Source organism: Actinoallomurus soli (genome assembly GCF_024055715.1).
In the GTDB taxonomy this organism is placed as follows: Bacteria; Actinomycetota; Actinomycetes; order Streptosporangiales; family Streptosporangiaceae; genus Actinoallomurus; species Actinoallomurus soli.
This window is the reverse complement of record NZ_JAMXMV010000014.1, coordinates 115,344-173,014: the sequence shown is the minus strand read 5'-3', so window position 1 is coordinate 173,014 and position 57,671 is coordinate 115,344. Positions and strand designations below refer to the sequence as shown.

Genomic DNA, 57,671 nt, shown 5'->3' with positions numbered 1-57,671 from the left:
AGATCCTCTCCACCGTCCCCGCCGCCCAGGCCTTCCAGCCGCCGTCCCCCGCCTGCCGGCTCCACTGACCCGGCCACCTCCCCGGCCCGCCCTCGGCGGGCCACGGGACCCCACTGGAGGTCAACGTGTTGCAACAGGCATTCAACGGCCTGGTGGGCGGCGCGTTCTACGCCCTGCTCGCCCTCGGCCTGTCCGTCATCTTCGGCATGCTCCGCGTCGTCAACTTCGCCCACGGCTCGTTCTACATGCTCGGCGCCTTCGGCGCGTACGTCCTGCTGGACTCCCTCGGCCTGAACTTCTGGGTCGCCCTCGTCACCGTCCCCCTCCTCCTCGGCGCCGCCGGAATGCTCGTCGAGCGCGTGTTCGTCCGCCGCCTCACCCGCCTGGACCCCCTGTACGGCTTCCTGTTCACCTTCGGGCTCGCCCTGATCCTCCAGGACGCCGTCAAACACCGGTACGGCGTGCAGTCCCAGCCCTACCCCCGCCCGTCCGCGCTGTCCGGCTCCCTCGACCTCGGCCTGTTCGACTACCCCGCCTACCAGGTCTTCGTCCTCGCCGTGTCCCTGCTGACCTGCGCGGCGACCTGGCTCATCCTCACCCGCACCCGCGTCGGAACGATCGTCCGCGCCGCCACCGAACGACCCGAGCTCACCCGCGCCCTCGGCATCGACGTCGGCCGCTGGGTCGCGCCCGTCTTCGGATTCGGCGTCGCCCTCGCCGGACTCGCCGGAGTACTCGCCGCCCCCATGCGCGCCGTCAACCCCCTCATGGGCGCCGACCTGATCATCACCGTGTTCGCCGTCGTCGTCATCGGCGGCCTCGGATCCATCTTCGGCTCGGTCACCGCCGGCTTCGCGATCGGACTGATCACCGCCCTCGGCGACCTCTACGTGCCCGCCCTCTCCCAGACCCTCGTCTTCGTCGTCATGGCCGCCGTCCTGCTCTGGCGACCGGCCGGACTGTTCGGCCGCGAGGAGGCCGCCCTGTGATCCTGTCCCGCCTCACCGCCCGGCCCATCCCCCTCATCACCGGGCTTCTCATCGCCCTCGCCCTGCCCTGGGCGATCTACCCGCCCGTCGCCCTCGACATCGCCTGCTGGGCACTCTTCGCCGCGGCCGTCGACCTGCTCCTCGGCCACACCGGACTGCTGCCCTTCGGGCACGCGGCGTTCTGGGGCGGTTCGGCCTACGTCACCGGCCTCATCGCGCTGCACGCCGGACTGCCGTTCCCCGTCGCCGTACTCGGCGGCGCCGCCACCGCCGCGCTCCTCGCGGTCCCCATCGGATACCTGTCGGCCCGCCTGCGCGGCATCTACTTCGCGATGGTCACCCTCGCCTTCGCCCAGGTCGTCTACTTCGCCGTCAACCAGTGGCGCGGCCTCACCGGCGGCGAGAACGGCCTGCAGGGCATCCCCCGGCACTTCTTCGGCCTCGACCTGTCCGACCCGTTCTTCTTCTACTACGCCGGCCTGCCGCTCGTCCTCGCCGGACTCTTCGCCGCCTGGCGCATCACCCGCTCCCCCTTCGGCCGGGTTCTCACCGCGGTCCGCGACAACCCCGCACGCGCCCAGGCCCTCGGCTACCCCGTCGCCCGCTACAAACTCCTCGCGTTCGTCCTGTCCGCGGGACTGTCCGGACTCGCCGGCGGCCTGTTCGCCATCGGCCACGGATTCGCCTCACTCGACGACGTCTACTGGACCACCTCCGGCCAGGTCGTCATGATGGTCGTCCTCGGCGGCATCGGCACCCTCTGGGGCGGAACGCTCGGCGCCGCGCTCATCGTCGAGCTCAACGACTACCTCGCCACCGCCGGGTTCCAGGAGATCGGACTCGTCACCGGCACCATCTTCGTGATCATCGTCCTGGTGTTCCGCCGCGGCCTCTGGGGCACCGTCCACGACCTCCTCCCCACCCCCGCACCGCACCGCACGCCACGACGACCCGCGTCCGAAGGAGCATGACCGTGGCCGCCACCACCCGCACCGGACCCGCCCCGGCCACCGGCACCGACCTGACCGGCCACCGCGACCTGACCGGGCACCGCGCCCTGGTCACCGGCGCCGCCGGAGGCATCGGCCTCGCCTGCGCCCGGCGACTCGCCGCCGCCGGCGCCGACGTCGTCATCGTCGACCTGCGCGCCGACGCCGCAGAGGCCGCCGCCGACGAACTCGGCGGCCACGCCCTCGCCGTCGACCTGTCCGACCCCGACGCGGTCGAACGCATCGACTGCGACGACGTCGACATCCTCATCAACAACGCCGGCCTCCAGCACGTCGCCCCGATCACCGAATTCCCCCCGGAGACCTTCACCCGCATCCAGCGGATCATGGTCGAGGCGCCGTTCCGGCTCGCCCGCCGCACCCTGCCCGGCATGTACGCGCGCGGCTGGGGCCGCGTCGTGAACATCTCCTCCGTCCACGGCCACCGCGCCTCCCCCTACAAGGCCGCCTACGTCACCGCCAAACACGCCCTCGAAGGCCTCACCAAGGTGATCGCATTGGAGGCCGCCCCGCACGGCGTCACCGCCAACTGCGTCAGCCCCGCCTACGTCCGCACCGCCCTCGTCGAGGCCCAGATCGCCGACCAGGCCGCCGCCCACGACCTCCACCCCGACCAGGTCATCGACCAGATCATGCTCGCCAGAGCCGCGATCCGCCGCCTCATCGAACCCGACGAGGTCGCCGACCTCGTCGCCTACCTGTGCTCACCGAGCGCAGCCATGATCACCGGCTCATCCGTCACCATCGACGGCGCCTGGACCGCCCACTGACAATGACCGCCTTGACGTCCTCTCCCGCCTGAAAGCGGGAGATTCCGACCTCTCACGAAGGAGAAGCCAGTGGTTCGCGGTTCACAGCCCCGCCCAACGGCTGGAGGGCTCCCCGCACTGTCACGGCCCGCCCGGCCGCGAATCCGCTTGGCTATCGCAGACTCACACACCGTAACAGAATGGAGGGAGCGGCGCTTCCTCTCCGGCCTGAAGGCCGGAGTTCCGCATCGCGAACCAGATGAAGTGCGACGTCTTCTTCGACCTGCTCGCCCGCGAGGCCTCCGCCGCCGAGTTCGACGCACCCCTCCTCGAGGCACGCGTCGCCGGCGCGGACCCACGCGTGCTCGCGGAACTGGAGACGACCAAGGCCGCCGCCCTCCGCGTCCGCTCCCTCCTCGAACACCGCGCCCGCCGCGAAGCCGAACTCGCAGCCCTCTTCGACACCGCCAGCGACCTCGCCGGCCTGCGCCGCCTCGACGCCGTCCTGGAGGCGATCGTCCGCCGCGCCCGCCGCCTCCTCGGCGCCGACATCTCCTACATGACCCTCAGCGACGACGACCGCGGCGACACCTGCATGCGCGTGACCGACGGATCGGTCTCCGCGGCCTTCCGCGCCCTCCGCATCCCCTTCGGCGCCGGCCTGGCCGGCCTCGTCGCCCAGACCGGCACCCCCTACAGCACCCCCGACTACTTCGCCGACGCACGCTTCGACCATCAGGCCTACATCGACGCCGCCGTCCAGGAAGAAGACCTGGTCGCGATCCTCGGCGTCCCGATGCGCCTGGGCCCCCGCGTCATCGGCGTCCTGTTCGCCGCCAACCGCAGCGCCCGCCCCTTCGTCCCCGAAGAGATCGCCCTCCTCGGCTCCCTCGCCGCCCACGCCGCCATCGCCATCGACAACGCCCGCCTCCTCGACGAGACCCGCGCCGCCCTCGAAGAACTCAGCGCGGCCAACGAACTCATCAAGGCACGCAGCGCCGCCGTCGAACGCGCCGCCCACGCCCACGACCGCATGACCACCCTCGCCGTACGCGGCGGCGGCGTCCAGGACGTCGCCGAAGTCATCATCGACGTCCTCGGCGGCGCCCTCCTCGTCCTGGACCCCGAAGGCCGCCCCCTCGCCGCCGTCGGCGACCTCGGCGAACCCGACGCCACCACCGTCATCGAAGCCGCCCGCGCCTCCCGCTCCCTCGGACGCGCCGTACAACGCGGACGGCTCTGGATCGCCTCGATCGCCGCCGGCGCCGAAGTGCTCGGCACCCTCATCCTGCGCACTCCCGGCGCCGGCGAACTGTCCGGCAGCGACCAGCGCATCCTCGAACGCGGCGCACTCGTCACCGCACTGCTCCTGCTGTTCCGCCGCAGCGTCGCCGAGGCCGAAGGCCGGGTCCGCGGCGAACTGCTCGACGACCTGCTCAGCGGCCGCGTCACCGACCTCGACGCACTACGGGCCCGCGCCCGCCTGATCGGCTTCGACCTCGGAGCCCCCTACGTCCTCGCCGTCGTCCGGCACGACACGGACCGGCCCCGCGCCGCCTTCTGGGCCGCCTCCTACGCCTCCGCCGCCGGCGGGCTCTTCGCCACCCGCGGCGACGAGATCGTCCTGCTCCTCCCTGGCCTCGACCCCGGCGCGGTCGCCCGCCGCGCCGCCAAAGACTGCGGCGCGGCACTCGGCACCACCGCGACCGCCGGGGCCGCCGGCCCGGTCGACTCCGCCACCAAGGTCACGGCGGCACACCAGGAGGCGGGACGCTGCGCCGACGCGCTCCTCGCACTGGGCCGCGCCGGACAGGGCGCCGATACCCGCGAACTCGGCTTCGTCGGCCTCCTCCTCGGAGACGGCAGGGACGTCACCGGCTTCCTCACCGCCACGCTCGGCCCCGTCCTGGACTACGACGAACGCCGCAAGACCAAGCTCGTACGGACCCTGGAGGCCTACTTCGAGGTCGGCGGCAGCCTGGCGCGAGCCGCCCAGCGCCTGCACGTCCACGTCAACACGGTCACCCAGCGCCTCGACCGGGTCGGCAAGCTCCTCGGCGAGCACTGGCAGGACCCGGAGCGCACGCTGGAGATCCAGCTCGCGCTCCGGCTCCACCGTCTCACCGCCACCACCGGCCGGTGAGAAGACCGCACTGATCTTCGACCGGCCGCGTTCCGATGCGCGGGACGGTAGCCGAGCGATCCGCGTGAGGTCGAACGGATCAGATCGTGTCGTCGAGCCAGTCGAAGATGCGCGCCACCGCCAGGCGAAGGGCGCCAGGGTGGCAGTGGGCGTCGCCGCCTTCCTCCTCGGTGAAGCTCAGGAGTTTCTTCGGCGCTGTGAGGTGCCGGTACAGCCTGCGCGGGTCGGATTCCTCGGTGGCGGAGTAGAACAGGTCGGCGGTCGCCTCGCACACCAGCACGGGGCAGGTGATCTTTTCCGCGCTTCCGTCGCCCAAGTTGTAGCGGGCGTACTCGGCCAGGAATCTCCGGTCGGTCGAGGTCCCCGTGACGTAGCGCCCGTGGTCGCAGGCCCAGCGCAGGGTCGGGCTCTGCTCACGGGCGTCGGCGATCATCCGGTCCAGTTCCTCGTCGTGCGCCGCTGCCGCGCGCTGGACCACCTCGTCGTGCGGCAGCGGGAGGTGCGCGGTCAGAGCGGAGACGGCGTCGAAGACACCGTCGACGGCGACGACGGCTGCCAGGCGCCGCTCATAGGCCGCCGCGCGGGGCGCGAGGTAGCCGCCGAGACTGACGCCGAGCAGCGCGATGCGGGCTGGATCGACGCCCGTGTCCTGGGCGAGGAAGTCCAGGACGGGACCGACCACGTTCTCCCAGTCCGGCCGGAAGGTCAGCCCGTCCCGGTGGATGGCCGCAGGCTGCCCGGGGCCGTCGAAGGTCAGGACGTGGTAGCCGCGTTCCTGTCCGCCGGCAGCGCCGAAGAAGTGCAACTCCTCGGCGGCGCCGTCGAATCCGTTGTGCATCACCAGTGTCGGCTTCGGGCCCTCGCCCGCCGCCCGGTAGAAGTAGCCGTGCAGCACGGTGTCCTCATACGGGATCTCCACGGGGGTGATGCCGGGAAAGTGGGCGATGGCGTCGCGGAAGCAGGCGACGCCACGCTTATAGGCGTGGTCGATGCGCGGGTCGCCGGGGTCGCCGTGCAGGAAGAACTCGGCCGCCCGGTAGTAGGTGGAGGCGCGCAGGAGTCCGTCGCGTGCGCTGATGGGGTGGCTTGCGCGGGCCTCGGTCTCCAGGCGCTCGGCGGTGGACAGCCAGGCCTCGTGCCAGCCGTCATAGTCGCCAGAGGTGACGCGGGCGGCGGTGGCGATGACTTCACCGACGTCCGAGCCGCCGTAGACCGCCAGGCCGAGATTGCGCAGGGTCTCGAACCAGAACTGCTGATCACCTGGGAACATCAGCTGCTCCACGGCATCTCCTTCTCAAGGAGGGCACGGAAGGCGCGCGGGGGCCGACCGGTGACGCGCTGGACGGTGTCGGTGGTGCGGTCTTCGGAGCCCGCGGCGATGGCACGGTCCATGCCGGCCAAGATCGCGGCGAACTCCGGCGGCATAAGCGCCGCGAAGCGATCGCGCATCTGCTCGTAGGACAGATGGCGGTGGACCACGGGCCGACCGGTGACCTCGGTGATGATCGCGGCGATGTCGTCGTACCTCAGCGCCTCTGGTCCGGTGAGGACGAGGTCGGTGTTGGGGGCGTCTTCGCCGGTCAGGGCATGGACGGCGACAGCCGCGATGTCCTCGGCATCGACGAAGCCGACACGGCCGTCGCCCGTGGCGGTCCAGATGGTGCCGTCTTCACGGATGCTGAGGGCGTGGATGTGCGTGCCGGTGAAGTTCTGCATGAACCAGGAGGGCCGCAGCACCGCCCACTGCTCGAACAGGCCGGGAAGGGCCCGGTGCACCGCCCCCACCGCCGGGCCGTCCTCGGGTATGGCCGAGGAACTGAGGAGCACCGCGCGGTGTACGCCCGCGGTGCGGGCCCGCTGGAGGAAGGGCAGCATGACCGCCGCCGGGTCGGACTCGCCCAGGGGCGGTATGAGGTAGACGCGGTCGACTCCGTCGAGGGCAGCGCCGTGGGTGGCGGGGTCGTACCAGTCGAAGCGGACCGGCTCCGCGCCGGGGACGGGGGCGGCGTGACGGCTGGCCGCCTTGACCCGGTGGCCGGCGGCTACAAGCCGCGCGGCGGTGCGGCCGCCGGTGTTGCCGGTGGCGCCGATGACCAAAGTGGTCCCGGTCGTGCTCATCGGGTGCTCTCGGTGAAGTCGGCGCCGGGCTGCAGGACGGCGAGGGGGTTCCAGTAGTCGCGGTAGGACGTGATGCGTCCGTCCTGAACGGTCACGACGGCGATGTAGGTCATGTCGTAAGGCGCCCCGGTCTCCACCAGGCGGCCGACACCGCGCATCTCGACCACGATGGTCTCCGGGTCGGTGGTCTGGTGGATCCGCAGGTCGGGAAAGTCGTGCAGGTCGATGTGGTCGGGGTAGTCGCGCATGTAGGCGGCGATGGCCTCCTTGCCCTCCAGCCGCTCGGGCCAGCCCTGGGGGGCGAAGGGGAACTCCATGATTCCGTCCTCGGCCCACAGGCCGACCCAGCCGGGAATGTCCTTGTCCAGCAGCAGCCGCAGGCTGTGGCGGTACAGATCCGCTGGAGAGGTGTGTGCGGACATGGGTATCCTCCATCTCGTAAAATCCGGACCCTGGGTCCGGAAACTCACGATACGGACCCAGGGTCCGGATCGCAACTGGAGGAATCCGCGTGCCCGAGCGCAAACCTCGCAAGGACGCCGTCCGTAACCGGATGGCCGTCTTGGCGGCAGCCGACACCCTCTTCGCTCGCTGCGAGAGCCCCGAGGACGTCACCATGGCCGACGTCGCGGCAGCGGCCGGCGTCGGGAAAGGAACGCTCTTCCGCGCCTTCGGTGACCGCACCGGGCTGATCCGCGCCCTGTACGAGGCACGGCTCGAACCGATCATGGACGCCGTCGAAACGGGCCCGCCACCGCTGGGGCCCCCCACCCCGCCGCTTCAGCGCATACCCGCCCTGCTCGACGCCTTCCTGTGCTTCAAACTCGACAATCGCCGCCTCGCACTGGCCCTGGAGGAAACGGGGAGCGCCAGCCCTTACCAGGCAGAGCATTACGAGCGATGGCACAGCCTGCTCCAAGCCATGCTGGAGCAGATTCCCGGTCTGACCGACAGCGACTTCACCGCCCATGCCCTGCTCGCCGCCACCCGAGCCGACCTCGTCGAGCACCTGGCCGGTCAAGCATGCGTGCCGCGCGAAAGAATGCGGGCGCAACTGGCGAGCTTCATCACCAGAGTCCTGGACCCTCGCTCGTCACAGAAGGGCTGACCGCCGAGGCCGGGTCCTCATACTGATGAACTTGTTGGTTGTTCATGATTTTTGAGTTTTGCAACTATCGACGGCCTTTACATAGTAAGATTGCTACTGAGTGCCGACGAGCGCTCGGCTGGACGACGTCCCCAGGCCGAGATCAGCGGCGCGAGTGTCAGGTCGAGTTCGCCCGCGTGGATGGCGGCCAAGTGCGCATCGATCTCGGCGTCGTCGGTAAGGCCGGCCGCGAGCAGCTCGCCGCGCACGTGCCGGATGGTCGCCGCCTCCAGCCGGTCGCAGGCCGGCCCGCCGACTGGGAAAGAGCCCGCCGCGGCGACATCTGCCAGGCCGGCCTCACGCAGTGCCCGCGGCAGTGTCCGGCCGTAGCGCAGGTCCGCGCCGCGGCGCGTCAGCAGCTCCCGGACCGCATCGCGCAGCCGATTGGCCCGCCGCGCCGATTCGCTGTCGTCCAGGCATGCCAGTGGCTGCAGAGCGGTATCGGCGTCCTCGACCAGCAGCCAGCCGCCGGGCCGCAGCGCCGCCGCCATCGTGGCCAACGCCTGAGCCCGGTCGGGTACATGGACCAGCACGAGCCGGGCGTGCACCAGATCGAACGTCCCCGGCTCCGGGGGCGGATCAGCGGCGACGTCGTGCCGGCGCACCTCATACCCGCCACCTGCCTTCAGCCACGACGGGTCGATGTCCGTGGCCAGCACGTACCCGGTCGGACCGACGGCCGCCGCGAGCGCCTCCGGGATACTGCGGCCACCGGCCCCCACCTCCCAGCAGCGCGAGCCCGCCCCGACCCCCAGTCGATCGAAGTGCGCCCGCGTCACACCGTCGAACAGCTCGGCCAGCCAAACGAATCGCTCGCCCGCCTCGGCGCGCGCGTTGTCCAGCAGGTATCCGCGGGCGGGAGCGGGCTCTCCACCGAGCGCGTTAGTCCTGCCTGTCGGGTCCGGTCGGCCACCGACGTGCGGCGGGCGGGGCGAGGAGGTCATCAGTACATGGTCACCTCCTCAGACCGCCAACGCCACGACGATGGGAGCGGGACATCTCACACGGCCGGCGGACCCCGCACGTCTCACAGCACGGTTCTGCACCGTGACGCGCCGGAAGGGGTGCATGTATTCGGCCCCCACAGCCGGCCTCCCCGAAGGCAACCAGTGCCGGGCGCACACCCGGCGTGGCACGGAGGCGAGCCGCCGTCCCGGCGCCCCGCGCCCGTGAAGGCGGTGGCGATTCACCACGAGCACCACGGCGAGCGACAGGCCGCGGTCCGTTTCTGCCGTATTCCGGTGGCAGCCCCTGCGTCACATGGCGTCTGAGGGCGTGGGGGTAGAGCATCGGCTCGGCGGCCGGCGAGGATCGCCGATCCCGGCAGGCAGTGAGCGGCTCGGCGCGGTCATCGAGCCGCCTCCCCTGGGGTGAGCCCCGCCACTCGGCTTCGACGCGTGGTCGCACCAGCCGCGCCGCGAACGCATCACCCCTGGGTTGTGGCGGTGTCCATTTCCCTTGCCCAGCGTCGGCTCCAGGTGTCCAGCGGACTCAGCGCCTCGCCGAGGTCCCGGCCGGGCGATGTGAGGTGGTAGCCGTCGCCGGGCGGGGTGAGCAGGCGGGCGTCGGCCGGCTCGGCGAGGCGGGTGCTGAGCACGCTGGAGGACATGCGCTCGCAGCGGCGCCGCAGTTCGCGGAAGCCCGTCGGTGTCTCTGCCGGTGCCTGGCTCAGTTCCCACAGGATGCGCATCGTCCAGCGCCGTCCGAGCAGATCGAGCGCGGCCATGACCGGACGGCCCGACCCAGACCCGCGTACCGGCGCGCCCGGCCGCGGAGCTCTGATTCCCAGGGCCCCACTCCTTGCTCGCCCGCGTCACCGCATGCGACCTGGCACAGGCCCGGGACCCGCATGAGGACCTGCTCGCTCGCCGTACGGGGGAAGCTGGTTCTCCGCCCTTGACGACGCACGTCCGTGTGGCCACCGGGCCGGTCCACACCGTCGTCGGCTGACTCTCACTCGGCTCGACGCCGGGCCGCGCAGAGCCATCAGGGCGGCCGAAACCAGGATCCGGGCAACTAGTCTCCGGCATCCGGCCGAGGCCCGGAGACCTCGCCCACCTGAAGCATGGATCCGCCGCGGTCGGCGGACCAGGCCTCGTGGGCCCCGCGGACACGTGCCCACAGGACCTCTCGGTCGGCGTCGTCGAGATCGGTGAGCGTCAGCCCGAACAGGTCGGCGAGAACGGCGTACCACGCGCTCTTGGACTCCAGGACCTCCTTCCGGTCCGGACCGCTGCCGATGCGTCGCAGCACGCACCCGGTGAGCACATCGGCGCCGCCGGCGTCCCGGCGCATGACCGTGCAGGTCCGCACGTACCCCGACTCCGGCGACGTGGACAGGTGCCGATGCCGGTCGAGGAACTCCCCCACCACGGCGGGCCCCATGCCGAAATCCACGCCGGTGAAGGCGCCACGGGGATCGTGGTCGAGCCGCCACCCTCCGGGTGCGGCCGCTGAACGCCGCAGACGAAAGCGGAACGGCCCCTGGACGTGTTCACCCTCGCTCAGGGGCAGCGGCTCGTGCAGTCCATCGCCCAGACCGGCGTCCACGAGCCAGACGCCCGAGGGGCAGTCCTCCGCCGCCAAACCGCGTACGGTCAGCGCCAGGTGGTTGGCCAGTGCCGGACCCGGCGGCGTCGCGGCCCGCCGACCCTGCACCCCCGCCCGGTGCCATGTCACCTCGTAGCCCAGCGCGCCGAGCAGGAGGGCGAACGCACCGTTCAGGTGGTAGCAGTAACCGCCGCGGCCCGCCGTGATCCGCGCCGCGGACTCGTACGGGTCGATCGAGGTGAGCCGGCCGAGTTGCACGTCGAGTGCCTCATAGGCGACACGCTCGACCTGGGCGGCGTGCAGGACGCGCAGGGCGGTGACACTCGGCGGGCCGGGGTCGGTGAGGCCGAGCCTTCGGAGATACGCGGATACGCCGAGACGGCTCATGTCGCACCTCCGTCGTGGATCATAACTTCATGGCCCCCGCCTTTACAAAGTAAGTTAGGGCCGTGATGGCGCGGCCCGGCGACAGGGCGAGTGCCGCTCGCCGTGCTCAGCGTCTCGCGTACCGTTCCCTCCATCCGTACGGCATCACGATGAGGAGCTGCGCACGGTGGCCGCGGAGCGCCAGGACGTGCCCGACGCCGGAGTCTGAACACTCCCCGGCCACCGGCCCCGACCATCGGGCACGTCGAGGGCCCGCCGGCGGTCACCCGGCGAGACGCCCGTCGCGCATCTCCAGCCGCACGCCGGGGAAGCGGCTCCGCAGTGTCCGGTCGTGGGAGACGACGACCAGCGCGCCCCGGTAGTCGGCGAGCGCCGTCTCCAGTTCCTCGACCAGGACGAGCGACAGGTGGTTGGTCGGCTCGTCGAGCAGCAGCAGGTCGTGCTCCGCCGCCAGCAGCCGGGCCAGGGCCAGCCGCCGCCGCTGCCCCACCGACAGCCCGCCGACCGGCGTGTCCAGGGCGTCGGGGTGGAACAGTCCGTACGACAGCAGCCGCAGGCGATGCTCGTCCGGGTGGCCGGGCCGACCGTCGGCGAACACGGCCAGCGCGGACCGGCGCGGGTCGGGGAAGTCGACCTCCTGTGGCAGGTACCCCACCCGGCCGCGCCGGAGCACGCTCCCGGAGTCGGGCTCCTCGCCGGCGAGGAGCCGCAGCAGGGTGGACTTGCCCGCGCCGTTCGGGCCGTGGATCAGCAGGTGATCACCGGCCGTCACGGTGAGGGAGACCGCGCACAGTCGGTCGCCGACCGTGGCCTCGCGCACTTCGGCGAGCGCCCCCTCCCCCTCTCCCCCGCCGAACAGCCCGTCGAAGCGCAACGGCTCGGGCGGCCTGGGCACCGGATGCGCCCGCAGCTGCCGGAGCCGTTCCTGCGCCTGGCGCACCCGGCTGGCGACCGAGCTCTGGACCCGCCCGGCGTCCCGGTCGTAGGCGGGTTTGTTGCGGTCCTTCATGGGCCGGCCGGGCGCGACCCGGCGGGCGGTGGTCGCCGCATGTCTCTCGACGCGTTCGACCTCCTCGCACCAGGTCGCGTACGCCTGCTCCCAGCGGACGCGGGCCGCCGCCTTGGCGGCGAGGAAGCCGGAGTATCCGCCGCCGAACCGGCCCACGGACCCGTCCTCGACCTCGTAGATCACGGTGGCGACCCGGTCGAGGAAGAGCCGGTCGTGGGAGACCACGACGACGGTGCCGTGGTGGGTGCGGAGCCGGTCCTCCAGCCAGGTCATCGCCGGCTCGTCGAGATGGTTGGTGGGCTCGTCGAGCAGCAGGATCTCGGGGGACGCCGCCAGGACACAGGCCAGCGCCAGCCGGGCCTCCTCACCGCCGGACAGCGTGCCGAGCGCGCGGTCCCGCTCCAGGTGGGCGAGGCCGAGCCCGTGAATCGCCTTGTCGACGCGGGCGTCGGCCTCGTAGCCGCCCCGCGCCTCGTACGCGGCCCGCAGCGCGGCGTACTCGGCGAACCGGTCCTCGGTGAGGTCGGCCTCGAGCTCGCACATCCGGCGCTCCATCGCGCGCAGGTCGGCCAGGGCCGCGTCGATGGCCTGCCGGACGGTGTCGCCGGGCGGCACGTTCCTCGTCTGCCCGAGGTGCCCGACGCCGCCGTCGGCCATGACGGTCACGTCGCCGTCGTCCGGTGGCTCGACGCCGGCGATCAGTCGCAGCAGCGTCGACTTGCCGGAGCCGTTCTCCCCGACGAGCCCGGCACGCTCCCCGGGCCGTACGGAGAACGAGACGTCGTCGAGGACGAGGTGGTCACCGTAGGACTTGGCGACGCCCCGCAGGGTGAGCTGAGTGGACAAGGAGGACCTCCGATACACGGCGTGGACGGGACATCGCGGTGCTCGGGGTCAGGCCCATGGCGACTGCTCTCCTTCACTGACCAAGCTTATCGCAACTTCGGTTGCGTTAAGATGATGACAGGTCGGCACCTCCGAAGGCAAGGGATTATTCGATGACGAGCACCGAGGGGCACGGGCTGCGTCCCGGCGGCCGCAGCGCCCGCGTCCGGGCCGCCGTCCGGGCGGCCACCCTGAGCGAGCTCGCCGAGAAGGGATACGCCGCGCTGACCGTCGAGGGCGTCGCCGCCCGCTCCGGGGTGCACAAGACCACCGTCTACCGGCGCTGGGGCGGGGTCGAAGGCCTGATCGCCGACGCGCTGGAGATGGCGGCCGAGGAGCCCTGGCCGATCCCCGACACCGGCTCCGTGGAGGAGGATCTACGGGCCCTCACCCGCCTGGTGGTGACCGGGTTCACCGATCCGGACGAGGGGCCGGTGTCGACCGCGTTCGTCGCCGCCGCCCTGCAGGATCCCGCCGCCGCGGCCGCGCTCCATGGCTTCTTCGCCTCCCGGCACGACCAGGCCGCCCGGATCGTGACCCGCGCCGTCGCCCGCGGCGAGCTGCCGGCCGACACCGACCCGGCCGAGGTCGTACGGGCGGCGGTGGCGCCGGTCTACTACCGGCTGTTCGTCAGCCGGGAGCCGGTCGACGCGGGAGTCGCCGACCGGGCCGCGGGCGCCGCCCTGGCGGCCGCCCGCGCGGGCGCCTTCGGCTACCGGGGATAGTCTCCGATGCCGGACCTCAGCAGGTCGAAGGCCTGGTCGACGGCGGTCCGCACGGCGGGGAGGATCGCCGCGTGGCTCCCGCCGGCGCGGCGGCGCCGGAGGTACTCCATCGAGACGGCCTGGATCAGCGCGACGACCTGCGCGGCGACGAACCGCGGGGTGGGGTCGTCGGGGTCGGCGTCGGTCTCCTCCGCCAGGACCTGCGCGAGGTGGTCCCTGCGCAGGTCGGCCATCTCACGCATCCGCGCTCGCAGTGACGGGCTCTCGAGCACCAGGCGGGAGAAGTCGTCCGCGCCGCTGTTGGTGCCGTAGCGCCAGTCGCCCTCGTCCAGGGCCTCGTGGAAGTCGCGGCGCAGCGCCTCCACGACCGACTCCCCCGGACGCCGGGAGGTGACGACCCGGCCGAGCCCCTGGACGGCGAAGTCCTGCCGGTCGAAGAACAGGTCCTCCTTCGTCTTGAAGTAGTTGAAGACCGTGTTGACGGACACGTCGGCGGCCTCGGCGACGTCGGCGACCGTGGTGCGGTCGAAGCCGCGCAGCATGAACAGCCCCATGGCGACGTCGGCGATGCGCTGCCGCGTCTCGCGCTTCTTGCGCTCCCGGAGCCCGAGCTCTTCCGCCATGGGATTCATGGTACTCAGATTGGAGTCACTCAAAGTTTGGTGCGACACCAATTATGTGGTTAGCCTACTTCCATGGATCACGTCATCGAGGCGCGTGGCCTCGCCAAATCCTTCGCCGGCGCGGACGCCGTACGCGGCGTCGACCTGACCGTCCGGGCCGGAGAGATCGTGGGATTCCTCGGGCCGAACGGCGCGGGCAAGACGACGACCCTCCGGATGCTCACGACCCTGCTGCGGCCCACCGCCGGCACCGCGACCGTCGCCGGGCACGACCTGATCGCCGACCCGGCCGGGGTACGGCGCCGGATCGGCTACGTCGCCCAGGGCGGCAGTACCAACCCGTCCTGCACCGCCCTGCAGGAGCTGGTGCTGCAGGCCCGGCTGTACCGCACGCCGGACGCGCCCGCCCGGTCCCGCGACCTCCTGGCCGAGTTCGATCTCGCCGATCGCCCGATCGGATCGATGTCGGGCGGGCAGAGACGGCGCCTGGACATCGCGCTCGGCGTCGTGCACCGGCCTGCGGTCGTCTTCCTCGACGAGCCGACCACCGGGCTGGACCCGCAGAGCCGCAGCGCCCTGTGGGACCACGTCCGGCGGCTCCGCGACCGGCACGGCACGACGGTCTTCCTGACCACCCACTACCTCGACGAGGCGGACGCGCTGTGCGACCGCGTCCTCATCATCGACCGGGGACGTGTCGTGGAGGAGGGGTCGCCGGAGGAGCTGAAGGCCCGGCTGGGCGGAGACGTCGTCACCCTCGAGATCTCCGGGGACGTCCCGCACGCCCGGTCGGCGCTCGCCGGTCTCGCCTCCGTACGGGAGGTGCGCGTCACCGGGCGCACCCTGCGGCTGACCGTCGCCCCCGGGGACCGGATCCTCATCGAGCTCACCCGAGCTCTGGACGCGGCCGGCGTCGAGCCCCTGTCGATCCAGCACACCCGGCCGACCCTCGACGACGTGTTCCTGGCCCTCACCGACCGAGAGGCGGCCGCCCGTGCCGCGTGACACCTGGCTGCTCTTCCGCCATCAGCTCCGGCTCACGCTCGGAGGATGGTTCGGGCTGGTCTTCGGCGTGCTGCAGCCCGTCCTCAACCTCGTCCTGTTCGGTCCGCTGCTCGGGACCTACCTCGGGCACGACAGCTGGCAGGTCTTCGTACCAGGCGTGCTGATCCAGCTCTCGCTGCTCAGCCCGGGCCTGGCCGGGTTCGGCATCCTCTTCGACGCCCGGTTCGGCGTCCTGGAACGGCTGCGCGTCACACCGGCGTCCCGCCTGGCCCTCCTGCTGGGCCGGGTGCTGACCAACACCGTCGTGCTCCTCGGCCAGGCGGTGCTGGTCATCGCGGTCGGCGCGGCGTTCGGGTTCCGCGTCCCGGTCGCGGGCCTGCTCATCGGCCTGGCGCTGCTCGTACCGCTGGCGGCCGGCCTGGCCGCGCTGTCCTACGCGTTCGCGCTGACGCTCCGGCGGCAGGAGCTGTTCGCGCCGCTGTCCAGCACCTTCGTGGTGCCGATGCTGCTGCTGTCCGGGGCGCTGCTGCCGATGTCGGCGGCGCCGGGCTGGCTCGACGCCGTGTCCCGCGCGACGCCGTTCCGGTACGGCGTGGAGGCGCTGCGCGCGGCCTTCGCCGGACGCTACGCGTCGGGGACGCTGACCGCCGGGCTGGCCGTGTCGGTGGTGTTCGCGGTGGCCGCGCTGACCATCGGCACCCGGACCTTCACCCGCCGGCACTCCTGACGCCGACGCCCTCCAGGGAGAGCACCGGCTCCATCACCGGTTCGTCGGGGGCGACCGACCGCTGGGCGACGAACGCGCCGACCAGCACGATCGCCCCGCCGACGAGCTGCGGCACGCCCAGCCCCTCACCGAGCGCGATCCAGGCGCACAACGCCGCCGACACCGTCTCGATGTACGCGACGGCGCCCGCGACCGGCGCGGACAGGCGATGTACGGCGGCGACGCCGGTGAGGTACGCCGTGACCGTACTGACCAGAACGATCCAGACGACCAGCAGCCAGCCCGGAGCCTGCCGGTCGCCGAAGCGTACGCCCGTGGCCAGCAGGTGCCACGGGATCTCCCACGGCGGCGCGGCGACGGCCAGCAGGACCACGCCGACGCTGGACCCGGCGGCGGTCATGACCAGGGGGTCGACGTCCTCCCCGACCCGGTCGATGATCAGGAAGTAGGCGGCCTGGCAGGCGGCCGCGCCGAGCCCGGCGAGCAGCCCCAGCGGGTCGATGCCGAGACCCGACCAGACCTCCACGACACAGGCGAGGCCGACCAGCGCGATCCCCACGCCGATCGACGCGCTCCGGGGCACCCGCCGGCCCTGGACGAAGCGCATCCACCCGACGACCAGCACCGGGCCGGTGAACTCCAGGAGGATCGCCACGCCGACCGGGATGCGGGAGGCGGCGACGAAGTAGAGCGACTGGCAGCCCGCCACGCCCATCACCCCGTACAGCAGGAGGAGCGGCCACCGCCGGCGCACCGCGCGCCCGGCGGCACGCCCGCGCAGCAGCAGGGCGAGCGGCACGAGGACCAGGGTGGTGCCGGCGATCCGTGTCCATGACGCCTGCAGCGGCGAATAACCCGCGTTGATCAGCGCCTTACCGAAGGGCCCTGACGTGCCGAACGCGATCGCGGACACGATCCCGAAGCCCAGCCCCGACGCCTTGAGCCGCGCGGCGTTCACTCGCCCACCCCCTCCTGATTAAGGAGCAAAGCTACAGGACGGTAATTACGCGCCGCAATGGCGTACGAATCGACCCACTACGATGCGCATCGTGACTTGGCAGGCCCCGGCCGCACCCCCGAGCGACCCGTTCGCGGCCATCGAGACAGACGTGCGCGGCATCACCTCCTCCCCGTGGTGGATGGGTGCGCCACCGCACGCGCGCGCCGAGGCGCTCACGTCACGGATGCTGGCCGGAGCCGGTGAATGGTGGCTGTTCGGAGCATGGGGCCGCTGGTACCGCTGCGGCCTGGACGGCAACTGGCACCTGTGCCCGCCTCCGTTCGACCCCGCCGCTCGGCAGGCGGTGATGCCGGCGCCGCCAGGCGCGGGCCGCCCACCGGTACCCCCCTCCATCCTGACCACCGGCCCGGATCTGACCCCCGGCCCGCTGGCCGGCGACGGTCTGTTCGGCGCGCCGCCCTCCCCCACGGTGCTCGGCCGGCTCCAGCAGACCGTGACCGCGGCGGCGACCGCCAACCCCGCCCAGTTCCCCCTGCAGGATCCGCACTTCCTGCCCGGTACCCCGAGCCCGATCGCGGTGTCCTTCTTCGCCGTCCTGTGGTGCGCCGGCGCTCCGGTCACCATGGACGACCACCCGATCCTCGGCCTGTACGCCCGCCACCTCGTCCCCGCCGCACCGGGCCCGCGCTGGTTCCTGCAGCCCGCGCTCCCGCTGATCGTCGGTGCCTACACCGAGCGGCTGCGGGCCGGTGACCCGATGGGCGCGTCCTACGTCGCCCGCGTCCTCTGGGAGACCGCCGAGGCCCTGCGCGGCGAACCCGCCTTCCGGCCCCGCGCCGACGCGCTCGCCGCGATCGCCGCCACGACCCTGCGCATGGTCCCGAACGACCACGCCGGAGTCCGCTACGGCGACCCCGCGATCGTGCAGGAGTGGCTGCGCCGCTGCCCCCCGGAGCTGCGGGTGACGCTGCTGCGGGAGACGGCCCCCGGCGACCACTTCCGGCTCGCCTGCTACGACCTCGCCGCGATGGCGGCCGCGCTGCCCGCCGCCGCGGCCGGACCGGCCGAGGCACGGCGGGTCGCGTTCGCCCTGCTGGCCGCCGACCTCGACGGCGCACCGGGTGCGGCGGCCGCCGTGCTCCCCTGGCTGGACCCCGAAGCGGTCCGCACCCTGCAGTCGCTCGCACAGCCGGGTCACCCGCTGCGGGAGCTGTGGCCGGTCGACGGCACGCTGCCCGGCGCCGTCGCCGGCGCGGACCCGCAGATCCTGCGGACCCTGCTGGCCGCCGCCTACGCGACCGCGCTGTCCTGGTGCCGGCTGGCGGGCATGGCTCCGCCCCGGCCCGGGTTCACCGTCCCCGCGGCGCTGCTGAAGGCGATCGACGCCGGCCCCGAGCCGGGCCCCGGTGAGGGCCTGACACCCTGGGAGATCATCGAGGCCGCCCGCGCCCACCTCGCCGAACAGCGCAAGGCCGACGCCGCTCCCCCGCCGCAGCCGGCCACCACGGCCTGGCCGGCCTCCGAGCCGCTTCCCTCCGCGCCCTCCTCGAACCCGGCCGCCCCGCCGACGTCCGACCCCGGCGGTCCCGGCGGCCCTGCCGCGCCCACGTCGATCCCCGGCGTCGCGGCGGGCACGGGCCCGTCGTCCCACCCCGGTACCGGCCCGTCGTCCCACCCCGGTACGGGTGCGCCGGCCGCCGACCACGGGAGCCCGGTCGGAGGCCGCTGGTCGACCGGGTCCTCGGGGCCCGCCTCCGACTCCGGCGTGCCCGAGGGCACCAGAGCGTGGTCCGGGTTCACGGCGCCGGCCTCCGACCCCGGCGTCCCGGGCCCGGGCGCTCCGGGTCCGTCCTCCGACCCCGTTGGCACGTCACCGGCCCCCTCCCCGTACGACGGCTGGACCCCCGAGGTGACGAGCGTGACACCCGACCCGGCGGCGTCGTTCCCGCCCGCTCCGCCGACCGCGCTCACGCCCGACCCCGGCGTGCCACCGACCTCGGCCGTCCCCGCCGATCCGGCGGCCGGAGCCGGCACTCCGCCGCCCTTCCCGAGCGGGACGGCCGGAGTCGGCGCACCGCCGCACCACCCGGACCCCGTGGCCGGCACCGGCACTCCGCCGCCTTACCCGCTCCCGGCGGCCGGAGCCGGAACTCCGCCGTCCTATCCGACCCCGGCGGCCGGAGGGGACGGCTCGGGATCGTTCGCGGACCCGGCGGCCTCCCCGTACGGTCCCGGGCCGCGTCCGGTGGAGGCGTACGGCATCACGTTCCTGCCGGGCCCCGACGACATCGAGCATCTGCTGACGGAGCTTCGCCGGCGCGGCAGCTGGGCCCTCAGCCTGCGCGGCCAGGAGGTGTCCAGCGCCTCCGCGCCGGCCGTGCTGCTGGTCGGCGAGCTGTCCTGCGGCCAGCGCCGGCTCACCCGCATGATCGCCCGAGCTCTGGCGGAGGTCGGCGTGGGCAGCGGCGAGGTCCACACGCTTCTGGCCGACGAACTCGCCGAGATCGACCCGCGGCGCCTGCGCGACCGCCTCGCCGAGTACAACGGTCACACGCTCCTGATCGAAGACCTGGACACGATCGTCCTCGACGACGACCGCGGCGCGGCCTACGCGTCGGCGCTGTACCGGGCACGGGTCGAAGGCGTCAGCGAGACCGTCCTCGCCGCGACCTGCGCGCCGGGTCGGCTGCGCGAGCTGACCGACGCCATCCCGGAGCTGATCACGGACCTGCGCACCGTACGACTGCCCGACCTGTCCGATCCGGAGCTTCGCGTCCACCTCGCGGCGCTGCTGGCCGGAGAACGCCGCCTGAAGCTGGAGCCGGAGGCATGGCAGGTGGCCCGGCGCGACCTGGCGGCCCTCCGCGGCCGCGGCCGGCTCACCAACGCCCGGCTCGTCGAGGCGTACCTGGATCGCGCCTGCAACCACCATCTCGGCCAGGTGGGCGAGACCCAGGTCTTCCAGGGACAGAACACCCTGACCCTCTCCATCAACGACTTCCAGGGCGTCGCCGCCGAACTCGAACCCTGAGCGGTGGCCCGCGAAAGTGATCACTTTCATAGTGACCAAGCGGTAACTTCGGGTCTACCCTCGGCGCGTGGACATCGTCTTCGAACGGCGGGGTGACGGCCCGCCCTTGCTGCTCATGCACGGCATCGGCCACCGCTGGCAGGCGTGGGAGCCGGTCATCGACCTGCTCGCCAAGGAGCGCGACGTCATCGCGGTCGACCTGCCCGGCTTCGGCGCCTCGCCGCCTCTGCCCCCCGGCACCCCGTACGACCTCGAGACCGTGGTGAACGTGCTGCGGGAGTTCGTCGACCGGCTCGGCGTCGACCGCCCCCACGTCGCCGGCAACTCCCTCGGCGGACTGTTCGCGCTCGAGGCGGCCGACCGGGGGCTCGCACGCTCGGTGACCGCGCTCTCCCCCGCCGGGTTCTACACCCCGCTCGAACTACGGTATGCGGCGCTCGTGCTGCGCGCCTCGCGGCTCGGCGCCGGACTGTCCCCCTCGGCCATGCGACGGCTGGCGAGCACGCCGCGGATGCGCCGTCTCATGTTCGGCATGATCTACGGACGGCCGGATCTCATCGGCGTCGACACCCTGCTGGCCGACGCGGCCGCACTGCGCGGCGCGGTGGGCTTTGAACCGACCCTGCGGGCCGGTCGCAGGACCACGTTCCGCGGCAAGGTGCGGGACGTCCCGGTGACCATCGCGTGGGGCACCCGCGACCGCCTCCTGCGTTCGAGCCAGGCCGTACGCGCCCAGCAGACGCTGCCGCACGCGCGATTCGTCTGGCTGCAGGGATGCGGGCACGTCCCGATGGGCGACGACCCGGAACTCGTGGCCCGCGTGCTCCTGGAGGGAAGTTCCGGCTGAGCGCCGGCCGGCGGCCCGTCGTCGGCCCGTCGATCCGGTGACCCCGAGCCTTCGCCGGGTCCGTGCCGGAGGCCAGCGGTGTTCCGGGTCCGGCCGGGTGTCGCGGTTTCGGGTCGGCGCGGTTTCGGGTCGGCGCGGTTTCGGGGCGGCGCGGTTTCGGGTCGGCGCGGTTTCGGGGCGGCGCGAGGTCTTCCCATCCGGACGTTCGAGAGTGACGATGAGGGTGTGACCCGCCCCTCGGCGCGGCCTGCCGGCCCAGGGACGGGCGGTCCGGCACCGCTGTGGGCGCGAGCGCTCACCGAACGGCTGGCGGTCGGCGCGTTGACCGGCCAGCGGATTTCGCCGTAATGGCCCGCAGCGGCCTGCCGGCCCGCGCCGGCGGTGCGTCGACTCACCACTTTCCCGACACGTCACTCACCGACTCATCGATTCCCTGACCGGCGCCTTCAGGAGCCCCCGGGCGGGTACGGCCCCGCCTGCCGGCGATCGGCGATGGGTTTCGGCGATAAGTGTGAGCGACGGCGTCCGGGATAAGGTCCGCCCGCATCCGCACCGACATCGAGAAATGACATGCAGCCGATCTCGATACCGCCGCATTCGCCGGAGCCAGGGGCGCTATGCTGACGTCTTCATCGCGGGACATGGCCTTCGGTCACGAGACCGAATTCGGCACCTCATCCGCACCACAGACCCACCCGTGCAACCCGCAGTGCAGCTTGCACGGAAATTCCAGGCGCAGATATCGGCAACATTTCCGTTTGTTACTTTTGGGTTTAACTGCGTCACCCCAGGGACCATTTCGCGGAGGTCACGGGATAATAAACTCCCACGAGCGAAAGGGTCGCGTCATGTTCGGTCGGTCGATCTATGTTCCGGAGAACCCGGCGTTGATCGGCGGGTCCCCCCAGGCGGTGCACGAGCAGCTGTGGGCGCAGGGCAAGCGCCGCCGGCTTCAAGTGCGCGGCGCGCTCGCCGCCCTCGGCCTGGTGATCGGCACGGTACTCGTCGACTTCTGGTTCGGGCTGCTGGCCGCGGTGGCGGTCGCCGCGGTGGACGCCCTGTACTACCTGCGCCAGCGGATGGCCTCCAGCGTCTGGCGCAAGGGCCAACGGGGCGAACGGCGCACGTCAACCCTCCTGCGCCTGACCCTCGACTGGCGCGGATACCGCGTCCTGCAGGGAAGGAACGTTCCAGATCAGGGTCAGATCGACCACCTGGTGATCGGGCCCACCGGCGTCATGATGATCGACAATCAGGCGGTCGCTCCGGACACCGACATCGCCGCCTACCGGGGCACGCTGTTCATCGACGAGCGATCCGGCGCCAAGATGGTCGGCGCGCTGCGGGCGCGGGCCGACGCGACCGCCGCCATGCTCGCCGAGCGCCTCGGCGGCGAGGTCGTCGTGGAGGCCGTGGCCGTCATCCACGGTGGTCGCCTCGCCCGGGGCCTCGTCGAGGCCGACGGCGTCACCCTCCTCCGCATGCACCGCCTGCCCGGCTGGGTCCGGCGCCAGCGCAACCGCTTCTCCCCCGAGCAGGTGGCGGCCATCGCCGAGGCGGCGCATCAGCTGCCGATCAGCCGGCAGGCGATCATCGTCCGCTGAGCCGCTGCCCGGCGCGCGTTTCGACGCCGGGCGGCTCCCCTTCCGTCACTCGGCTCCGGCGACCGCGCCGTGTTTTTCGTCCCGCCCGGTCACCCCGTCCCCTCGCTCCGGTCGGCGGCGGGAGGGCACGGGGCGGGACGGCGCGCGGCGGGCGGGAGCCGTACGGAAGAGCCAGTCCATACGAGGTTCGACCGCCCACCGGAACACCCGGCGCGCCACGTCCCCGGACAGGACGACGGCGAGGAGCGCGCAACCGACCGTGACCAGCACGACCTGCCGGCCGGAGATGCCGTAGTACCAGTCCTGGTAGGACAGGTACAGCGTGACGAACCCGTGGAGCAGGTAGGCGTACATCGTCGCCGAGCCGAGCCGGGTGAACCACGTGCGCCGCGCAGGCACGACCGCGAGGAACGCCACCGTGAGGATCAACGCGGCGGCCAACGCGGCGATCCGGAACCCGACGCCGGCCGAGGCGCCCACCCCGAGCTGACCGAAGCTGCGCCGCCAGTGCACCCACTCCGGATCGACGCTCAGCGCGAGCAGGTAGGCGGTGACCCCACCGAGGAGGAGCACTGCCGCGCCCGCGATACGAACGGCACGGCGGTGCAGGACCGCGAAGTGGTGCGGCCGCAGGGCCAGCCCCAGCACGAAGAAGGGCAGGAACGACAGCACCTGGGCGGCGTTGAGCATGCTCGGCAGGGTGACGAACCCGGCGAGCATCGAGATCAGCACCGCCACGATGACGGGGAGGCGGATCTGCTGCCAGAGCGGCGTGGACAGCCGCCATAGCAGCAGGGCGGGCAGGAACCAGGTCAGGTAGTACGGCTCCAGCGGATCCCAGCCGACGTGGCGGCCGGACAGCAGCCCGGCCCACAGCGGATAAGCGACGCTGAACAGCACATAGGGCACCACGATGGCGGCGACGAGCTTGCGGGTGCGGCCGCGGGTGCTCGGGAACCCTCGCGAGAAGTACCCGCACATGACGATGAAGGCCGGCAGGTGGAAGGCGTAGATGAACGTCTGCGCCGCCTCCAGGAGACGACCCCCGACGTTCGCACCCCGGAGGGGCTCCCAGGCGTGGCCGATGACCACCAGGACGACGGCGAGGAACTTCGCGTTGTCGAAGTAGGGATCCCGGTCGGTGCGGCTGCGACCGGCCGGGCCGCGGTCGGCGCTGCCGGGAGCAGCCGGAACGGGGGGTGCCGGATCGTCACCCGCGGACCCGGCGCGGCCAGGGTCGGCGCGGCCGAGGTCGGTGCCGGTGCGATCCGTGCGGCCAGGATCGGCGCGGCCGAGGTCGGTGCGGGCGGGATCGGCGGGGCTGGGTTCGGCGGGGACAGGTTCTGTGCGGACGAGGTCGGTGCGGATGCTCAAAACGACGGAACCTCGGTCGGAGACAACGACTTACCGGGCCAGTCAACAGGACGTTCCTGAACGGAGGCGCAAAGGGTCCTGAACACCTGTGCCCGGTGAGGCCGTGTTCATGCCGGTGCGCCCCCCGGCCGGCAGTGCCGGCACGGCCGGTATCCGGCACTCTCGGCCTGTGCCAGGGTACGAAAGCCTTGCCGGTGCGCCGGAGTGATCCGGCGCGCGTCGCGACAGCTCGGGAAGCACACGACGCCCGTGGTGTCACTGCCCACGAAGTAGACGTTCTTCGCCGCGAGCGTGCCGACCTCGTCGAGATTGACCTGCTCCGTCCGCAGCAGGTGCTCCTTGGCCGGCGCGCCGAAGACGTACTGCCCGATCCGGCCGTCGGAGCGGGTCACCCGGTGGCAGGGGATCAGCAGCGGCACCGGATTCCTTCCCAGCGCGGTGCCGACCGCCCGGACCGCCTTCGGCCGGCCGATCCGCTCGGCGATCCAGGCGTACGGCCGGATCTCCCCGCGCGGGATCGTCGCCGCCGCGCGCAACACCGCCTCCTCGAACGGACGCAGCCCCCGCAGGTCGAGGTGGAGCCCGCCGGTGCGTCCCGTCCGCAGTGCCCGCACCAGGGCCGGGGGCGGACCGCCGCCCGGCAGCAGCGGCCGAGCGAACCGGCCCCGGAACGACGCGGCGAACTCCTCCTGATCCTGTCCGGCACGCAGGTAGGCGACGCCCTGGTCGGTCATCGCGACGTAGACGCCGCCGATCGCGGCGTCGACGCGCACCCAGCGGGCCGCCACCCGCTCGAGCAGGCCCGCCGGCGCGCCGGCCGTCAGCGCGCCGAGATCGGCGATCAGCGAATCGTCCTGGTCGAAGGGGTCCGGGCCGTGGGACTCAACGGTGCTCATCGTTCCTCCCCGGGTAGAGCACGCGGAGTCGCTTGAGACCCCGCGAGATGTGGGACTTGACCGTGCCCTCGGGGGCGCCGAGAACCGTCGCGATCTCCGCGATCGGCAGGTCCACGACGTGCCGCAGCACGATGGCGAGGCGCTGCTCCTCGGTCAGCTCGTCGAGCAGCGCGGCCAGCTCGCGACCGGTCTCCGACCGCTCCGCGACCTGCTCGGCCGGCTCCGCCGGATCGGCCGCCTCCGGCGCGGCCTCCAGGGGCGCCGGAGGCGGATGCCGGGCGGCCGAGCGGGCGGTGTTGCGCCAGAGGTTCGCCAGGATGGTCATGAGCCACGGGCGCGGCCGCAGGCTCTCGATGCGCTGCGGCTCGTAACCGGCCAGCGCGCGATAGGCGCGCAGGAACGCCTCCGCCGTGAGGTCCTCCGCGTCGGCCCATCGCCCGCACAGCCGCAGCGCCGCGGAGAACACGACGTCACGGTAGGCGTCGAAGAGCGCGACGAAGCCGGTGTCGAGGTCCTCCGTGAGCGCGGCGACGATCGGGAGGCGGATGTCGGTCTCGGTCACGTTCATAGAACACCGGCCGAGGCCGCTGCGTTGCGAAGCATCACGTTCGTTCCGTTGCCTCCGATGAACGAGTCGTACGATACGACTTCCGCCTTTACAATGTAGATCACCTACGAGGCCAACGGCCACCGGTCGCAGTTCGCCACCATTCGCCCGATGCACAGGACGGAGAGACCGTGACCAGCACCAGTGTGCGTGAGGCCCGCGAGGCCCTGATCCGCACCCACTTCGAGTCCGAGACCGCCCAGGACTTCGACGTCACGCTGGCGACGATGAGCCATCCCCGCTACGAGATCGTCCCCACCGGTGAGGTGTTCGACGGCCCGGAGGAGGTGATGGCCTACTATCACCGGTCCCGCGAGGCCTTCCCCGACCAGCGGCATGACAACGTCCGCCTGCGCCATGCGGACGACGCCGTGATCGCGGAGTTCGACCTGCTCGGCACGCACCTGGGCGAGCTGTACGGTATTCCGCCGACCGGCCGCGCCTTCCGGTGCCCGATGGTGGCGTTCTTCCTCTTCGACGGCCCGGAAGGCGACCGGATCATCTGTGAGCGGGTCTACTTCGACATCGCCACCATCGCGACCCAACTGGGCATCATCCCGGGGCCGATCGGCACCGGCCCGGTCGGCGCCGGTTCATAGGCGCACCTGCACCGATTCACGGGCGCGGTGACCGCCGGCGCTCTCCGCCCGCGGTCGCCGCGGAGACCGCCCGTACTCGCATACCACCCTTACCCGGACACCGCCCATGCCCGGACACCGCCCGTACGCGGTCGTCCCGCGACCGCCCGGCGGGCCCGGGTCGCGGTGCGCCACCCCGGGCCGGGAGATGTCCGTGTCACCGCTGCGCATCGGTTACGCTGGTGAGGCCGGTGTGGCATGTGTCCCCGGGCCGCACCTACCGCCTTCGCGGAATACCGGCCGGCCGGCTGGTCGGAGCAGGAGCCGCGTTGTGCCTTTCGCCGAGAGGCGACCACCACACCGGCCTGAACGTCACACGCCCCCGCGGGAGGATCTCCCGCGGGGGCGACTTCGTTCGTCAGACCGGCACGGTGACCACGGCGGCGGTCACCAAGGAAGCGATCACGAGCACGGCGATCGCGATCGCCAGGGCGGCGCGGATGCGCCGCCGCCTGCGCAGGCGCCCGAAGTTGGACAGCCGGTCGGCCAGACGGGGGTCGTCCTGGCCGAGTTGAGATGCGATCTCGGTGAGGATTCGCTCCTCCTCCATTGAGAGCGCCATGCCGCACCTCCAGGGGGTCACAGATTTCCAGGAATCATCCCCTGTTTATTGAGCATGGGAAACCTCAAAAAGCCAGCGAGCCTCGCCCTTTGCGGCCACATGTGGCATGGTCGCCACGTAAACGCAGGTCAGCCGCCTTGAGCGGTCATATGGGCGCCACGGGTCGGGAAGCTCTCCCGGTGCCGTCGATCCAGCGCCGTCACGTAGTACGTGTAGACCCGACCGGATTCGGCGGTGTGGTCGGTGATCCGGGTCGTCGTGCCCGGCACCACCAGGAGGAGCCGGCGGGAGTCCGGGGCGGCGCACGCCGGGCCCTGCGCCGGCGAGCGGTAGACCGCGTACGACGCGGCGCCGGCGCCCTGCCAGGTCAGCCTGCGGTCCTCGGCCACCAGGCCGGTGGGCGCCGCCGGCCGGGCGGCGGCCGTACGCGGGCTCACCGGGGCGAGCGCCGGGCGTTGGAAGTGGTCGTGGGCGAGCCGGGACGCGAAGCCGCGACGGTCCTGTCTCACGTCCGTGGCGCTGAAGATCGCCTCTCCGGTCACCTGGGGGTACTTCGCGTCGAGCGTCAGGTGGCGGGAGAGCTCGGCGGCCTTGTTCCACGGCCCGCCGTGTCCGACCTGGTACGCCGCCTGCCCGATGATCAGCTGCACATGCGTGCCCGCCACCTGCCTGGCCCACCACGCCACCAGCGTCCGGTAGTCCGCCGCACCGAACCCGAGCGGCCAGTACAGCTGCGGGACGACGTAGTCGATCCAGCCGTTCCGGACCCACTTCCGGGTGTCGGCGTAGATCTCGTCGTAGCTCTGCAGCGCGTGGGTCGCCGAGCCGTTCGGGTCGTCGGACCTGTTGCGCCAGACCCCGAACGGGCTGATGCCGAACCTGACCCACGGCTTGGCCTGGTGGATGCCGGTCGACAGGGTCTGGACGAGCGTGTCGACGTTGTGCCGGCGCCAGTCGGCGCGGCTCTTGAAGCCGGCGCCGTACTTCTTGAACGTGGACTTGTCCGGGAAGTCCTTGCCGGGCAAGGGATAGGGGTAGAAGTAGTCATCGAAGTGAACGCCGTCGATGTCGTACTTCCGCACGACGTCGAGGACCACCTTCGTCACGAGGTCGCGGACCTGGGGCAGACCAGGGTCGTACCAGAGGGCGTCGCCGTAGCGGTACACCCAGTCCGGATGCCGCCGCGCCGGATTGCCCGGAGCCAGGCTCTTGCGGTTGGGCCCGGTGCTCACCCGGTAGGGGTTGAACCAGGCGTGGAACTCCAGTCCCCGCTTGTGCGCCTCGTCGACCAGGAACCGCAGCGGGTCGTAGCCCGGGGCCTTGCCCTGCTTACCGGTGAGGTACCGCGACCACGGCTCGTACGGGGACGGGTAGAAGGCGTCGGCCGACGGCCGGATCTGCACGTAGACGGTGTTGAAGCCACGCCGTACGGCCAGGTCCAGGAGGGCGCGGTACTCCGCCTGCTGCTTCGCCGCCGACAGCCCCGGCCTGCTCGGCCAGTCGCCGTTGCCCACCGAGACGATCCACATGGCCCGGGTCTGCCGCCCGTCGTCCGAGCGGGCCATCGAGACCTGGCCGCATTCGGCCGCCTGCGCCGCCGGGGGTCCGGACCGGTCCGCGGGACCACCGCATCCAGCCGTGACGACCATCGCCGCCGCGGCGGCGATGGTCCTCTTGGCGATGGATGAGCCCACGGAAGGGCATTCTGCCCGAGACTTCGGAGTGCTTTGGCGGGTATCCCTTACTCAGGGACGACAAAAGGCGGCGGCTATGAACGACACCCTCCGGCTCGGCCGGATCGGCGGCGTGCGCGTCGGCGTCAACTGGACCGTCCTGGTGATCTTCGCGCTCATCACGTACGGCCTGGCCGGCGAGCAGCTGCCGCGCGCGTACAAGGGACTGCATCCGCTGGCGTACGCGCTGGGCGGGCTGCTCACCGCGACCGCCTTCCTGGCCTCGCTGCTGGCGCACGAGCTGGCGCACGCCCTCGTCGCCCGCCGGAACGGGCTCACCGTCACGGGGATCACCCTGTGGCTGCTGGGCGGCGTGGCCCGGTACGAGGGCGAGCCGGCCACTCCGGGCGCCGAGGTCCGCATCGCCGGTTCGGGACCGCTCGTCAGCATGCTGCTGGCGACGGTGTTCGGCGCCGCGTCAGGGGTTCTCCACCTGGCGAGAGTGGACGGCCTGGTGAGCGGCTGCGTCACGTGGCTCGCTCTGATCAACGCGCTCCTGGCGGTCTTCAACACGATCCCCGCCGCGCCCCTGGACGGCGGCCGGCTCGTGCACGCCCTGTTGTGGCGGAGATCCGGCGACCGGGTGAAGGCGACGCTGCAGACCACCCAGGTCGGCCGCGCGTTCGGCTGGGCGACCATGCTCGCCGGCTTCTACATCGCGATGTGGAGCGCGGACGGGCTGTGGCTCACGCTCGTCGGCTGGTTCCTCATCACGGCCGCCGGTCTGGAGGCGGGACAGGCCAGGGTCCGGGCGCGGCTCGACGGCGTCCCGATCCGCCGGATCATGACGCCCGATCCGTTCACCGTGCCGAGTTCCATGCCGGTGGCCGCGTTCCTCCGCGAGATGCTGCCCCGCCACCGGCATTCGGCCTATCCGGTCGTCGACAACGGCGTCGTCCGCGGCATCGTCACCACCGCGCGCGTCCGCGGCGAACCACCCGACACACCTCTCGGCACCCTCATCGAGGACGCGGAGCGTACGACCGCGGAGACCCCGCTGACCGAGCTGCTGCCCCGGCTCGCCCGCGAACGCCTCCTCGTCTTCGACGGGGACCGTCTGGTCGGCATCGTGACCCCCCACGACCTCACCCGCGAGCTCGAACACCTGGCCCGCGAGGTCCCGGGCTTCCCGGCGCGCTGACGGCCGCGCGCGCTCCCCGGCGCGGCGACCGTGCCACGACCACCCCGGCGACGATCAGCAGGCCGCCGGTGAGGGTGTTCCAGCCGAGCGGCTCGCCGAGCAGCGCCGCGCCCAGCAGCGTGGACCACAGCGGGGTCAGGTACGTCACGGTCGAGGCGACCGTCGGCCCGGCCGCACGGATCACGCCCAGGTTGATGATGTACGCCAGCCCGGTGCCGACGGCGCCGAGCCCCGCCAGCGCGGCGACGGCCGCCGGCCCGGGCCAGGAGGGCGCACCGGCCGCCGCCGGCGCGACGAGGGCGAGTTCGGCGGTCGCGCACAGGATCTGCACCGCCGACAGCGCGACGGCCGACTCCCCTCCCCCGGCGAAGAAACGCCGGGTGTAGGTGAAGCCGGCGCCGTAACACACGGTCGCCCCCAGGCAGGCCAGGCTGCCGCCCAGCGTGCCGCCGTCGAGTCCCCTCCAGACTCCCAGCACCAGGAGCACCCCGCAGAAGCCGGTCGCCAGCCCGATCGACCGGCGCGACGTCGGCCGCTCCTCGGGGATCACCGCGACGGCGAACAGCAGCGTGGTCAAGGGCGTGGTGGCGTTCCACACCCCGGCCACGACCGAGCTCACCCGCGTCTCCGCGTACGAGAACAGCGCGAACGGCACGGAGTTCAGCAGTGCGGCCACGACCAGGGCGTGCGCCCATACCCGCGCGTTCCGAGGGACCGCGGCACGCCGCGCGACGCAGACCGCGCTCAGCGCCACGAGCCCGAAAAGGCACCGCCACAGCGCCACCCACAGTGGCGCGACGCCCGCGTCGACGGCCACCTTGATCAGGGCGAAGCTCGACCCCCAGATGATCGACAGAACCACGAAACCGGGCAGCCACCCCGCCGATCCGCCAGGCCGCTCCATCCGTCCTCCCGCACGCCGTGAACACCGCTTCCGCGACGTGATCATGGGTGGAGATGCGACGATGAGTCCAACAAGTGGCCGCTTCCCACCCATGAGGAAGACTCATGAGCCTCAACCTCAGCCAGCTTCGGGCGTTCGTCGCCGTGCTGGACCACGGCGGCTTCGGCGCCGCCGCCGACGAGCTCGGTGTGAGCCAGTCCGCGATCTCCCACTCCGTCGCTGCGCTGGAGCGCGCCCTCGGCGGGTCGGTGCTGACCCGGCACGGCCACCCCCGCCCCACCGCGTTCGGGGACCTCATCCTCGGTCACGCCCGCGCGGCGCTCGCGGCGGCGACCGCCATCGCGGACCTGGCCGCCCAGCGTGACGGACTGCCGGCCGGCACCGTGCGGCTCGCCGCGCCCACCACGGTCTGCCAGGGTCTCCTCCCCCGGCTCATCCCCCGGTGGCAGGCCGAGCTGCCCCGCGTCGACGTCGCCGTGTTCGAGGGCGAGGACGACGAGGTCGCCGACTGGCTGGCCCGCAGCACGGTCGACCTCGCCGTCCTCGTCGACCCGCCCCCGGGCCCGGGCGTCCTCCTCGCCGAGGACGCCTTTCACGTCCTCCTCCGCGACGACCACCCCCTCGCCGCGGAGCCGGGCATCGACCCGGCCGACCTCGAGGACGACGCCTTCCTGCTGTCCAGCGGAGGATGCGAGCGGCACGTCCGCGAGCTGCACCGTCAGGCGGGCACGCCCTTCTCCCCCACCCACCGGATCCGCGACATGGGGACCCTGCTGGCCATGGTGCGGGCGGGGATCGGCGTCACGATCGTCCCCGCCCTCACCGCCGCCATGCTCGTCCCCGGCCTCGTGATGGTGCCCGTGCGCCCGGTGATGGGCCGGCGGCTCGTCCTCTCCGGGCCGGGCGACCGGCCCTGGCACCCCGCCGCAACCGCCCTCGTCGACGCGACCCCCGCGGCACTCGCGGCCTGAGCGGTCACCGCCCGCCGTTCGGATGCCGACGGAGACATCATCGAACGCATGTTCTAGGGTGGGACCATGCGTTGGGATGCGTTGGCGCTGGACGGCGAGGACCCCGGGCTGTTCGGCAGCCCGGTCACGGTCGACACCCCGGAGTTCCGCGGGATCACCTTTCACGAGATCCGGGCCAAGTCGATCATCAACCGGGTCCCGGCCGCCTCACGCGTCCCGTTCCGCTGGACGATCAACCCCTATCGGGGATGCAGCCATGCGTGTGTCTACTGTTTCGCCAGGAACACCCATAAGTACCTCGATTTCGACACAGGGCGGGATTTCGATTCGCAGATCGTGGTGAAGGTGAACGCTCCGGAGCTGGTGCGCCGGGAGCTCGCCGCGCCGAGATGGGCCGGGGAGCACATCGCGATGGGCACCAACGTCGACTGCTACCAGCGGGCGGAGGGCCGTTACCGGCTGATGCCGGGCATCATCGAGGCACTGCGGGACGCGGCGAACCCCTTCTCCATCCTGACCAAGGGCTCGCTGATCCTGCGCGACCTGCCGCTGCTGGAGGAGGCCGCCGACCGCACCGAGGTCGGCACGGCCGTGTCGGTCGGCTTCGTCGACAAGGACCTGTGGCGGCTGCTCGAGCCTGGCACGCCCGGCCCGCTCAAACGCCTCGAGGTCTGCGCGACGCTGAACGACCACGGCGTCGGCTGCGGCGTCCTGATGGGCCCGATCGTCCCCTACCTCACCGACACCCCACGACAGCTGGAGGCGGCCGTACGCCGGATCGCCGAGGCGGGGGCCACCTCCGTCTCGCCGATCGTCCTGCACCTGCGCCCCGGTGCCCGCGAGTGGTTCACCCGCTGGCTCCGCGACCACCACCCCGAACTCGTCGCCCCCTACGAGCGCCTGTACGGCCGCGGGGCGTACGCGCCGAAGGACTACCAGCACCGCATCGCCCAACGCGTCAAGGAACTCGCCGACGAACACGGCATCGGCCGGCGCCGAGGCGTCCGCCGCCTGCGCACACCCCCGCCCGTGCCCCATCGTTCCCCCGAGCCCGAGCAGCTCACCCTCCTGTGACCGGCTCCCGCAGCCGTCGGCCGGCCGAACGCAGGGGGGCGAGGGCGGCGACCGGGACGCGGGGCGGTGACCCGATGCGGGCTCCGTGGTCCGTCCGGACCGTCCGGGCACGAACAGCGGCAGCACCAGCACGCCGGTGACGGCCACGCAGGTGCCGACGGTGAACGGCCCGTGGCCCGGAACGCAGCGCGTCCCGGGCCACGGCCACGCCGCCGCTGTCGGCGACGTCCCTGTGGTCAGCTCGCCCAGATGCCGGTGATGTCGGTCGCGGAGGCCGCGTTCCCGGCGTGGGAGGTGCCGTACATGTCCTCGATCGTGCGCAGGACGTTGTAGTGGTTGTAGTGGATGCCGGAGCTGCTGCCCGCGAGCACCGGCTGCCCGTACAGCACGGTGGGGATGTGGTTGCCGCTGAGGCTGTTGTCCTCGTCGAAGGTGACGATGAGGACGCTGTTGTGCGTCTTGGCCCAGGTCGCGTACGCGCCGAGGTTGTTCTTCAGCCACGTGTCACCGGTCGAGACCGAGCAGTCGTGCATGTCGTCGCACAGGTTCGGGATGACGAAGGAGACCCTGGGCAGGGTCGTGTAGTCGGTCGGGAACTGGCCGAACGTCATCGCCGTCGAGGTCGGGACGTTGCTGAACCCGAACCACGGGTTGTGCTTGCGGGCGTACTCGCCGCTGCTGCACGTGGTCGAGCCCTGGCTCGGCAGCGATTCGTTGTAGCTGGCCCAGGACTTGCCCGCCGCCGCCAGTTCGGACGCGAGGTTCGGGGCGGAACTGAACCCGGGGGTGTAGCAGCTGTCGTCCGTGATGCCCTGTGTCGAGCCGGAGAAGATGGCGAAGTAGTTGGGCTGGCTGGGGTGGGTGATGGCGTAGGAGGCGGTGAGGACGGCGCCGCCGCTCTTGAGGGAGTTGATGTACGGCGCGCTGGAACTGCCGATGACCTGGCTGTAGGCGTGGTTCTCCATCATCACGACCACGGTGTGGTCGGGAGTCGGGACGCTGCCCGCGGCGTTCGCGGTGCCACCGGTCCCGGCCCACACGCCGGCCGCGGCGGCGAGGCCGAGAGCGGACGCGAGGGCGGCGAGGGTGCGGCGGGCGGCTCTTCTTCCGGTCACGGGGACCTCCGGAGGGGTCGGGTGCGGGGCCCTGGGGCGGTGCCCCGCCAGAGTGTGAACGCCGGAAACGTGGCTGAGAAGCGAGGCCCGGTTAAGTGCGCGCGAACCTTCCGTTAAGGGCTCTGTCAGAATGGCGGAGCGCCTTGCCGGCGGCCGCCGTGTGGCCCCTCGCCCCGCCGAGCGCGTGCGCCGCCTCGGCGGTCCGGCCAAGGGCGTTCCCTCAGATGCGCCGCCAGCGGACGTCGCCGCCGACGACGGTGGTCAGGACCTTGGTGCGCAGCACCGCGTCCGCCGGCTCCCGGTAGGGGTCGGTGTCCACCGCGATGAAGTCGGCGAGCCTGCCCGGCGCGAGGACGCCCTTGTCGTTCTCCTCGCCCGCGGCGTAGGCCGCGCCCACGGTGTGGGCGGCGATGGCCTCGGCCATGGTCAGCCGCTGCCCGGGCTGCCAGCCGCCGGCCGGGGTGCCGTCGGTGCGGGTGCGGGTCACCGCGGCGTACAGCGCGGCGAACGGGTTCGGGTGCTCGATGGGAGCGTCGGAGCCGAAGGCCAGCGGAACGCCGGCGTCCAGCATCCCGCGCCAGGCATAGGAGGCCAGCTCCCGGCCGGTCAGCAGGGAGTCGACCAGGTCGATGTCGCTCGTGCAGTGGACGGGCTGCATCGAGGCGACGACGCCGAGCCCGGCCATCCTGGGCAGGTCGCCGGGCCGCAGGTGCTGGGCGTGCTCGATGCGGTGCCGCAGCCCCGCGCTGCGGCCGATCGCCTCGTACGCGTCGATGACCAGGTGGTTGGCCTGATCGCCGATGGCGTGCGTGGCCACCGCGATGCCGGCGCCGGCGGCTCTGGCGAACAGCCTGACCAGGTCGTCGTACGGCGTGACGGCGATGCCGGCGTTGCCCTCCTCGCCGGCGAAGGCCTCACTCATGTGGCAGGTGTGCGAGCCCAGCGCCCCGTCGCTGAAGATCTTCACGGGTCCGGTGCGGAACCAGTCGTCGCCCTGCCCGGTACGGCGGCCCTCGGCGATGGCCGCCTCCAGGTGGTCCATCGGGATCGCCTTGTGCACGCGCAGCTTCAGCTCGCCCACCGCTCGCAGTCGCAGGTAGGCGTCCCGGCAGTCCTCGCCGTCGATGTCGTGCACGCTGGTCAGGCCGAATCCGAGGAGCTCCTCCTGCGCGGCGCGAAGCCGGTCGCACAGGTCGGCGGAGACCATGAGGTCGCGCAGCGGGTAGGACGACGACTCGCGCAGAATGCCGGTCGGCTCCCCGTTCGCGTCCCGGACGATCTCGCCGCCGATCGGGTCGGGGGTGCCGGCGTCGATGCCGGCCAGCCGCAGGGCCGCGGAGTTGGCCCACACCGTGTGACCGTCGGCGTTGGGCAGCGCGACCGGCAGCTCGGGGCAGACCGAGTCCAGCGCGTACCGGTCCGGTTGCGCCGGCGGGTCCCAGGTGTTGCTGTTCCACCGGCCGCCGAACAGCCATGCGCCCGGTCGCAGCCGCGCCGCGTACGCGGCCACCCTCGCCAGCGCGTCGTCGAGGGAGCGCGCGTCGCGCAGGTCGACCGCGCCCAGGCTCTGGGCGTACTGCGCGGTGTGGATGTGGGCGTCGTACAGGCCGGGGAGCACCGCGGCGCCCTCCAGGTCGATCAGCTCCGCCGTCGGCCCCGCGGCCTCGCGCACCTCCGCCTCCGCGCCGACGGCCAGCAGACGCTCGCCCTCCACGGCCATGGCCCGGGCCGGCGGCCTGCCGCCGTCTCCGGTGTGGATGGCGGCGTTGCGGTACACGCGGATGCTCATCTGGCTCTCACAGGCTCGGGTGACAGGTGCCGTCACGGTAGGAGTGGCGATAAGAAGCGCCGCGTCAGGGGATTCCGGTTCCTCCGTCGGGCCCTGGCGGCCTGATGGAGGCAGGCCGGTGACGCGGCCCGCAGCCGGATCAGAGCCGCTCGCGTACGGACCGGAGCATGGCTGACAGGGTCGCGACCGTGTCCGGGCCGAGGCGGGCGGCCATCGCCTGTTCGTGCGCGACGGCCAGCGCGTCCAGCCGGCGCAGCTTGCGGCGGCCGAGGTCGGACACGTGCACGGAGACGCGCCTGCGGTCCCTGGCCGACTGGGAGCGGTAAAGGTAGGCGGAGTCGACCAGGGTGTCGACGATCCGGGTCAGGGTGGGATGCGGGATCTCGACGTCCGCCGCGAGCTCGCCCATCGAGCGGCCCTCCGCGCCGTCGAGCGCGCGCAGCACCCGCCACTGGTCGACGGACGTGCCCTCATCCTCCAGCACGGCACCGAGATCCCGGGCGAGGGCGCGCTGGGTGCGGGTGAGCAGATCGACGAGGTCGGCCGTGGCGGCGGGCAGGGCCGTCTCGCTCTGATTCGACACGTTGCGCCTTCCGCCGTCGTCCGTTGCGGAGAGCATACTTGTCGGGTGAACGGCGGCTTGGCGGTCGTACGGGACACCGCGGAGCTCCTGGTCGCGGGGCCCGATCCCTCGGTACTGCGGCTCGGCCTGTTGCTGCCGCTGTCGGGGCCCCTCGGCCTGACCGGGCCCTCCGGGCTCTCCGCCGCCTGCCTGGCCGCGGGCGAGGTGACCGCGGCCGGGCGGCCCGTCGAGCTCGTCCTGGTCGACGCCGGCCGACGGCCACAGGAGGTGGCGCGGGACGCCGGCCTGCTCGCCGACGCCGGGCTCGTGCAGGCCTTCGTCGGCTACCACACGAGCGATGTGCACCGGGCCGTCGAGGCTGCGATCGCCCGCCGGTCGGCCTACTTCTTCACGCCGCCGCAGGAGGGCGGCGCGCGGAGACAGGGCGTGGTCCTGCTGGGCGGCTCACCGGCGGACCAGCTGGCGCCCGCGCTGCGCTGGCTGACCGAACACCGGCGGCCCCGGCGGTGGGCGCTGGTGGGCAGCGACTACATCTGGCCGCGTTCGGTGCACCGCGTGGCCGCCCGGCTGATCCGGTCGATCGGAGCCGACGTGGTCCTCGACCGTCTCCTGCCGTTCGAACCGGTCGTGGGGACGGGAGCCGAGGAGGCCGTGGACGCGTTGCTCCGGGTGCGTGCCGACGCGGTCCTGGTCAGCCTCGTCGGACGGGACCTCGTCCGGTTCAACCGGGTGTTCGCGTCGTCCGGTCCGGCCTCCCGGGTGATCCGGCTGTCCGGGTCGCTCGAAATGAACGGCCTGCTGGCCATCGGCGGCGACGACACGGGCGAGCTGTACTCCGCGATGCGGTCGTTCGCCGGTCAGGACGGCGAGCGGCGGATCGCCCTCGCCGAGCGCTACCGAGCCGAGCTCGGCGGCCACGCTCCGGTGCTGGACGTCTACGCGGAGGGCCTGTACGACGGCGTCCACCTGGCGGCGGCCCTCGCGGCGTACGGCGCGCTGGATCCGCGACGGGTCAAGGCGGCCGCCGGCCTCCTGCTGAACGCGCCCGGGGAGCCGGACGCGCGGAGGGCGTGGGCGGCCGCGCCGCTCGGCCCGCCGCGGGCCGGCGGTTACCTGGCCAGGGCGGACGGGCTCGATCTGACGGTCGTCAGCCGCTACTGACCCACGGTGGTCGCCCGCTACTGACTTTTCCAGACAAAACCTTTTCATCTGGAAGTAGATTCCCTAGGCTGCGCTGCACCGCTCCATCGAGGAGGATCCATGAGTGACGTCGAAGGCATCGAACGTTACGGATACACCCAGGAGCTGCGGCGATCGCTCAGCTTCCGGGATCTGGTCGTGTACGGGCTGATCTTCATGGTGCCGATCGCGCCGTTCGGCATCTTCGGCAGCGTGTTCCAGGGCTCGGGCGGCATGGTCGCCCTCGCGTACGCCATCGGGATGCTCGCCATGATGTTCACCGCCGGCTCGTACGCGCAGATGTCGCGGGCGTTCCCCATGGCGGGCTCGGTCTACACCTACGCCGGCCGGGGCATCGGGGCGCCGGTCGGGTTCCTGTCCGGCTGGATGATCCTGCTCGACTACGTCCTCGTGCCCAGCCTGCTGTACCTGATCGCGAGCGTGGCGATGAACTCCCTCGTGTCCGCGATCCCCGTGTGGCTGTGGCTGATCGCCTTCGTCGTGCTCAACACCGTGGTCAACTACCTCGGCATCGAGATGACCGCGAGGATCAACCGGATCATGCTGGTCGCCGAGCTGGTCGTCCTCGCACTCTTCCTCGTCGTGGGCGTCGTGGCCCTCGCGCAGGGCAAGGGGCACGGCTCCGCCCTGTCGCCCCTCTACGATCACGCGACCTTCTCCTGGAGCCTGGTCTTCGGCGCGGTGTCCATCGCCGTCCTCAGCTTCCTCGGCTTCGACGGCATCTCGACGCTGGCCGAGGAGAACCGCGAGTCGGCGCGCGCCATCGGCAGGTCGATGGTGGCCGCCCTCGTGCTGACCGGCGTGCTGTTCATCGTGCAGACCTGGGTCGCCTCGCTGCTGGTCCCCGACCAGGCCGGGCTGCTCGCCCACGGGGATCCGGGCGGCACCGCCTTCTACGACGCCGCCCGGGTGGCGGGCGGCGCCTGGCTGGCCAAGCTGACGGCCCTGGCGACCGCGGTCTCCTGGGGCTTCGCCAACTCGCTCGTCGCCCAGGCCGCGACCTCGCGGCTGCTGTACGCGATGGCGCGGGACCGGCAACTGCCCGGCTTCCTCGCCAAGGTGCACCCGAGGCGGCGCGTGCCCGTGAACGCCACCCTGCTGGTCGCGGCGGTCTCGCTGGGCCTGGGCCTGTACATGAACAGCCGCGGCGACGGGATCACCCTGCTCAGCTCGCTGGTGAACTTCGGCGCCATGACCGCGTTCCTGGTGCTGCACGTCGCCGTCGTGGTCCACTACGTCGTCCGCTCCGGCAGCCGGGACTGGTGGCGTCACCTGATCGCTCCGGCGATCGGGTTCCTGATCCTCGGATACGTCGTGATCAACGCCAAGGTCGCGGCACAGAAGATGGGTTTCGTGTGGCTGGCCCTCGGGGTGGTCGTGCTGGTCGGGCTCCTCATCGCCCGGCGCCGGCCCGCCCTGGCGGGCATCGCCGGTGAGGAGACGAGCAAGTGAGCATCGAGGTCGTGACGCTGGACGCCGAACCCGCCTTCGCCTTCGGCGGACGGCCCCCGGCGCTGACCGTGAAGCCGGGCACCGTGGTCGAGCTGTTCGCCGAGGACTGCTTCGGCGGCGCCGTCCGTACGGTCGCGGACCTGCCGAGCGAGGTCTGTGAGTTCCCCTACCTCAATCCGGTCACCGGCCCCATCGCCGTGGCCGGCGCCGAGCCGGGCGACACGGTCGCGGTGCACTTCGCGGACATCCGGCCGGCCAGGAACTGGGCCGTCTCGTCCACGTTCCCGCACTTCGGAGCGCTGACCACGACGCACGCCACGGCGATGCTGCACCCGCCGCTCGAGGAGCGGGTGTGGCTGTACGACGTCGACTCCGCGCGCGGGACCTGCCGGTTCAAGGCGCGCTCCAGTGACCTGGAGGTCGAGCTGCCGCTCGACCCGATGCACGGCACGGTGGGCGTGGCGCCGGCCGCCGGCGAGGTCATCATGAGCATCACTCCGGGCCCGCACGGCGGGAACATGGACACCCCGGAACTGCGCGCCGGCACCACCGCGTACTTCGGCGTCAACGTGCCCGGTGGCCTGATCTCGATCGGCGACGGGCACTGCCGGCAGGGCGAGGGCGAGGTGTGCGGCACGGCCGTGGAGGCGGCCATGAACACGGTCGTCGTCGTCGATCTGATCAAGGGGGGCGCCCCGGCCTGGCCGCGCCTGGAGAGCGACGACCACGTCATGTCCATCGGCTCGGCCCGTCCGCTGGAGGACGCCTTCCGGATCAGCCAGCACGACCTGGTCACCTGGACCGCCGGGCTGCTCGGGCTCGACACGCTCGACGCGTACCAGTTGGTCAGCCAGGCGGGGCTCGCACCGGCCGGCAACGTCGTGGACACGAACTACACCATGCTCGCGAAACTTTCCAAGAGCGTCCTGTCCGGCACCTCCGTCTATGACGGCACGCACGCCCGCCTGCGCGCCATCGCGGCCCGGTACCTCGCCCAGCGCTGAGATCGCGGTCTTCGCACCTGAGCGTGTGACCGCCGGCCAGTTAATCCGGACTACGGATTAATTGACCGGCAGTAACGCCCAGGTTATGCCTTGACCCGGAGTATTTCAGGCGCTTAACGTCCTCGATCGGGGAACGCGGCGCGCGCACCCGACCGAGGGCCACCATCCGGTGACCGACGGCCGAAATCGTCCCCGACCGGATTCACGTCGACGCAGAGAGGTGTTGCGTGCGCAAGAAAGCGAAGCTGGGCCTGGCGGTTCTGTCGGCCCTCACCCTCCTGACCACCCCCGCGACGGCTTCGGCCGCGGAGAACTCCCCTGCGAAGAACAACCCGCCGGCGGGGGTGGGCGACAGCCACGCCGGAGCGAGCCGGACCGGCGTGTACCCCAACGTGTTCGTCAAGGCGGGCATCTCGCGCCGGGCGGTCGACGCCCGGGTGAACGCCGCCTGGCAGCAGCTCTTCCACGGCGACCCGGGCACGGACGCCACCCACCGCGGCGACGGCCAGGCGATCTACTACCAGCTGACGCCGGACATGGCCTACGTCGAGGACATCGGCAACCAGGACGTCCGCACCGAGGGCATGGGCTACGCCATGATGATGGCGGTCCAGCTCGGCCACAAGCACGAGTTCGACTCGCTGTGGAACTTCGCCAAGACGAAGATGCAGCTCCAGAGCGGCAAGGAGAAGTACTTCTTCGCCTGGCACACCGACACGACCGGCAAGATCCTCAGCACCGGCGTCGCCCCGGACGGTGACCAGTGGATCGCCGCCGCGCTCGCCTTCGCCGAGGGCCGCTGGGGCAACGGCGACGGGATCTACGACTACGGCACCGAGGCCCGGCAGATCCTGCACGCGATGTGGCACGAGTCGGACAACGGCGGCGTCGACATGTTCGACCGGAAGTACTACCTGCCGCTGTTCACCCCGCCGGCGACCTTCCTGTACTTCACCGACCCGTCCTACGCGCTGCCGGCCTTCTACAAGGTCTTCGCCGCGGTCGACAAGGACGACAAGGACCTGTGGGACAAGGCGTACGACGCGGGCGAGAAGCTCCTGCAGACCGCCCACAACCCGCAGACCGGCCTGACCCCCGACTACGCCAACTTCGACGGCACGCCGTACTTCGGCAACGGGGAGACCCCGACCGACAACTCCTACACCCACAACTTCCAGGAAGACGCCTGGCGGGCCATCGCCAACGCGAACGTGGACGCCGCATGGTTCGGCACGAAGCCGTGGCAGAAGGAGTACTCCAACACCCTGGAGAACTTCTTCGAGGGCCAGGGCGTGACGACCTACGTCAGCCGGTACCACCTCGACGGCACGCCGCTGTCGTCGGGGCAGAACACCTACGAGCCCGCCCACGCGCAGGGTCTGGTAGCGATGAACTCCACGTCGGCGATCACGGCGACGGACAGCGCCCGGCGGGCCTTCGTCCGCGACTTCTGGAACACCGAGATCCCGTCCGGCTACGCGCGCTACTACGACGGGATGCTCTACATGCTGGGGCTGCTGTACGACAGCGGTAAGTTCCGGATCTGGACCTCGCCCTCCGAGCACTGAGGCCCCGAGCGCCGGACGTCGAGGTCTCCGGTGGACGGCCCCTCCACGAGAGGACCGCTCCGCCGGAGACCTCGACGCACAGGGACGACGTCGCGCCGACACGGCGGGGGCCGGCTCGCGACGGCCACTGATGGAAGGCGGTACCCGAATGGACACCGTCCGCAAGACCCCTGATTTCCGCAACGGCGGAGTCTCCTTCTGGTACCGCCAGGCCGGGCGGCCCGCGGCGCGCGGCCCGCTCCCCGGCGCACGCGAGTACGACGTGTGCGTTGTGGGCGGCGGGTTCACCGGGCTGTGGACCGCCTACTACCTCAAGACGGCCCGGCCCGGTCTGCGCATCGCGATCCTGGAGAAGGAGTTCGCCGGGTTCGGCGCGTCCGGGCGCAACGGCGGCTGGCTGACGGCCGAGATGGCCGGCTCCCGTGAGCGCTACGCCCGCGCGCACGGCCGGGACTCCGTCGTCGCGCTGCAGCGGGCGATGTTCGACACCGTCGACGAGGTCATCCGGGTCGCCGCGCGGGAGGGCGTCGAGGCGGACATCGTCAAGGGCGGAGTGCTGAACGTCGCGACCAACCCGGCCCAGCGTCGCCGGCTGCACGCGGAGCTCGCCGAGTCGCGCCACTGGGGATTCGCCGAGGAGGACCTGCGGCTGCTCCCCCGCGACGAGCGCGAGGACCGGCTGCGCGTCGCCGGAGCGCTGGACGCGACGTACAGCCCGCACTGCGCCCGGATCCAGCCGGCCCGCCTGGTGCAGGGTCTCGCGCGTGCCGTGGAGCGGCTCGGCGTGGACATCTTCGAGTCCACGACGGTCACCGAGATCCGCCCGCGCGGCGCGGACGAGCCGGCGACCGCCGTGACCGACCGGGGGACCGTACGCGCCGAGTACGTGATCCGGGCGACCGAGGGGTTCACCGCCGGGATCGCCGGGCAGCGCCGCCAGTGGCTGCCGATGAACAGTTCGATGATCGTGACGGAGCCGCTCGGCGAGGACGTCTGGAAGCACATCGGCTGGCTGGGCGGCGAACTGCTCGGCGACCAGGCGCACGCGTACATCTACGCGCAGCGCACCGCCGACGGCCGGATCGCGCTCGGCGGCCGCGGCGTCCCGTACCGGTTCGGCTCCCGCCGCGACCGGGGAGGCCGCACGCAGGCGCGGACCGTCGCCGCGCTCTCGCGGATGCTCGTCGACCTGTTCCCCGCCGCGGCCGACGCGCGCGTCGACCACGCCTGGTGCGGCGTCCTCGGGGTCCCGCGCGACTGGTGCTCGACCGCGCACCTCGACCACGAGACCGGTCTGGGCTGGGCCGGTGGTTACGTCGGAACCGGGGTGGCGACCACCAATCTCGCCGGCCGGACACTCCGTGACCTGGTGCTCCGGGACGACACCGAGCTGACCCGGCTGCCCTGGGTCGGGCGCCGGGTCCGCCCGTGGGAGCCGGAGCCGCTGCGCTGGATCGGCGTGCGCCTCATCTACACGCTGTACCGCGCGGCCGACCGGCGCGAGAACGATCGCCTCGACCGCACCTCGGCCTATGCCCGCCTCGCCGACCTCATCTCCGGGCACTGAGCTCAGCGGCTCCGCGTCCTCCGGCGACGAACGCTAGCGGCTTAAACTTAGGCTTGACATAAGGTCCGAATGAGGTGAGTGTACGGCTCGTACAGCGCTCCCTGAGGAGCTCCCCCGCTTCGCTCTCAGGAGATCCCGATGTCACCCGAACCCGTCCCGCCACCCCTTCGGATCGCGCTTCCCCGGAGAGGGCGCGCCCGGCGCTCCTCACGGTCGCACGGGCACCATGCGCTCCTGCTCGTCATCGCGCTCCTCGGCGCCTGCCTGAGCGCGGTCATGACCACCACCGTCGTCGGCGTTCCCGCGGCGCACGCCGGTACGGTGCCTCCGCCCCCATCCGGCTGGACGACCGTGTTCAGTGACGACTTCGCCGGGCCCGCCGGGTCGCCGCCCTCGTCGGCGAACTGGTTCTACGACATCGGCACCGGCTACGGCACCGGCGAGAGCGAGCAGACCACCAGCTCCACCGCCAACTCCTCCCTGGACGGCAACGGCCACCTGGTGCTCAAGGCCGTCAAGAACGGCAGCACCTGGACCTCGGCGCGCCTGGAGAGCACCCGCGAGGACTTCCAGGCGCCGCCCGGCGGCAAGCTGGAGATGACGGCGTCCATCCAGCAGCCGAACCCCGCCGCCGGACTGGGCTACTGGCCCGCGTTCTGGGCGCTGGGCTCGCCGATGCGCGCCGGCGGCGGCTGGCCCACCTCCGGTGAGATCGACATGATGGAGGACGTCAACGGCCTCAACCAGGCCTCGCAGACCCTGCACGACTCCGCGAACAGCCCCGGGCACGCCCTCATCGCCTGCCCGGACACGAGTTCGACCTGCCAGACCGGCTACCACACCTACTCGGTGATCATCGATCGCACCGACACCAGCGCCGAGACGCTGCAGTTCCTGATGGACGGCACGGTCGAGAGCACCATCACCGAGGCCTCGGTCGGCGTCACCGCCTGGCAGCAGGCCATCGACCACGGGTTCTTCATCATCTGGGACCTGGCGATGGGCGGGAACTACCCCGACGGGGTCTGCGGCTGCACGACGCCGACCTCCGCGACCACGTCCGGCGCCTCGATGAGCGTCTCCTACGTGGCCGTCTACGAGCAGGGCGGCAACTCCACCCCCACCGCGACCGCCACGGCGACGGGGACGGTCAAGGGCTTGAACGGCCTGTGCCTGACGAACCAGAACGCGCTGAACACCGAGGGGAACCCGATGGGCGTCGCCGCGTGCAACGGCGGCGCGGGACAGTCCTGGTCGACCTACAGCGACGACACGCTGCGGGTGCAGGGCGGCTGCCTCGACGTGGTCAGCGCCGGGACCACGAGCGGCACCAACGTCGACTGGTATCCCTGCAACGGCACGAACGCCCAGGTCTGGAAACGTCAGGCCAACGGCGAACTGGTCAATCCCAACTCCGGCCTGTGCCTGACCGACCCCGGCGGCAACACCGGCGCGCGGCTCGACATCGAGACCTGCACCGGCTCGGCGCAACAGCAGTGGACCACGCCGTCCGGCGGCACCGGCGGCGGCTGCTCCACGACGAACCTCGCCCAGGGCAGGACGGCCACCCCGTCGTCGACCGAGTCGACGGCCTTCCCGGCGTCGAACGCGGTCGACGGGAACACGGGCACGCGGTGGTCCTCGGCCTTCAGCGACCCCCAGTGGCTCCAGGTCGACCTCGGCGGCACCCGGTCCGTCTGCCGGGTCACCCTGAACTGGGAGACCGCCTACGCCACGGCCTTCCAGATCCAGACCTCGGCCGACGCGAACACCTGGACCACCGTCTACTCCACCACCGGCGGAACCGGAGGCGTCCAGACCCTCGACGTCACCGGATCAGGCCGCTACGTCCGCGTGTACGGCACCCAGCGGGCGACCCAGTGGGGCTATTCGCTCTGGGAACTCCAGGTCTACGGCACCTGACCGCCGGGCCCCGGGCCGACGTGATGATGTGGGTCCGGGGCCGGTGAGGCCGATGTGGCCCGCGCGGTAGCGTGGACGTCACCGCGCGGGCCGTTCCCCCGATGAGGCATCGGAGCGGGACACCCGCCTGGATCGGAAGGGGTCGCAGATGCCGATCGAGACGGCGGAGTTCGGGCGTACCGGCCACGCCAGCACGCGTGTGATCTTCGGAGCCGCGGCACTGGCCGCGGTGTCCCAGAGCGTCGCGGACCAGACCCTGGACGTCCTCATCGAGCACGGCGTGAACCACATCGACGTGGCCGCCTCCTACGGCGAGGCCGAGGTGCGCCTCCGCCCGCTCCTCCGGCGGGAGCCGGACCGGTTCTTCCTGGCGACCAAGACCGGCGAGCGTACGGCGTCCGGTGCCCGCGAAGAGCTTCACCGGTCGCTGGACCGTCTCGGCGTGGACCACGTCGACCTGTGGCAGCTGCACGCCCTGGCCGACCCGATCGAGTGGGACGTCGCCCTCAGCCCCGGCGGGGCGATCGAGGCGGCGCTCGCGGCCCGCGAGGAGGGACTCGTGCGGTGGATCGGCGTGACCGGCCACGGCACGCAGATCGCGGCCACCCACCGGCGGAGCCTGGAGCGGTTCGACTTCGACTCGGTCCTGCTGCCCTACAACTACGTCACCATGCGCAATCCCTACTACGCCGGCAACTTCGAGGCCCTCTACCGGACCTGCCAGGAGCGGCGGGTGGCGATGCAGACGATCAAGTCGATCGCGCTGCGGCCCTGGATGGGCCGCCCGCACACCCGGTCGACCTGGTACGAACCGCTCGAGCGGCAGGACGACATCGACCTCGCCGTCTGGTGGGCGCTCAGCCGGCCCGGGGTCTTCGTCAACAGCGTCGGCGACGTGGAGCTGCTCCCCCGGGTCCTCGACGCCGCCGCCCGCTTCGGCGAGGCGCCCGGCGACGCCGCGATGGACGCGCTGGTCGAGCGCTCCCGGGCCGAGCCGCTGTTCGTCTGACCCGGCGCGGCCCGGAAGCGGCCGTGGCTACTCGGCGCGCAGGGCGGTGAGGACGTTCAGGCGGGCGGCGCGCCGTGCGGGGACGGCGGCGGCGAGGAGCCCCGCGACCACCGCCGCGGGCAGGACCACCGCCAGGAGCGGGACGGGGACGCCGGGCGGGCCGAGGACGCGCCCGTTCAGGGCGCGGGCGAGCGGCCAGCCGATCGCAAGTCCCAGCGCCACTCCGGTGAGCGATCCGGTGACGACGGTCGCGAGCGCTTCGGCGCGGATGATGACGCGGATCTGGCGGGCCTCGGCGCCGACGGCCCGGAGCAGCCCGATCTCACGGGTGCGCTCCAGGACGCTCAGGGCCAGTGCGACGGCGACGGTGATCAGGCCGATGAGGAGACTCAGGGCCAGCAGGCCGGTCATCATGGTGGCGAGCAGATCGATGCCCGCGGCGGCCCGGTGGCCGTAGCCGGCCCTGTCGTCGAGGATCGCCTGCGGGTAGTCGGCGCGCAGCGCGGTGAGTTCGGCGCGGACCTGCCGCCGGGCCCCGTCGGCGGCACGGACGAGGATCGTCTGGTCGGCCTGCTGGTCGGGCGGGTAGTGCCCGGCGTAGTCGGAGAGGGGGATGAGGTAGGCGCCGGCGACCTCCTCGTAGTCGTACAGGGCGACGATGCGCGTCGGCCGGGTGCCGCCGACCGGGAAGGTGATGGGGATCGTCTGGCCGAGGCGCCAGCCGAGGCGTCCGGCCACGACGGCGCTGACCGCCATGGTCCCCGGCCCCAGGTCGGCCATGCTGCCCGCGCTCGCATGAGGATCGACGAGCCGCGGATAGGCCTTCGGGTCGATGCCGCACAGTTTGTCGGAGTCGCCGGGCGCCCGGAAGATGCCACAGGGCATCCCGGCGGCCGCACTCACACCGGGTGATCGCTCGATCCGGCCGGTCAGCGCCGGGTCCAGCCCGGCGCCCGTTCCCGGGGTGGTGCTGAGGACGTAGTCGGCCCGCAGCGAGCGCCGTACGTCGAGCGCGCGGCTGGAGGTCGTGGTCGCCGCGAGCGTGGCGACGATGGAGACGGTGGCGACCGCGACGGCGAGCGTTCCCCCGGTGCCGGCGACCCGGCGCGGGTCGCGGAGCATCTGCCGGCCGGCCAGGCGTCCGCAGACGCCCGCGGCGACCGGCAGCAGGCGGCGTGCCGGAGCGGTGAGCGGGCGTACCAGCATGGGCCCGGCCAGTCCCGCGCCCACGAGGAGCGCCAGCGCGCCGAGCGCGACAGACCCCCGCGCCGAGGTCGTGACGAGCAGGAGCGCCCCCGCCAGGAGAACGCCCGTCGCGACGATCCGGCGCGTCCATCCGGGCGGGCGGGTGCCCGTGGCCGTCAGGCCGGCGGACAGCGCGGCCAGGGGACGCGAGCGGGACGCCCGGAGCGCGGCGGCGCCCGCCGCGACCACGCTCACGCCGACACCGACGATCAGCGACGCCACGACGGTGTGCGTCCGCAGGACCGGCGCCGCGGCGGGCAGCGGCAGCCCCAGGGCGCCGAGGGAGGCGCGCAGGCCGGCGGCCAGCCCGATCCCCCCGAACAGGCCGGCGACGCCACCGGCCAGCCCGATCGAAACGGCCTCGAGGATCACGAGCCGGGCCGTCTGGCCCCGGCTCGCCCCGACGCAGCGCAGCAGGGCGAGTTCCCGCGTGCGCTGGGCGACGGTGATCGTGAACGTGTTGGCGATCAGCAGGGTCGCGACGATGAGGGCGATCACGGCGAAGGCGCCGAGGATCGCGCCGATCACCGAGGCCGCGCCGGAGATGTCGCCGGCCAGCCGGTCGGCCTGCTGCGAACCCGTCCGTACGGTGTAGGCGGCGCCCACCGCCGCCTTGATCCGGCGGGCGAGCGCGGCGGCCGGAACCCCCGCCTCGCCGGCCGCCGCGACGGCGGCGTACCTCCCGCCGGTGCCGAGCAGCCCGGGCGCGGCCTCGGGGGTGAAGGCGACGACGCTCACCCCGGCGATGGTCCCGGCGGAGCCGAACCCGACGACGCCGCTGATGGTGAACGTCCGCGCGCCGCCCGCCAGGGCGACGCGCAGCGTGCGCCCCGGGGCGAGATGCAGCGTCCCCGCCGTGGTGGCGTCGACGGCGACCTCGTCCGCGCCGCGCGGCCAGTGCCCGTCGCGCAGCGCGAACTGACGCAGCCTCGGGTCGGCGGGCGCGGAGACACCGATGGCGGCGGAGGAGGAGACGGCGTGGCCGCGCCGGTCGAGCGGCATGGCGTAGCCGACCGCGACGCCCTCCGCGGCGCTCACCCCGGGCACGCCTCGCACCTTCGCCACCAGGCCGGGATGGATCGTCGTCGTGCCGCCGAACAGCGACCCGCCGAATCCGCCCGCCTCGGTCACGATCGCGGACACCCCGCCGGTGGCCTCGGCGGCGGAACGGTGTACGCCCGCGTCGATGGTGTCGGTGAGCACGTACGTCCCGGACAGGAACGCCACCGCGGCCGCGATCGCGATCGCCGTCGTGGCGGTACGGACCCGGCGCGCGGCGAGCCCCCGCCGCAGCACCGTGACGAGGCCTCTCACCGCTCCGCTCCGTTCTCGCCGAGGTCGTCCTCCAGCGCGTCCAGCCGGTCGAGGATCGCCGGCAGCGTCGGGTCGGCCAGGTCGCCCGCGAACCGGCCGTCGGCGAGGAACAGCACTCGATCGGCGTACGCCGCGGCGGCCGGGTCGTGGGTGACCATGACGACGGTCTGGCCGAGTTCGCCCACGCACCGGCGCAGCAGGCGCAGCAGTTCCGTCCCCGAACGCCGGTCCAGGTTGCCGGTCGGCTCGTCGGCGAAGACGACCCGCGGCTCGGTGACCAGCGCCCGGGCGACGGCGACCCGCTGGATCTGGCCGCCGGACAGCTCGGCCGGGCGGTGATCGAGGCGTTCGGCCAGCCCGAGCAGGCCGATGACGGTCTCCAGCAGGCCCGGATCGGGGCGCCGCCCGGCGAGTTGCAGGGGCAGCAGGACGTTCTCCCGCGCGGTCAGTGTCGGGAGCAGGTTGAACTCCTGGAACACGAACCCCACGCGCTCGCGGCGGAGCCGGGTCAGCTCCCGCTCGCTCATGCGGGTGATCTCGATGTCGTCGTGGAAGACCTGCCCGCCGGTGGCGGTGTCGAGCCCGGACAGGCAGTGCAGGAGCGTCGACTTCCCGGAGCCCGACGGTCCCATGATGGCGGTGAAGGAGTTCGCCGGGACCGTGAGGTCCACCTCCCGGAGCGCGTGGACCGCGGTGGGCCCCTCGCCGTAGCGGCGGGACAGCCCGACCGCGCTGATGGCCGCGGCGGTCGTGACGGTCGGTGAGACAGAGCCGGGCATGGTTCTCCTGATTTTCGGCATGGCCCGTCCCGCGGACCGGCGCGCACATGGCCGGCCCGCCGGTGGGACGGAGGCGTATGGCCCGCCCGTGCGGACCGGCGCGCACGTGGTCGGCCCGCACGGGCGGGGATGGTCGGGGATGCTCAGGTGGTGACGAGCGGCGCGTGCTCGGGCTCGGACCGGTCGTCCGCCCGGCCGCCGCGCAGGCCGAGGAGGCCGCCGAGCGCGGCGAAGCAGGTGTAGACCGTGGCCGCCTCGATGACGGCCGCAAGGGGGTCGAGGTCGCCGATGAGCAGGTCCGGAGTCTTCAGCCCGATGCCGGCGGCCACCGACACGGTCGCCGCGGCCTGCCAGGGGTGGTGGCGAAGGTCGAGCCAGCGCATGAGCCGAGGCGCCCGGCGGCAGGCCGCTCGCCACCCGCTCGAGACGGTCCGGAGCACCAGGTCCGCGTACGGCACGCGGCCGGCCGACGCGTGGCAGACCGCGGCGATCACGTCCAGGACGTTCTCGTCGTCCCGGGGCGACGCCAGCCAGGACGCCCGCCCGGCGGCCCGCAGCGCCGCGCAGCCGGCGAGTGGGAAGCCGACCGTCAGCACGGCGAGCGGGAGGCGCTCGGCGAACGGCACGGAGCCCGTGAGGTTCCCGGCGGCCACCACCGCCACCGGGATCAGCGCGAGGGTGGCCGCGGCGAGGTTGCGCCCGGCCAGCGCCGCCGGCCGCCCGGCGAGCGCGGCACCGCGCAACCGAGGCGCCACGACCGTGAGGAACAGGGCGTTGAGGCCACAGACGATCGCGAGCTGCACCAGCAGTTCGGGAACGGCGTAGAACACCGCCGGCGACGGCCAGGGGCGCGCCGGCGGCGCGCCGTTGAGCGGAAGGCCCGCCGCCGCGAACGCCACCGTGACGCAGCCGGTCAGCGCCCACGCGGCGCGGCCCAGTGAGTGCCGTGCGAGGTCGGCGTTGAACTCGGCGGCGAGGGCGCGGGGGTCGCCGAAGCGCGCCACGGCGCGCTCGGCCGCCTCCTCGGGCCGGGCCCCGCGGTGCCGCTCCTCCTCGATCAGGTCGGTCAGGTGGTCCGAGACCTCGGCGGCGATGCGGCGCCGGCGCCCGGTGCCGACACGCAGGACGGTCAGCATCTCGTCGAGGAAGTCCCGCATCGGGTCGCGCATCCTCAGGCCCCCGTTCCGAAGATCGCGTCGACCGCCGCGGAGAACGACCGCCACTCGCGGCGCCGTTCGTCGACGGCCCGCCGGCCGCCGGCGGTGAGCGCGTAGACGCGGCGGCGGCGGCCCTCCTCCGCCGACCAGCCGCTCTCGATCAGGCCCGCCCGCTCCAGGCGGTGCAGTGCCGGGTAGACCGACCCCTCGGGCAGCTCGAAGAAGCCGCCGCTGCGCTCTCGGAGCAGGTCGATCAGCCGGTACCCGTGCGCCGGGCCGGTGGCGAGCACCGCCAGCACCAGCCCGTCAAGGTGTCCACGTACGGCATCCATACCAAGAGATCCTAGGCATAGACTGCCTAGGTATCAACCCGCCGCGGCTCCGAAGTGGCCGTCAGCGAACGGAAGGTGCCCGATGACCGGTCTCGTCCACGCCCTGTACGCCCGCCGCCTACGCCGGCAGGTGGCCGGCGGCCCGCTCCCCGAGCACGTCGGCCTGATCATGGACGGCAACCGCCGCTGGGCTCGGCGGGCCGGCCTGGACGATCCGAGCCTCGGGCACGAGCACGGCGCCGCGCACGCCGAGAACGTCCTGGCCTGGTGCGAGACCATCGGGATCCGGCACGTCACCGTCTTCCTCTGCTCGACCGAGAACCTGCAGCGCCGCGGCGACGCCGAGATCGCCTTCCTCATGCGGGTGATCGAGCGGATGGCCGCCGAGCGTCTCGCCCGCGAGGACGCCCGCTGGCAGGTCCACGTCGCCGGCCTGCTCGACGCGCTGCCCGACAGCACCGCCCGCGCCCTGAAGGACGCCGTCGAGGCGACCCGCGCCTGCACCACCGGCGCTCACGTCACCCTGGCCGTGGGGTACGGCGGCCGGCAGGAGGTCACCGACGCGCTGCGCGACCATCTGTACGAGCGCGCCGAGGCCGGCGACTCTCTGCGGGAGGTGGCGGCGGCGCTGACCGTGAACGACATCGCGCGGCACCTCTACACCGCCGGGCGTCCCGATCCGGATCTGATCATCCGCACCAGCGGCGAACAGCGCATGTCGAACTTCCTGCTCTGGCAGAGCGCCTATTCGGAGCTGTACTTCTGCGAGGCCACCTGGCCCGCGTTCCGCGAGATCGACTTCCTTCGCGCCCTGCGCAGTTACGCCACCCGCCGGCGCCGGTACGGCGGCTGAACGCGCGGCCCGGCGCGTTCAGCCGCGAGGCGTCCGGCCGGCATCCGTGGTGTCCGGTGAGAGCCGCCGGGCGGCCTCGGCCAGGATCTCGACGACGCGCAGGCCGAACGCCGCGTCGCAGTCGTGCGGGCGGCCGGTGCGCGCCGACTCGAGCACCGTGTCGATCATGCGGCCGAGCGCGGCCACCGGCGTGTCGCCGTTCGGGGGCATCACGGTGACGCCGTGGCCGCCGCGCAGTTCGACCGTCGATCCGGTGGCCGCCTCCGGCGCGGTCAGGGTCAGGGTGGCGGTGCTCGACGCGCCGCCGTCATGTCGCAGGACGAGGTGGACGGTGTCGCCGGGGCCGGTCGTCGCCGCGGCCACCCGGCGTACGTCGCCGAGCACGGGGAGCAGCACGGACAGGGCGTGCGGGCCGACGTCCCACAGCGCTCCCTTCTCGCGCCGCCACGGCGAGTCCGCGAACGGGCCGCCGTCCAGCGCGCCGATCCACGCGGCATGCGCGGTGAACCAGCCGCCGCGCCGGGACTGCTCGGTGATCCACTGACGCGCCCCGTCGGCGAAACGGGAGGTGAAGAACACCGCCGAGGCGACACCCGTCTCCCGCACCGCGGCGACGACGGCGCGCGCGTCGGCCACGTCGATCGCCAGCGGCTTGTCCAGCAGCAGGTGACGGCCGGCGCGGGCAGCGCGTACGGCGAGCGGCGCCTGGACGGCGGGCGGGAGCGCGATCGCGATCGCGTCGGTGTCCGTGATCAGGGCGTCCACGTCCGCGTACGGGCGGGTTCCGAAGCGCTCGGCGAGCGCACCGGCCGCCTCGGGCCGACGGCCCCAGACTCCGGTGAAGTCCACCTGCGCATGGCCCCGCAGAGCCGGAGCGTACGTGAGCTCCGCCCACGGGCCGGTCCCCAGAAGTCCGATCCGCAACCCTCTCACCCTTCCCCTACCGCTCGGTAGCCCTCAGGCTCTCCGCGTCCGAAACCGGACAGCGTTCGTCAAGAGAGCGTAAAGCCGCATTGACCCGAACGTGACGAATACCTATGTTCCGCGCAGCACCACCAATCGTGGTGCAACGGGCCGGAAGCGGTCGACCCCACCGCACCCCCGGCCTCCCGCCAGAAAGGGAGCAAGGATGTCACCCCCCACCCGAGCTCGTCGTCTGTGGCGCGCCGCACTCACCCTCGTCGCCGCGCTCACCCTGCCCCTCGCCGTCCTCACCGCCACGACCACGCCGGCGAACGCCGCCCCGGCCGTGTCGGCGGGACCGCACCACGTCTCCCCGGTGAAGCGGGCGTGCGCCGAGCCGACCCGCCGCGGCCAGATGGCCTGCCTCAGCCTCGTGCGCACCGACGTGACCGCGCGCCAGGGAATCCAGCCGAATTTGGCGCCGTCCGGCTTCGGCCCGTCCGACCTGCAGAGCGCGTACGCCCTGCCGTCCTCCTCGGCCGGATCCGGGCAGACGGTCGCGATCGTCGACGCCTACGACGACCCGAACGCCGCGTCCGACCTGGCGACCTACCGCTCCCAGTACGGGCTGCCCGCCTGCACCACGGCGAACGGCTGCTTCAAGAAGGTCAACGAGACCGGCGGCACCTCCCTCCCCTCCGCCGACTCCGGCTGGGCCGAAGAGGAGTCCCTCGACCTGGACATGGTGTCGGCGATCTGCCCGAACTGCCACATCCTGCTCGTCGAAGCCACTCAGCCGAGCATGGCCGACCTGGGCACCGCGGTGAACACCGCGGTGAGTCTCGGCGCCAAGTTCGTGTCGAACAGCTACGGCGGCAACGAGGACAGCACCGACACGAGCAGCGACTCGTCGTACTTCAACCACCCGGGCGTCGCGATCACCGTGTCGTCGGGCGACAACGGATACGGCACCGAGTACCCGGCGGCGTCGCAGTACGTCACCGCGGTCGGCGGAACCTCGCTGTCCCGGGCGTCGAACTCCCGTGGCTGGACCGAGTCGGCCTGGTCCGGCGCGGGCTCGGGCTGCTCCTCCTACGACCCGAAGCCGTCCTGGCAGAAGGACTCCGGCTGTTCGAAGCGGACCGTGGCGGACGTCTCGGCCGTCGCCGACCCGAACACCGGCCTCGCCGTCTACGACAGCTACCAGACCGGCGGGTGGCTCGTCGTCGGCGGCACCAGCGCCTCCGCGCCGATCATCGCCGGCGTCTACGCGCTGGGCGGGTCGCCGGCGTCCGGGACGTACCCGGCGTCCTATCCGTACGCTCACACGAGCGCGCTGAACGACGTCACGTCGGGCAGCAACGGCTCGTGCAGCCCGTCCTACCTGTGCACCGCCACCTCCGGATACGACGGGCCGACCGGGCTGGGCACCCCGAACGGGGCGACGGCCTTCCAGGGCGGCTCCACCGGCGGCAACACCGTCACGGTGACCAGCCCGGGGAACCAGACGAGCACGGTCGGCACGGCGGTGAGCCTGCAGATCCACGCGACGGACTCCGCGTCGGGCCAGACGCTGACCTACAGCGCGGCGGGCCTGCCCGCCGGACTGTCGATCAACTCCTCCACCGGCCTGATCTCCGGGACGCCGACCGCGGCGGGCACCTCGAACGTCACCGTCACCGCCAAGGACTCGACCGGGGCCTCCGGGTCGGCGTCCTTCACCTGGACCGTCAACACGGTCGGCGGCGGGTGCTCCTCGCCGGGCAACAAGGTGAGCAACGGCGGCTTCGAGAGCGGCACCGCACCGTGGACGACGACCTCCGGCGTCGTCTCCGCGAACGGCAGCGGTGAGTCCGCGCACTCCGGCACCTACTTCGCCTGGCTCGACGGGTACGGCACCACCCACACCGACAGCGCCACCCAGTCGGTGACGATCCCGTCCGGCTGCAGCGCCTCGCTCAGCTTCTGGCTGCACATCGACACGAGCGAGTCCGGCAGCACCGCCTACGACAAGCTGACGGTCAAGATCGGCAGCACGACCCTGGCCACCTACAGCAACGCCAACGCCGCGTCCGGGTACACCCAGCGCACGTTCGACGTGTCGTCCTACGCCGGGCAGACCGTGACGCTGTCGTTCAGCGGCACCGAGGACTCGTCGCTGCAGACGAGCTTCACGATCGACGACGTCGCCGTCAACGCGTCCTGACCATCCATCCGTCCGGGCCCCGCGCGTCCGACGCGCGGGGCCCCTCCCCTTCGCCGGCGCGCCGCCGCTCGGCGGGTGCCGCCCCTCACGCCGGAGGCGGCGACGTGCCGCGCACCGCCTGGACGTCCAGGACCACGCGGAGCGTCGTGCCGATGGCGCCGATCCCGGCCGCCAGGACCTGGTTGTAGGTCATCGCGAAGTCCTCACGGCGCAGCTCCGTGCTGGCGCGGAAGGCGGCGCGGACGCCGCCCCACAGGTCCGGGCCGGTGCCGAGGTAGGTCAGGTCCAGCTCCACCGGGCGGCGTACCCCCTTCAGCGTCAGCTCCCCGTGCACGGTCCAACGGTCGCCGCCGGCCGGGACGACGCGCGTACCGGCGTAGGTGATGACCGGGAACCGCTCGACGTCGAGGAAGTCACCGCCCCGCAGGTGCTCGTCGCGCAGGGAGTTGGCGGTGTCGATCGAGGCGGCCTTGATCTCCGCATCGACGCGGGAGCTCTCGACGGGCACGCCGAGGTCGATGCGGCCGCCGAACTCGCCGAAGCGCCCGTGAATGCTCGACAGACCCAGGTGCCGGACGCTGACCAGGATGCTGGAGTGGGCCGGGTCGATCGACCACGGTCCGGGCGGTGGCAGGTCCGTGCCGGCCTGGCGGTCCAGGAGGACCGTGCCGAGCTCGGCGGCTCCCGCCGCGCCGACGCGCGCGGTCGAGGCGGACGGGGCGTACCCGATGGCCGTGACGATGGCGGTGTAGCGGCCGGCCGGCAGCGGCTCGGTGCGGACCACGCCCTCGGAGTCCGCCTCGGCGCGGCAGACCTGGCGGCCGGTCATGTCGGCGACCGTGACGACCGCGTGCGGCACCGCCCAGCCGTCCGTGGTGCGGACCCGTGCCCGCAGGCCCTCGTCGTCCGTCATGCCTGCTCCTCGGTGGGATGGCGCAAGGTCAGACCGAACGGCTCCGAGCCGTTCTCGCCCGCCTCGACCGCCATGGCGACCGGCGGATACCCGGTGGCGATCACGGTGTACGGGCCGGGGTCGAGGTCCTCGAAGGCGTACGCGCCGTCGGGGCCGGTGGTGGCCGTGGCGACCACGTTGCCGGCTGCGTCCACGAGCGTGACCCGGGCGTCGGCCAGCAGGAGGTCGGCACTGCCGGCGCGTACGGTGCCGTGCACCCGCGCACCGGCGGGCAGCTCGACCTCGCACCGCGTGGTGCCGCCCGCCCCGACCTCCACGGTGAGCGCCGCCGGCCGGTGGCCGCCCGCGCTCACCGCCACGACGCACGTGCCCGCGGCCAGGTCGTCGAAGACGAACCCCCCGTCGTCGCCGGTCCCGGCCGAGCCGATCACCTCGCCGTGGGCGTCCGTCACCACGACCACCGCACCGGCGACCGGCCCGCCGGTCGCCGCGGCGCGTACGACGCCCGAGAGGCTCGCGGTGCCGGACAGCGTCACGTCGTGGTCGACGAGGTCGTCGCCGAGGACGACGGTGGCCGCCCGCGGCTGGTGCCCGTCGGCCGCCGTGATCAGCATGTACGGGCCGCCGCCCGGCGCGCGCAGCGCGTACCCGCCGTCGGGACCGGTCACGGCCCGGTCGACCTGGCGTCCGCCGAGATCGATGAGAGTGAGCGCGGCGCCGGTGACCGGCCCGCCCTCGGCGCCGCGCACCCGGCCCCGGACCCGCGCGCCGCCGGGCCCGCCGTACCCCCCGGCGGACGCCACCGGGGCGTACGCCAGGCGCGTCTCGCCCTGCGGTCCGTCCTCCCACGGCGCTTCGGCGTACGTCCCCACGGCGGCGAGCTCACGGGGCGGCTCCGCCTCGGCGCCACGCGTCTCACGCGGGAGGTCCCGGGCCGCCCGGACAGGCGCCGGCGCGCGCGGCTCGCCCCTGCGGGTGATCAGCGTCGCGACGATGACCGCCGCCAGGCCGATGGCGCCCATCGCCCACCAGAGGGCGACCTGGAAGCCGTGCACGAGCCCGGCGGCGGCCAGCGCCGGCGTGGGACGGCCGGTGGCGTGCGCCGCGATGTAGCCCGTCGCCGCGGTGGTGCCGACCGTGTTGAGCAGCGCGGTGCCGAGCGTGCCGCCGACCTGCTGGGAGGTGTTGACCATCGCGGAGGCGATGCCGGCGTCCCGTAGGTCCACCCCGAGGGTCGCCAGGTTCATGGCGGGCATCATCGTCGCGCCCAGCCCGATGCCGAGCAGGACCTGTGAGGGCAGCACCACACCCGCGTAGCCGCTGTCGACCCGGATGCGCAGCAGCAGCGCGATGCCGCCCTCCGCGACGAGCAGGCCGGGGACCATCAGCAGGCGCGCCGGTACGTGGTTCATCAGCCGTGCGGAGATCTGCGTCGAACCGACGATCATCCCGGCGGTGAGCGGCAGGAACGCCAGGCCGGTCCGGACCGGCGAGTAGTGCCTGACCGTCTGCAGGTAGTACGTCATGAACAGGAACAGGCCGAACATGCCGATCACCGACAGGCCGACCGCGAGGTAGGCGCCGGCGCGGTTGCGGTCGAGGACGACGCGCAGGGGCAGCAGCGGTGCCCTCGTCACCGCCTCGACCACGACGAACGCCACGATCAGCACGCCCGCCCCGGCCAGCAGGCCGATGACGCCGCGTTCGCTCCATCCCTCCGACTCGGCGCGGGTGAAGCCGTACACCAGCGCGACCAGCCCGCCCGTGACGAGGATGACGCCGGGGACGTCGAGGCGCGCGCCTTCGTGCGGGGCGGGGTCGCGGACGAACGCCAGCGCGCCGACGAGCCCGACGACGGCGATCGGCACGTTGACGTACAGCGCCCAGCGCCAGTTCAGGTACTCGGTGAGCAGACCGCCGAGGATCAGGCCGATCGCGGCGCCGCCGCCGGCGATCGCGCCGTAGATGCCGAACGCCTTCGCCCGCTCCTTCGCGACGGTGAACGTGACCGCCAGCAGTGATAACGCCGACGGCGCCAGCAGCGCGCCGAACGCGCCCTGCAGCGCGCGGGCGCCCAGCAGCATGCCCTCGTCGACCGCGGCGCCGCCGACGGCCGACGCGCCCGCGAAACCGATCAGGCCGATGAGGAAGGCGCGCTTGCGGCCGATCAGGTCGCCGACCCGGCCGCCGAACAGCAGCAGCCCGCCGAACGCGAGCGTGTAGGCGGTGATGATCCACTGCCGGTTCGCGTCCGAGATGTTCAGCGCCCGCTGCGCCGACGGGAGCGCGATGTTCACGATGGTCGCGTCCAGGACGACCATCAGCTGGGCGAGCGCGATGAAGATCAGG

At 72.6% G+C, this 57,671-nt stretch carries 50 protein-coding genes (2 of these 50 cut by a window edge); 25 read left to right on the top strand and 25 right to left on the bottom strand.

Features of this window, described 5'->3' with window-relative positions:
* The 5 genes from NDW01_RS29840 to NDW01_RS29820 form a co-directional block, all read left to right on the top strand.
* Positions 1-68, top strand: partial view of an ABC transporter substrate-binding protein gene (locus tag NDW01_RS29840; protein ID WP_252827568.1) — the final stretch only. The gene continues 1,174 nt to the left of window position 1, outside the view; the window shows 68 of its 1,242 coding nt (coding positions 1,175-1,242); the start codon falls outside the window, past its left edge; it ends in the stop codon at positions 66-68.
* A gap of 57 nt (positions 69-125) precedes the next feature.
* Positions 126-989, top strand: coding sequence for a branched-chain amino acid ABC transporter permease (locus tag NDW01_RS29835; protein WP_252827567.1), 864 nt, complete (start codon positions 126-128; stop codon positions 987-989).
* The gene (locus tag NDW01_RS29830; protein ID WP_252827561.1) at positions 986-1,960 is read left to right on the top strand and encodes a branched-chain amino acid ABC transporter permease; all 975 of its coding nucleotides are present in this window, start codon (positions 986-988) and stop codon (positions 1,958-1,960) included. The genes NDW01_RS29835 and NDW01_RS29830 overlap by 4 nt, the downstream gene beginning before the upstream one ends.
* Entirely contained in the window at positions 1,957-2,769 is an 813-nt protein-coding gene (locus tag NDW01_RS29825) for a 3-hydroxybutyrate dehydrogenase (RefSeq protein WP_406567770.1), read from the top strand. Before NDW01_RS29830 ends, NDW01_RS29825 begins: the two co-directional genes overlap by 4 nt.
* Positions 2,770-3,007: 238 nt before the next feature.
* Positions 3,008-4,891, top strand: coding sequence for a helix-turn-helix domain-containing protein (locus tag NDW01_RS29820; protein WP_252827560.1), 1,884 nt, complete (start codon positions 3,008-3,010; stop codon positions 4,889-4,891).
* 79 nt (positions 4,892-4,970) lie between these two features.
* On the opposite strand, the gene NDW01_RS29815 is transcribed toward NDW01_RS29820, so the two are convergent.
* Genes NDW01_RS29815 through NDW01_RS29805 form a run of 3 tightly spaced genes read right to left on the bottom strand, consistent with a single transcriptional unit; the run spans position 4,971 to position 7,431 of the window.
* Positions 4,971-6,173, bottom strand: coding sequence for an alpha/beta hydrolase family protein (locus NDW01_RS29815; RefSeq protein WP_252827552.1), 1,203 nt, complete (start codon positions 6,171-6,173; stop codon positions 4,971-4,973).
* Positions 6,161-7,009 (bottom strand): NAD(P)H-binding protein, encoded by an 849-nt coding sequence (locus NDW01_RS29810; RefSeq protein ID WP_252827550.1) that lies wholly within the window; start codon positions 7,007-7,009, stop codon positions 6,161-6,163. Before NDW01_RS29810 ends, NDW01_RS29815 begins: the two co-directional genes overlap by 13 nt.
* The gene (locus NDW01_RS29805; RefSeq protein WP_252827545.1) at positions 7,006-7,431 is read right to left on the bottom strand and encodes a nuclear transport factor 2 family protein; all 426 of its coding nucleotides are present in this window, start codon (positions 7,429-7,431) and stop codon (positions 7,006-7,008) included. The genes NDW01_RS29810 and NDW01_RS29805 overlap by 4 nt, the downstream gene beginning before the upstream one ends.
* An 89-nt stretch (positions 7,432-7,520) precedes the next feature.
* Here NDW01_RS29805 and NDW01_RS29800 point away from each other — a divergent pair, with 89 nt between their 5' ends.
* Positions 7,521-8,117 (top strand): TetR/AcrR family transcriptional regulator, encoded by a 597-nt coding sequence (locus NDW01_RS29800; protein WP_252827544.1) that lies wholly within the window; start codon positions 7,521-7,523, stop codon positions 8,115-8,117.
* 77 nt (positions 8,118-8,194) lie between these two features.
* On the opposite strand, the gene NDW01_RS29795 is transcribed toward NDW01_RS29800, so the two are convergent.
* The 4 genes from NDW01_RS29795 to abc-f form a co-directional block, all read right to left on the bottom strand.
* Positions 8,195-9,100, bottom strand: coding sequence for a methyltransferase domain-containing protein (locus NDW01_RS29795; protein ID WP_252827543.1), 906 nt, complete (start codon positions 9,098-9,100; stop codon positions 8,195-8,197).
* A 482-nt stretch (positions 9,101-9,582) separates the two neighbouring features.
* On the bottom strand, positions 9,583-9,882 hold the full coding sequence (locus NDW01_RS29790) for a winged helix-turn-helix transcriptional regulator (RefSeq protein ID WP_252827542.1): 300 nt from the start codon (positions 9,880-9,882) through the stop codon (positions 9,583-9,585).
* A 290-nt stretch (positions 9,883-10,172) separates the two neighbouring features.
* Positions 10,173-11,093, bottom strand: a complete 921-nt coding sequence (locus NDW01_RS29785) for an arylamine N-acetyltransferase family protein (protein WP_252827541.1) — start codon at positions 11,091-11,093, stop codon at positions 10,173-10,175.
* A 262-nt stretch (positions 11,094-11,355) separates the two neighbouring features.
* Positions 11,356-12,948 (bottom strand): ribosomal protection-like ABC-F family protein, encoded by a 1,593-nt coding sequence (gene abc-f / locus NDW01_RS29780; RefSeq protein WP_252827540.1) that lies wholly within the window; start codon positions 12,946-12,948, stop codon positions 11,356-11,358.
* 152 nt (positions 12,949-13,100) lie between these two features.
* On the opposite strand from abc-f, the gene NDW01_RS29775 reads away from it, so the two are divergent.
* Positions 13,101-13,712: a TetR/AcrR family transcriptional regulator gene (locus NDW01_RS29775; protein ID WP_252827539.1), complete on the top strand. Its 612-nt coding sequence runs from the start codon at positions 13,101-13,103 to the stop codon at positions 13,710-13,712.
* Here the strand turns inward: NDW01_RS29775 and NDW01_RS29770 are convergent.
* Positions 13,700-14,335 carry a TetR/AcrR family transcriptional regulator gene (locus NDW01_RS29770; protein WP_252827538.1) on the bottom strand — a complete coding sequence of 212 codons (636 nt, stop codon included), beginning with the start codon at positions 14,333-14,335 and terminating at the stop codon, positions 13,700-13,702. The two genes, NDW01_RS29775 and NDW01_RS29770, sit on opposite strands and share 13 nt — an antisense overlap.
* Positions 14,336-14,407: 72 nt before the next feature.
* Here NDW01_RS29770 and NDW01_RS29765 point away from each other — a divergent pair, with 72 nt between their 5' ends.
* Positions 14,408-15,340 carry an ATP-binding cassette domain-containing protein gene (locus tag NDW01_RS29765; RefSeq protein WP_252827537.1) on the top strand — a complete coding sequence of 311 codons (933 nt, stop codon included), beginning with the start codon at positions 14,408-14,410 and terminating at the stop codon, positions 15,338-15,340.
* Positions 15,330-16,067: an ABC transporter permease gene (locus tag NDW01_RS29760; protein WP_252827536.1), complete on the top strand. Its 738-nt coding sequence runs from the start codon at positions 15,330-15,332 to the stop codon at positions 16,065-16,067. Before NDW01_RS29765 ends, NDW01_RS29760 begins: the two co-directional genes overlap by 11 nt.
* On the opposite strand, the gene NDW01_RS29755 is transcribed toward NDW01_RS29760, so the two are convergent.
* Positions 16,048-17,025 (bottom strand): EamA family transporter, encoded by a 978-nt coding sequence (locus NDW01_RS29755; protein ID WP_252827535.1) that lies wholly within the window; start codon positions 17,023-17,025, stop codon positions 16,048-16,050. The genes NDW01_RS29760 and NDW01_RS29755 overlap by 20 nt on opposite strands.
* Before the next feature lie 91 nt (positions 17,026-17,116).
* Between NDW01_RS29755 and NDW01_RS29750 the strand changes: the two genes are divergently transcribed.
* From NDW01_RS29750 to NDW01_RS29740, 3 genes are all read left to right on the top strand, one after another.
* The gene (locus tag NDW01_RS29750; RefSeq protein ID WP_252827534.1) at positions 17,117-20,059 is read left to right on the top strand and encodes a hypothetical protein; all 2,943 of its coding nucleotides are present in this window, start codon (positions 17,117-17,119) and stop codon (positions 20,057-20,059) included.
* Between the two features lie 67 nt (positions 20,060-20,126).
* Complete coding sequence (locus tag NDW01_RS29745; RefSeq protein ID WP_252827533.1) at positions 20,127-20,906, top strand: alpha/beta fold hydrolase; 780 nt, start codon at positions 20,127-20,129, stop codon at positions 20,904-20,906.
* Positions 20,907-21,754: 848 nt separating this feature from the next.
* Complete coding sequence (locus NDW01_RS29740) at positions 21,755-22,510, top strand: nuclease-related domain-containing protein (protein WP_252827532.1); 756 nt, start codon at positions 21,755-21,757, stop codon at positions 22,508-22,510.
* A gap of 45 nt (positions 22,511-22,555) precedes the next feature.
* Here NDW01_RS29740 and NDW01_RS29735 read toward each other — a convergent pair whose 3' ends face one another.
* From NDW01_RS29735 to NDW01_RS29725, 3 genes are all read right to left on the bottom strand, one after another.
* Positions 22,556-23,884, bottom strand: a complete 1,329-nt coding sequence (locus NDW01_RS29735; RefSeq protein ID WP_252827531.1) for an acyltransferase family protein — start codon at positions 23,882-23,884, stop codon at positions 22,556-22,558.
* 107 nt (positions 23,885-23,991) lie between these two features.
* Positions 23,992-24,780, bottom strand: a complete 789-nt coding sequence (locus tag NDW01_RS29730) for a methylated-DNA--[protein]-cysteine S-methyltransferase (protein ID WP_252827530.1) — start codon at positions 24,778-24,780, stop codon at positions 23,992-23,994.
* Positions 24,767-25,342 (bottom strand): RNA polymerase sigma factor, encoded by a 576-nt coding sequence (locus NDW01_RS29725; protein ID WP_252827529.1) that lies wholly within the window; start codon positions 25,340-25,342, stop codon positions 24,767-24,769. The genes NDW01_RS29730 and NDW01_RS29725 overlap by 14 nt, the downstream gene beginning before the upstream one ends.
* A gap of 176 nt (positions 25,343-25,518) precedes the next feature.
* Here NDW01_RS29725 and NDW01_RS29720 point away from each other — a divergent pair, with 176 nt between their 5' ends.
* Positions 25,519-25,986, top strand: a complete 468-nt coding sequence (locus NDW01_RS29720) for an ester cyclase (protein WP_252827528.1) — start codon at positions 25,519-25,521, stop codon at positions 25,984-25,986.
* 397 nt (positions 25,987-26,383) lie between these two features.
* Here NDW01_RS29720 and NDW01_RS29715 read toward each other — a convergent pair whose 3' ends face one another.
* Positions 26,384-26,587: a DUF3040 domain-containing protein gene (locus tag NDW01_RS29715; protein WP_252784568.1), complete on the bottom strand. Its 204-nt coding sequence runs from the start codon at positions 26,585-26,587 to the stop codon at positions 26,384-26,386.
* A 128-nt stretch (positions 26,588-26,715) separates the two neighbouring features.
* Positions 26,716-28,281, bottom strand: coding sequence for a glycoside hydrolase family 10 protein (locus NDW01_RS29710; RefSeq protein WP_252827527.1), 1,566 nt, complete (start codon positions 28,279-28,281; stop codon positions 26,716-26,718).
* A gap of 76 nt (positions 28,282-28,357) precedes the next feature.
* On the opposite strand from NDW01_RS29710, the gene NDW01_RS29705 reads away from it, so the two are divergent.
* Complete coding sequence (locus tag NDW01_RS29705) at positions 28,358-29,461, top strand: site-2 protease family protein (RefSeq protein ID WP_252827526.1); 1,104 nt, start codon at positions 28,358-28,360, stop codon at positions 29,459-29,461.
* Here the strand turns inward: NDW01_RS29705 and NDW01_RS29700 are convergent.
* Positions 29,406-30,365: a DMT family transporter gene (locus NDW01_RS29700; protein ID WP_252827525.1), complete on the bottom strand. Its 960-nt coding sequence runs from the start codon at positions 30,363-30,365 to the stop codon at positions 29,406-29,408. The two genes, NDW01_RS29705 and NDW01_RS29700, sit on opposite strands and share 56 nt — an antisense overlap.
* A 104-nt stretch (positions 30,366-30,469) precedes the next feature.
* Between NDW01_RS29700 and NDW01_RS29695 the strand changes: the two genes are divergently transcribed.
* Both NDW01_RS29695 and NDW01_RS29690 read left to right on the top strand, forming a co-directional pair.
* Positions 30,470-31,336, top strand: a complete 867-nt coding sequence (locus NDW01_RS29695; protein WP_252827524.1) for a LysR family transcriptional regulator — start codon at positions 30,470-30,472, stop codon at positions 31,334-31,336.
* 66 nt (positions 31,337-31,402) lie between these two features.
* Complete coding sequence (locus NDW01_RS29690) at positions 31,403-32,410, top strand: Rv2578c family radical SAM protein (protein WP_252827523.1); 1,008 nt, start codon at positions 31,403-31,405, stop codon at positions 32,408-32,410.
* Between the two features lie 236 nt (positions 32,411-32,646).
* On the opposite strand, the gene NDW01_RS29685 is transcribed toward NDW01_RS29690, so the two are convergent.
* From NDW01_RS29685 to NDW01_RS29675, 3 genes are all read right to left on the bottom strand, one after another.
* The gene (locus NDW01_RS29685; RefSeq protein ID WP_252827522.1) at positions 32,647-33,525 is read right to left on the bottom strand and encodes an alkaline phosphatase family protein; all 879 of its coding nucleotides are present in this window, start codon (positions 33,523-33,525) and stop codon (positions 32,647-32,649) included.
* A gap of 220 nt (positions 33,526-33,745) precedes the next feature.
* On the bottom strand, positions 33,746-35,314 hold the full coding sequence (locus NDW01_RS29680) for an amidohydrolase (protein ID WP_252827521.1): 1,569 nt from the start codon (positions 35,312-35,314) through the stop codon (positions 33,746-33,748).
* Between the two features lie 139 nt (positions 35,315-35,453).
* Positions 35,454-35,897: a MarR family winged helix-turn-helix transcriptional regulator gene (locus NDW01_RS29675; RefSeq protein ID WP_252827520.1), complete on the bottom strand. Its 444-nt coding sequence runs from the start codon at positions 35,895-35,897 to the stop codon at positions 35,454-35,456.
* A gap of 45 nt (positions 35,898-35,942) precedes the next feature.
* On the opposite strand from NDW01_RS29675, the gene NDW01_RS29670 reads away from it, so the two are divergent.
* The 7 genes from NDW01_RS29670 (at position 35,943) to NDW01_RS29640 (ending at position 45,620) form a co-directional block, all read left to right on the top strand.
* Entirely contained in the window at positions 35,943-37,058 is a 1,116-nt protein-coding gene (locus NDW01_RS29670; RefSeq protein ID WP_252827519.1) for an ABC transporter substrate-binding protein, read from the top strand.
* A gap of 99 nt (positions 37,059-37,157) precedes the next feature.
* Positions 37,158-38,549 carry an APC family permease gene (locus NDW01_RS29665; RefSeq protein WP_252784588.1) on the top strand — a complete coding sequence of 464 codons (1,392 nt, stop codon included), beginning with the start codon at positions 37,158-37,160 and terminating at the stop codon, positions 38,547-38,549.
* The gene (locus NDW01_RS29660) at positions 38,546-39,553 is read left to right on the top strand and encodes an acetamidase/formamidase family protein (RefSeq protein WP_252827518.1); all 1,008 of its coding nucleotides are present in this window, start codon (positions 38,546-38,548) and stop codon (positions 39,551-39,553) included. The genes NDW01_RS29665 and NDW01_RS29660 overlap by 4 nt, the downstream gene beginning before the upstream one ends.
* A 227-nt stretch (positions 39,554-39,780) precedes the next feature.
* Positions 39,781-41,121, top strand: a complete 1,341-nt coding sequence (locus NDW01_RS29655) for a glycosyl hydrolase family 8 (protein WP_252827517.1) — start codon at positions 39,781-39,783, stop codon at positions 41,119-41,121.
* Between the two features lie 148 nt (positions 41,122-41,269).
* Complete coding sequence (locus NDW01_RS29650) at positions 41,270-42,688, top strand: NAD(P)/FAD-dependent oxidoreductase (RefSeq protein ID WP_252827516.1); 1,419 nt, start codon at positions 41,270-41,272, stop codon at positions 42,686-42,688.
* Between the two features lie 138 nt (positions 42,689-42,826).
* Positions 42,827-44,611 (top strand): discoidin domain-containing protein, encoded by a 1,785-nt coding sequence (locus NDW01_RS29645; protein WP_252827515.1) that lies wholly within the window; start codon positions 42,827-42,829, stop codon positions 44,609-44,611.
* Positions 44,612-44,759: 148 nt separating this feature from the next.
* The gene (locus NDW01_RS29640; protein ID WP_252827514.1) at positions 44,760-45,620 is read left to right on the top strand and encodes an aldo/keto reductase; all 861 of its coding nucleotides are present in this window, start codon (positions 44,760-44,762) and stop codon (positions 45,618-45,620) included.
* A gap of 27 nt (positions 45,621-45,647) precedes the next feature.
* On the opposite strand, the gene NDW01_RS29635 is transcribed toward NDW01_RS29640, so the two are convergent.
* The 4 genes from NDW01_RS29635 to NDW01_RS29620 all read right to left on the bottom strand — a co-directional run bounded on the left by NDW01_RS29635 (position 45,648) and on the right by NDW01_RS29620 (position 50,447).
* Entirely contained in the window at positions 45,648-48,179 is a 2,532-nt protein-coding gene (locus tag NDW01_RS29635) for an FtsX-like permease family protein (RefSeq protein ID WP_252827513.1), read from the bottom strand.
* A complete protein-coding gene (locus NDW01_RS29630; RefSeq protein ID WP_252827512.1) occupies positions 48,176-48,958 on the bottom strand; it encodes an ABC transporter ATP-binding protein in 783 nt (260 codons plus the stop codon). Before NDW01_RS29630 ends, NDW01_RS29635 begins: the two co-directional genes overlap by 4 nt.
* A gap of 143 nt (positions 48,959-49,101) precedes the next feature.
* A complete protein-coding gene (locus NDW01_RS29625; RefSeq protein ID WP_252827511.1) occupies positions 49,102-50,127 on the bottom strand; it encodes a permease prefix domain 1-containing protein in 1,026 nt (341 codons plus the stop codon).
* A gap of 2 nt (positions 50,128-50,129) precedes the next feature.
* Positions 50,130-50,447, bottom strand: coding sequence for a PadR family transcriptional regulator (locus NDW01_RS29620; protein WP_252827510.1), 318 nt, complete (start codon positions 50,445-50,447; stop codon positions 50,130-50,132).
* A gap of 82 nt (positions 50,448-50,529) precedes the next feature.
* Here NDW01_RS29620 and uppS point away from each other — a divergent pair, with 82 nt between their 5' ends.
* Positions 50,530-51,300 carry a polyprenyl diphosphate synthase gene (gene uppS, locus NDW01_RS29615; RefSeq protein WP_252827509.1) on the top strand — a complete coding sequence of 257 codons (771 nt, stop codon included), beginning with the start codon at positions 50,530-50,532 and terminating at the stop codon, positions 51,298-51,300.
* Between the two features lie 18 nt (positions 51,301-51,318).
* Here the strand turns inward: uppS and NDW01_RS29610 are convergent, their stop codons facing one another.
* Positions 51,319-52,233 (bottom strand): Gfo/Idh/MocA family protein, encoded by a 915-nt coding sequence (locus tag NDW01_RS29610; protein WP_252827508.1) that lies wholly within the window; start codon positions 52,231-52,233, stop codon positions 51,319-51,321.
* Positions 52,234-52,429: 196 nt separating this feature from the next.
* On the opposite strand from NDW01_RS29610, the gene NDW01_RS29605 reads away from it, so the two are divergent.
* Positions 52,430-54,409, top strand: a complete 1,980-nt coding sequence (locus tag NDW01_RS29605; RefSeq protein WP_252827507.1) for a putative Ig domain-containing protein — start codon at positions 52,430-52,432, stop codon at positions 54,407-54,409.
* Positions 54,410-54,494: 85 nt separating this feature from the next.
* Here NDW01_RS29605 and NDW01_RS29600 read toward each other — a convergent pair whose 3' ends face one another.
* Entirely contained in the window at positions 54,495-55,322 is an 828-nt protein-coding gene (locus NDW01_RS29600; RefSeq protein WP_252827506.1) for a YceI family protein, read from the bottom strand.
* Positions 55,319-57,671, bottom strand: partial view of an MFS transporter gene (locus NDW01_RS29595; RefSeq protein WP_252827505.1) — the 3' portion only. Its footprint extends 44 nt past the window's final position; the window shows 2,353 of its 2,397 coding nt (coding positions 45-2,397); its start codon lies off the right edge, out of view — the gene reads right to left on this strand; its stop codon occupies positions 55,319-55,321. The genes NDW01_RS29600 and NDW01_RS29595 overlap by 4 nt, the downstream gene beginning before the upstream one ends.

Coding starts and splice junctions, on each gene's coding strand:
- NDW01_RS29605 (WP_252827507.1), top strand. CDS start 52,430: ATGTCACCCCCCACCCGAGCTCGTCGTCTGTGGCGCGCCGCACTCACC.
- NDW01_RS29695 (WP_252827524.1), top strand. CDS start 30,470: ATGAGCCTCAACCTCAGCCAGCTTCGGGCGTTCGTCGCCGTGCTGGAC.
- uppS (WP_252827509.1), top strand. CDS start 50,530: ATGACCGGTCTCGTCCACGCCCTGTACGCCCGCCGCCTACGCCGGCAG.
- NDW01_RS29805 (WP_252827545.1), bottom strand. CDS start 7,431: ATGTCCGCACACACCTCTCCAGCGGATCTGTACCGCCACAGCCTGCGG.
- NDW01_RS29640 (WP_252827514.1), top strand. CDS start 44,760: ATGCCGATCGAGACGGCGGAGTTCGGGCGTACCGGCCACGCCAGCACG.
- NDW01_RS29620 (WP_252827510.1), bottom strand. CDS start 50,447: ATGGATGCCGTACGTGGACACCTTGACGGGCTGGTGCTGGCGGTGCTC.
- NDW01_RS29765 (WP_252827537.1), top strand. CDS start 14,408: ATGGATCACGTCATCGAGGCGCGTGGCCTCGCCAAATCCTTCGCCGGC.
- NDW01_RS29775 (WP_252827539.1), top strand. CDS start 13,101: ATGACGAGCACCGAGGGGCACGGGCTGCGTCCCGGCGGCCGCAGCGCC.
- NDW01_RS29705 (WP_252827526.1), top strand. CDS start 28,358: ATGAACGACACCCTCCGGCTCGGCCGGATCGGCGGCGTGCGCGTCGGC.
- NDW01_RS29625 (WP_252827511.1), bottom strand. CDS start 50,127: ATGCGCGACCCGATGCGGGACTTCCTCGACGAGATGCTGACCGTCCTG.
- NDW01_RS29630 (WP_252827512.1), bottom strand. CDS start 48,958: ATGCCCGGCTCTGTCTCACCGACCGTCACGACCGCCGCGGCCATCAGC.
- NDW01_RS29740 (WP_252827532.1), top strand. CDS start 21,755: ATGTTCGGTCGGTCGATCTATGTTCCGGAGAACCCGGCGTTGATCGGC.
- NDW01_RS29820 (WP_252827560.1), top strand. CDS start 3,008: ATGAAGTGCGACGTCTTCTTCGACCTGCTCGCCCGCGAGGCCTCCGCC.
- NDW01_RS29715 (WP_252784568.1), bottom strand. CDS start 26,587: ATGGCGCTCTCAATGGAGGAGGAGCGAATCCTCACCGAGATCGCATCT.
- NDW01_RS29730 (WP_252827530.1), bottom strand. CDS start 24,780: ATGAGCACCGTTGAGTCCCACGGCCCGGACCCCTTCGACCAGGACGAT.
- NDW01_RS29600 (WP_252827506.1), bottom strand. CDS start 55,322: ATGACGGACGACGAGGGCCTGCGGGCACGGGTCCGCACCACGGACGGC.
- NDW01_RS29795 (WP_252827543.1), bottom strand. CDS start 9,100: ATGACCTCCTCGCCCCGCCCGCCGCACGTCGGTGGCCGACCGGACCCG.
- NDW01_RS29690 (WP_252827523.1), top strand. CDS start 31,403: ATGCGTTGGGATGCGTTGGCGCTGGACGGCGAGGACCCCGGGCTGTTC.
- NDW01_RS29645 (WP_252827515.1), top strand. CDS start 42,827: ATGTCACCCGAACCCGTCCCGCCACCCCTTCGGATCGCGCTTCCCCGG.
- NDW01_RS29770 (WP_252827538.1), bottom strand. CDS start 14,335: ATGGCGGAAGAGCTCGGGCTCCGGGAGCGCAAGAAGCGCGAGACGCGG.
- NDW01_RS29810 (WP_252827550.1), bottom strand. CDS start 7,009: ATGAGCACGACCGGGACCACTTTGGTCATCGGCGCCACCGGCAACACC.
- NDW01_RS29700 (WP_252827525.1), bottom strand. CDS start 30,365: ATGGAGCGGCCTGGCGGATCGGCGGGGTGGCTGCCCGGTTTCGTGGTT.
- NDW01_RS29790 (WP_252827542.1), bottom strand. CDS start 9,882: ATGGCCGCGCTCGATCTGCTCGGACGGCGCTGGACGATGCGCATCCTG.
- NDW01_RS29825 (WP_406567770.1), top strand. CDS start 1,957: ATGACCGTGGCCGCCACCACCCGCACCGGACCCGCCCCGGCCACCGGC.
- NDW01_RS29650 (WP_252827516.1), top strand. CDS start 41,270: ATGGACACCGTCCGCAAGACCCCTGATTTCCGCAACGGCGGAGTCTCC.
- NDW01_RS29665 (WP_252784588.1), top strand. CDS start 37,158: ATGAGTGACGTCGAAGGCATCGAACGTTACGGATACACCCAGGAGCTG.
- NDW01_RS29785 (WP_252827541.1), bottom strand. CDS start 11,093: ATGAGCCGTCTCGGCGTATCCGCGTATCTCCGAAGGCTCGGCCTCACC.
- NDW01_RS29680 (WP_252827521.1), bottom strand. CDS start 35,314: ATGAGCATCCGCGTGTACCGCAACGCCGCCATCCACACCGGAGACGGC.